A 42,561-nucleotide genomic window follows, 5' to 3' on the forward strand; every position below is an offset into this window, starting at 1 on the left:
TAACGCTCACGACCGGGACTTTTGATCCAAGCCGCTTATGGTGGTTTGCTACCTGCTCCTGCAAGCCGATAGCGAGGGGCCATACCCTCATCTCTTACGCCGCTTGCTGCGGCACACTAAAGTCACTGACCCACAGTTGGTCAGGATGATCAGCAGTAAAATTACGTTTCACTAAATCATCTGCTCGTTTTTGGTCATCTCGGCTACGGGTGGTTTGTTTGTTCTTACCTCGCCAAACACCTTGTATAGCTAGCTTCTGCATCAATCGAGCAACTGTACAACGTGCGATAACATAACCTTCACGTTTCAATTGTTGCCAGACCTTACGCACACCATATCGACCTAAACTTTCTTTCCAAATACGTTTGATTTGCTCTGCATGATGTAAATCATGCAGAGCACGTTTCGCTCGATGTTCTGGATTGTCAGCGAGATCTAAAGCCCGATAATAGGTCGAAGCTGCAATCGGTAAAATTCTACAAATCGCTTCAACACCATATCGATCTTTATTGTTCTGGATAAAATCCACCATTATTTGTGTGGGCGGTCGAGCTCCGCCTGGGCGAAAAAAGCGGCTGCTTTACGTAGAATTTCATTGGCACGTTTTAATTCTTTAATTTCACGTTCCATTTGCTTCATTTTTTCTTGGTCAGATATCTGTTGTACTTTGGCAGGATTTAGTTGATCCATATGCTTTAAATACCAAACACGCAATGTTTCAGGAGTACAACCAATCTTAGGTGCAATAGCTGTGATTGCAGCCCAAGTAGAAGGATAATCTTTTTCAGATTCAATCAATAATTGAACCGCTCTTTCTCTGATTTCAGGGGTATATTTTGGTTTTGTCATTGGAACATTCTCTCAAGAAAGTTGGTCTCCGACAAACCCGGTACGGTTCAAAAAATTCAGAGTATTTATCTGCACCGATATTTTCAATAGTAGCTTTATTGAAAATCAAATTTTTCCATTCAAAGAAAACTTCTGAATTTAAATACAGATATAGATATTTTGGAATAATTTTGTTAATGTCCGCTTTAGCTTTAATTAAATAACCTGCGAAACAAAAAGCTTTTTCATTTGCATATTCTAATTTAAACAAAAAACTTTTACCAACTGATGCACCACTTCTTGCTAACAGAATATCGCCATCATCCAACAAATAATCTTTACCTTTTTTCCAAGTCAAAGATAATTTGTTTTTTTCATCCAACTTTCCATCATCATTAAAATCAGTGATTCTAATGTATCTAGGTAAATCCTCTGAAAATTCTATACCTGATTCATTAGCTCCATATTTGAGAGGTTCTTGTAGTAAGTGCTTAAGTTTTACGACATTCCAATCATGTGGAATTTCACCAATCCAATCCATACCTGAATCTTTATAAGCATCATATTTTTCAAACATCATACTTTCCCTTAAAGACCCAAAATCTGTGCAATCAAACCATCGGCTTGTTTCTCAAGACTTAAAATATCCTGAGCCACATCTTCTAAAGAACGCAACGGCTTATGCTGGTAGAAATACTTATTAAAGCTAATCTCATAACCAATCTTCACAGAATCCAGATTAATCCACGCTTCAGCCACATGCGGTTTCACTTCATCTAAGAAATATTGATGAATCTGCTGTTTTAACGGTACAGATTCACTATCACGTAAGTCGCTATTGCTTTCATACGTGGTGAACTCGCCTTTTTTCGCCGTTGCATAATAGCCAAAGTCGGCTAAATCAGCTTCTGTACAACCCAAGTGTTCAACTAAATCGACAAGCTCAGCGTCATTGAACTTCACAACTTTTTTCACCACTTTTTCTGCGTTTTCGTCATACCAACTGACCGCATTTAAAATGTTGTTCTTTTCAGAATTCGACAGCTTAATCTTTAAAGCTTTGATTGCTTCATCCACTTTTTTCTTAAACAGGTTAAAGTCTGAGAACTCATCTGTACCCACCTGTTGCATGATGCTTAACGCATTGTCCAATGCTGTTTTCAAAGCATTCCAATGTTTCACATCAAACAGCTTGGCTTGGGCTTTATTGTTCAGCGTAATCTCTTGATCTTCGCACCATGCCAAGACTTCTTTTTTCACCGCATCAAGCTTCGCATCGCTATAAATATCATCGCCATAAGTGCTATACATATATTCCATTGGCTCAGACAATGACTTATCAAAACGTAAGCCTTGCAAACGCTCTGCACTAAACTGTGCGCTACGGCGGTCTGGACGCTCAATATTAACTTTGTAATAACCAAAGTCTTGGTTATCAAACACCTTGCTTGCAATACCTATAGGATCATTTTTTGCATCAAGCTGACGTTCTACATCTTGACCTGCAAGATAAGTCTGCATAATTTCAGCAATATGTTCAGGCGCAAATTCACAGTTTTTATTGCCCAAGTTTTTACGCAACTTACGGAACATCAAACTTGCATCAATCAGTTGTACTTTGCCTTTGCGCTGTACTGGTTTGTTATTCGACAACAACCAAATATAGGTGGTAATACCCGTGTTATAGAACAAGTTATTTGGTAACTGCACAATCGCATTAAGTAAATCATTTTCGATGATATAACGACGAATATTACTTTCACCACCACCTGCATCACCGGTAAATAAGCTTGAACCGTTATGAACTGAGGCAATACGACCACCAATGCCGTTATGCTCAGGCGATTTCATCTTATTGACCATTTCCATCAGGAACAGAAGCTGACCATCGCTTGAACGTGGTGTAGCATCACAGCTTTCTTCATTGCCCCAATAGTCTTTTAATTTCACGATGAAACGTGGATCAATGACATCTGAACCATCTTTAATATGCTTTTGCTCAGATGCCCAGCTCTTACCATACGGTGGGTTAGAGAGCATGAAGTCAAACTTGGTGCCGACAAACTCATCTGTTGTCAGTGTTGAACCAACACGAATATTTTCAGGGTTATTGCCCTTAATCATCATGTCTGACTTACAGATCGCATACGTCTCGTCATTGATCTCTTTACCATACAAAAGCACATCACGGTTGCCATTTTCCACGCTATAACGTTCTTCAATAAAGTTTTGAGCTTCTGTCAGCATCCCACCCGAACCGCAAGCAGGGTCATATACTGTAATGGTTAATGGTAACTTTTCTTGGATGGAGTCAAAGACAAAATGCGTCATTAACTCAATCACTTCACGTGGCGTAAAGTGCTCACCCGCCTCTTCGTTATTTTCTTCGTTAAATTTACGAATTAATTCTTCAAAGACATAACCCATACCTAAGTTAGTCAATGCAGGTAAACGGTAGCCATCTGGGTCGACAGCATCTTCAGGGGTTAAGTTGATGTATGGTGATAAAAACTTCTCAACTACATCTAACAGCACATTTTTATGCGACATATGCCGAATTTGAGCGTAAAGGTTAAAGCACTGAATAATTTCTTTAACGTTGTCGCTAAAACCTTCTAAATATTCTTCAAAGTTCGCCAATAAAATTTCAGGGTTGTTTGATGCTGCGGTATACAGCGAACGTAATGTCCATTTAGAAGTATTATAGAATACATAGCCTGATGCTTCTTTCAGTGGCTCATCATCGAACTCGGTGAGTTCCATTTCGACTTGTTGGTAGCGGACTTCTTCGAGTACTGCATCTTTGGTCGGCTCCAATAAAGTATCCAGACGGCGTAATACCACCATCGGCAAAATCACATCACGATATTTACCACGTACATAGACGTCTCGAAGACAATCATCAGCGATAGACCAGATAAATGAAACCAATTTGTTATGAACTGAATGATCCATATTTCAACCTAAAAATACATATTTTGTAATACCTTACATTTACTCAAACTTATTTTACTTTTGAATAAGCTTTAGTAAATGGCCGTTTTTTTCGCTTAACGACATAAATTGTCGCCAATTATTAATTCAAAAAACTTTCTTATGCTCGAGACTTTTGAACCGCACCTTAATACGCCATATTTCGGCTATCGTAATCATAAGTCGTGAGCAAAGCTTCTCCCTCTGCGACTACAACTACACCACCTTTATCTCTGAGTCGCTTAGCAACTTTCAATTGAGCTTCAAGTTCATGAATTTTCTCATTCAATAATTTACGATTCAGGAACCATCGATCGCCTTGGATGACACCATGATCTAAAGTAAAGTTGATCATGTCTTTGGTAATGCCACGCTGTTGTGATCGTTTTTGAACATGCTTGGTATCGTACATGACAGCTCTCCTTTAAATTTGGCTCAACAACTGATTAAGCTTAACTTTCGCTGCTTGATATTCCTGTTCAAGCATTTCTAATTTCGCTTTCTCTTTCGCTAAATCAAACCTTGTGACTTCAATTTCATTGATAAAATATTTATTGAAACTCAAATTCATGTCTTTTGAACGAATTTCATCTACCGTCACAATCTTACAAATATCAGGATCATCTTGCCCATGGAATACTGACGCAATATGTTTAATCGATTCCTCTGATAGGATAGGACGTAAAACGGTTCGCTGTTTTACATGGTCACTAATATCGATCATTTTGATCCCATCATGCTGTTTTGCTCCCTTATTCAACACCAACAAAACTGTTTCAATTTTGGTATGTTGCATAAAGCCTTTAGGTAACAAAATAATCGTATCAATCCAATCATTTTCTAAAAGCTCAGTTCTCAAAGCGAGATCATAGCCCCCTCGAAACAACCACCCAGATGGAACTTGGATAAACGCTCTCCCTGTATCATTTAACTGATATAAGGCTTGCTGAATCCATGCGCTATCTGAGGCATTGGTTGGCATGGCTTTAAATAGTTGTCTTAAATACGGCGTTGTTTTTATTGCATTTGGATTAATTCGTTCTCCAAATGGCGGTGTAGTGACAACTAAATCAACTTCGTTGGACAATTCGTTTTCAGTTAAGGAATCTTGAAGTTGGCAATTCAGTTTTTTACCTGCTAATTTAAAAATTACTTCTGCAATAGCAATCGGTAACTGATTAATATCTCGTAGATAATACTCTTCAGCATTTAACTGCGATGCAACTAAGCCTATACCACATGCCCCATCATAAAAACGCTTAATAGGTTGGCTATCAATAATCGCTAAAACAAGGTTTGCTAAATTTTCATTACTCGTAAAAAACTCATAATAAAATTCATTAGACAATAAGGTTGGCAGCTCATGGGCAAGTGCCTTGCCATATGCTTGTTGGTTATCATAAGCTGAAGAGGCTTCAATAAATGTTCGAGTTAAGATAGAAAATTCAACCTCTTCAACTTTATCAGAGAGTAAGTGATGAACAAACTTTAAGTCAGAATGGTGTAAGAATTTCTGCAATTCTTCTTTTACTTTTGCCTTACTCAACTTCTCGAAGGATGCAGCAAATTCGATATCAACAAAAGAAACATAAGCTGCTAACGTCAGTAATTCAGGAGCATGTTCTGCTTTTTGGAACAGATGCAACGCATCTAAGCTTTGTTTAATACGTGCTTTTAAATCAAATTGATTCGTTTTCATGTTTAACCCCTCACACCATCAATTGCTGTAAACTAGCTTCAACGGCAATAAGCTGTTGCACTTTGAGCTTATCTAGAAGAGTTAAAGCCTCAATATTTGCATAAAAAATAGAAGTGATTAATTTTTGATGTCCTATCTCAGGAATAGAGATTTCTAAATTTTTAAGACCTGCAATAGATAAACTGCGTACAGTCGATCCAATTGCAATCTCGTCCATCAATGCCTGCCCATGACCACTATTAATAAAACTCACTAGTACTTCAGCTAATATCTTCTCTCCACAACGAATCACAAATACATTCGGGGATGCAATACTAGGAATATTCAAGTGATATTCTTTCAATAGGGCTGCACGAAAGTTCGTTCCTCGTGCCATCAGTAGAATGTCTTGATCCTGCAATATATGACCTTCCAAACGACTTTGCTCGACATAAACCTTTTTCAGCTCACTGTCTTTCAATTTCACTAGCCCATTTTCCGATAGGTTATTTCCAGTTAAGCAAACAACTTCTACAAAGCCTGGTTTTGCCTCTGACATCTCTCGCTGATTTGCAGCACTCAATCCTGATTGAATAGATGCTATATCTATTAATTTCTTCTTATCACCCATATATACCTCCAAGTACGTTTTCAGTCGTATTTTGATTACGATCAATATTTCATTATTCGAATTTAGATCTTTTTTAATACGATGTCAATCGTACTCTAGGTAATATTTTTAAAGAATTATTGGTTAAAATTTAAGAGATTGAAATTTATAATTTTATTTTTTAAAAAATATATAATTATTTTCTCTAGCCTGACTATATGCCCACTCAGCCACCTTATGCGACCGCTCTTTATCCGTCAAAAAACCGAGCACTGATATCCGGTCAACAATAATCAAATTCTGCTCTTCATTTCGCTCCTGCCATTTATGCAAAAACTCATCAGATGCGAGTAGATTACTTTTCTTAGAATTACAGCTTGAATCTGCCAATACGAAGTTATGACCTGTATCTGATGGATACATAGACCATGGAATGAAATGATCAACGGCGTAATTGCTATTGCGCATCGGTTTATTGCAGTAGAAGCATTTACAGTCCTGTAGCTCGACCAACACATTAGCCACAGCATTTAATTGGTTCCGACTCGGCTCAAACATGAATTGTTCAAGATTCGGCAACTGATTCAAAATAGGTGCATTGCTGCTGTTCTTACGTATATAGTCAATCCAGCGTTTCTGGCAAAGCTCTTCGATGATTTCACTGAACTGTCGTAAGCAAAACATGACTTGAGGCAAAAGGATGAGCTGCTTTCCACACCGATCAAGCTGATATAAAAACTCAAAATTTTGACCATTGATGTTTTGCAAGTAGCGGACTGGCATGTCTTTTACAGTGCGAGCGACATCTTTAACTAGCTTCAACCACACCAATGAATCTCGTCTTAATAACCCCAAAGAAGAGTAGCTTTGCCGAAGCTGTATAATGCGATTCACAATGGCAGCTTGTTTACCATTGTTCTGATTTAAAATCAGCTGCCCTTCATCATTAAAGGTATAGGGTACCGCTTGCTTCCAATACAGCTCGATAAACTTCTCTGCAATATCCGTATATTCGAGTGATAGACTCTCACCTGAATCTTCACCTTTTTCAATAGCTAATCGGCTTAGGCTAATCAGCAATGCAAATTTATAGGTACTACTAAAACTACCCGACTGCAAAATCAGCTGAATATTTTTAAGGAACTTAAGCTGTTCCTGTGCAGTAGGAATAAAGTCAGGCATTTTTTTTCCAAAGAAGATTAAGCCATTTTTCTTGTCTATCAGGTCGCTGATCTACTGTAATCCACTGTTTTAATACCCTAACCCCATTCAACTGGTCTAACAATTCCTGAGCCTGCTCTTCATTTAAGTCAGTAAACGCCCTACCGCCTTTTACTCTATCTGCTGTTCCATATTTAAAAGACATATAGCACACACCGCCACGGCGTAATGCAGCATGAATACGTTTTAAAACATCAGGGAGTCTATTACGAGCACAATGTAGTAAAGAGGCACATGCCCATACCCCATCATAAACATCGTGCATATCAAGCTCATAAAAACTTTGCTGCTGTACAGCGATACCAGTCAGTTGGCTCGCTCGTTCGACCAATACTTCAGAATAGTCGATAGCATCAACTTGATAGCCTTTATTTTTAAAAGCCAAACTGTCACGCCCTGAGCCACAGCCTAAATCCAGGATGCGTGCTGAATCTGGCAACTCAGCTAAAAATGGTTGGTATAGGCTTTCCATATCCACATACAACGTGGCTTGTAAAAATTGATCTGCGTATTGGTTGTAATAGTTTATTGTTTTCATATTGGTTGCTTAGGCTAAATACTAACCCCAGTCTACTAAAAAACAAAAAAATAAGGGAGCATTTGCTCCCTTATCTTTTTAGTCAAATAAATCTGCTCTTACTTCTTCCAAAGCACGATCTGACTTAAAACGATTACATATCGGGTGAATAATTGCTCCATTTTCTAAGACGCCGTAACCACCTTCTGCTTTCGATTCACGATGATCTACTTCAGTCGATTCAAGGTATAAAGCACTATCACATACTTCGCAATAGCTCCAAGTTTTCCTTTCCTCACGTTGATACAGGTTTCTTTTGGCCGCTAGTGAAAAATTTAGAGGTTTTTTCTTCTTTGATGATCTTACTGATTGCACAAAGCTCACAACATCATCAACAATACTCTCATCATAATCACCACCAAAACGGTCAAGGTAAAAATCATTAAAATTAATATAATCAAATGATTGACTCATCGAAAGAATGACGGTGTTCAAACAAACTTCATCTTCAAAATCTAAATCCATATTCAGTCCAATACAGATAAAGGCCTGATACACGTTCTTCAATCGCTCATGTGATTTGATCCCGCTACCAAACTTACCGACAGTTTCTTTAATCGCCACAGGAATTTTTTCAATTAAACTTTCAACACCACGGCGTGCTCGAGTAAATCCAATAAAATCTATCTTTTTATTCTGTATTTCAAAACAGTCTTTTTCAATTTCACAGACGATAGAGAACCAGGCCAAAAAGGATGTCACTTGAAAACGATTATCTTTATAAAAATATAGTTTTGGGTGTAAGCCCAAACTTGGAATCCGAATACTAATTGCTGGTGTAGCGATACGACACAGCACAACTCTAAGTTTTAGCATTAAATTTTCTACACGCTGACCTTGGTCTATATTCACAGTATTCTGACTAGTATCACCAAACATGATATTCAGGAGTTCATTGACCAAGCCGATTTTTTTACCGTGTGTTAAATCTGGCTCTAAAAGTATTATCTTAAAAAGATGATCATGAATTTGCTCACCCAAAGTGATCACTTCATTTATCCGCTCGTAATTCAGTTCAGCCAAGTTGGATTTATTATCGTTTATATAACAACATGCATAAATCACATAAAAAGCATCACTTCCCCTATTTTGTAAATGATATTCTTCATCTGGATCTAATCGTTTCGTATCCGAATTGATTGAACAAAAGGCTTTTCGAGCTTCCTCAGGTGTCCCAATGACTTCAATAAAATTAATTTTGGTTGATTTTAATTTTTGCTGAAACTCAGAATCGCTACATAACTCTTGAAAATCAGCTAATCCACCTAATCGATTACGAATCTGACGAATATCTCGTTTTTGTGGTGCCGTGAATTTTGGGGCTCCTATTACTTGCTCATCAATAAAGTATCTTTTGATCCAAGCATAGATAATTGAAATCCTGTGCCCACCATCGATGATATAAATATTACCAGCAGCATCTTTCCAATAGCGAACGCATAAATTGACATTACGATCATTCAAACAGTTTAGAATAAACTCCTGAATTTCAGCAGGGCTCCAACACTCTGTGGAGCGTTGATTGTCTGCTTTATATAGTTTTTCTAGGATCTCATGGTTGGCGAAGTCATAAAGTGATATTTCAAAGTTATGGTGCAGATTTGAGTGGGACATTTCGTCAGGCACCATCATTTTTCTTTGAATAATATTGGTTAAAAGCTTAGTACGGGCCATTTTATTTTCTCTAGGCAATACTTCTCTATATCTCGTGTAATTACGAAATTATGAAGGCATTAATTTAAAATTTAAGTAGGTTGTTAGAATTAAAACAGGTGATTAATTCAAAAGTACTTTTTTGCTAGAGATAATAAAAATAGGGATGGGATAATTTTTCATTTGAAGCCTCGTTGATTAATTGTTGTTTGCCAACATCCTTTCCACGAGATGGAGGCAAACCAAATAGGGTGTGGAAATACCGCTCAACGAAACGGCCAGTCAAAGACTGCCCTACTTGGCTTACCATAAAAGCGCCATGTAGACACAAAAGAGCCACTAAAAGCGACTCTTTAGTTCGTTGAGTAACAGGTTTCCACGCCTGGTCACAGATTTTGCTGTAACATCTTTATCTTATGTGCATAAATTCAATTGGTCAAATTTTATGATCAATATTTGATCAACTGATTCAAAAAATTAACTATATTCTTTAAGGGTTATGAATACAGATGAGTATCTTATAATTTATACAACATTTCGTTGATGTAAACTGATTAGAATAAAACTCTATATATTTGAGCAGCGTGATTTAATAAAGGAAGTAGATTGAAACTGCAAATCTTATCAGACACCCACAATTCTCAATATTCTATACTAGATGAGGCTGACGTGATTATTCACGCTGGGGATTTTTCGAATCGCCTGAGTGGTGCTATTGAATTTGCAGAAAAATGTAAAAACCTGAATAAGAACTTTATTTTTGTTTTAGGTAATCATGATTATTACTGCTCAAACTACAATTTAGTCGTAGACTTTTTAAGAGAAAATTATCCTCAAAATGCTCTGCTTGATGACAACCATATCAAGATACAGGATAAAATATTTGTTGGCGGCACATTGTTTACGAACTTTCGTTCCAACTCAACTCGTACAACCACTAACGAACTGCAAAAATTTAAAGAAGATGCTGAACAATCTATTTATGATTTTGATCAAATCATGATAAGTAGCGATAATCGAGCTATAACAGCTGATGACTACATTGCACTATTTCAACGATATCATCAAAATATTATGCAGTTTAAAGGGCTAGACAATGTAATCGTCATTACTCATTTCCCTCCTCATTTAGCCTGTCTTGATCCGTATTGGGGTAAACATCCTGTTGCATCAGCCCTTAATCCTTATTTTATAAATGACTTGGATGTTAAAGGCTTTAAACTTTGGATTTCAGGGCATACGCATACATCAGTTGATGCTGTAGTCGACGGATGTAGATTAGTGATTAATCCTTTAGGCTATCCACAAGAGCAAGGAAAAAATGGGTTTAGAGAAAATTTGATCATCGAAGTTTAAATTGTCATACTCGTATTAAACCAATTCAAACCAACTCTAATGTCAAATTTCCTGGATGACTGATGATTTAGATTCTACGCCATGAACCAGGAGAAATTCATGTCAATTCATTTAGATTCAGAAGATAATAGAAGGAATAAATTTGTAGATCAAATACTTAAAGATCTACTCGAGATCAATAAACTCCAAGGTATTTCCATTAAAAAAATGAAAGCAGATCAAAATGGTGTTTTTTTACGTGGAACAAGAAATATCAACTGAGGACTTCCTCAAGATACTCTGAGCTTCTCTCATTAAAATAATATCATAACCTTTAAGGTATTAAAAACTGGTGGTGTTTCAAAATGTATGCTGATCATTTTAACACCACTATACAAACCCATGATTAATGTAAAAAAATCCAAGATTGAAAGCTTTTACATGATTCAATACCTTCTTTGAAAAACAACAGGTTTTTCTTACTGCTCGTTTAATTCTGTGCCTTAATCGGCAATTATTGCCTTCTATTCCTACCGTATGAAATTTACCTTGCTGATCGGGTTTAAATATTTTGATGAAACTTTCCCAGTGATCACTCGACATACAATCATAGGTAATGTTTAACTCTTCAATACGCTTTTTTAACCTTTGTGCTGTAATCGCATCTCTTCCACCCCATACAAATGCAACGATTTCTCCACTGTTTCGATCGTAAACATATTGCAACCAATGTTTACTCTTTTTATCGCCTACAAATGTCCAAAACTCGTCTACTTCTAAGCACTTATAGTGAGTTTGCTTTGGCTTAATTTCATAATTAGACTGTGTTAAAGTTTTAAGAATCTTACCTATACTAAAACTTGTGATTTTTGAAATATCACGGATTCCACAGCATCGAGCCAACATGAACAAAATTTGCTTTACAGCATTTGAATGACAGTCTAAATACGTCAAATTATGATCACCAATAAACTGCCTATTACATTCTTTGCAACAGTAGTTTTGCTTGCCATCGCGTTTAATGCCATTCTTCTTTATACTTGTACTCTGGCATCGAGGACAATGAAGTTCTATTTCGATTTTCACACATTTAAATATAACCGAATTGTGCCTCGTTGCCGCCTTTTTAAGTAAGCATACTTTTTAGAACACCACCAGGTAATTATCATGAATAATGAAACACAGAAGCAAATTTTATTAGAGACGATGATCAATAACCAAAAAAAATCTATCGCTATTGCATATATTCTATTAGTTTTATTCAATATTTTAGGAATTCATAGAATGTATCTAGGTAGATGGCTGTCTGGATTATTAATGTTGGGACTTACAATTTTTACATTTATTTTTCCATTTGTCTCATCTACATTTGATCCTACTATAAGTACTACTTTTATGGGTCTTTTAATTTTCTGGGTGATCCTCGATATTATTCTTATACCTATTATAGCTAAACATCATCAAAAAAAATTAAGAGAAAAATTAAAACGTGAAATTGATGCAAATCCAAGTCTAAATACATTAGATCAGGTACAGTCATCTTAATATCAATAACGGCTTTGTTGCATAAACCTCTGCTAAAAGCTTATTCAGCAATAATTGCTAGATGAATAAGCCCGCACCTAAAATTTATCGTACAACCAATTGGTCCTCCTACAATCAAGCTTTAATCAATCGAGGAAATATCTCGATCTGGTTTGACCCTGCGACCCAATGGTATGCACAATCAACAGGCAAACCAGGACGAAATCAAACCTATTCCGATTCAGCAATTCAATGCTGCCTCATGATGAAATCTCTATTTCGGCTCTCTTTGCGCATGGAGACAGGCTTTGTTCAAAGCCTTATTAAGCTCTGTGGCTTAAATTGGACCGCACCCGATTATTCCACGATCTGTAGACGACAAAAGCATATCGACATTTCAATTCGTTATCAAAAAAGCAGTGATGGACTTCATCTACTCATCGACTCTACGGGGTTAAAATTTTTAGGTGAAGGCGAATGGAAGCGTAAGAAACATCAGCCAGAATATCGTCGCCAATGGCGTAAATTACATATTGGGATTGATGCTGAAACCCTGCAAATACGTGCGGTTCAGCTGAAGACAAATAATGTCAGCGATTCACAAGTGCTGGGGGATTTACTTGATCAGATCCCTGAAGATGAGCAAATTGATTCGGTCTATACGGATGGGGCTTATGACACGAAACACTGCCGGCAGGTAATTTCCGATCGGCATGCACATGCGGTTTGATCCTAGACAGTATCGTGGACAACCAGCCCCTCTAAACTTTTAATATATTTCTGTTCAAAGGCTTCTGGACTTAACCAGCCGTTTGCAGAATGTCTTCTGACTCGATTGTAATAAATTTCAATATAGTCAAACAAGACAGCATTCGCTTCTTTTCGAGTCGAAAACACACTGCCATGTACCACATGACCTTTTAATGTATGAAAGAAGCTTTCAGTCACTGCATTATCCCAACAGTTTCCACGTCTAGACATACTCTGAGTACAATCATTTTTCAGTAACAGCGCTCTAAAATCACGACTACAGTACTGTGAGCCTGAGAAGCACTGCTTCGCAAGTGAATGCACCATAACACCAGTTGGATAACCCTGACGAGCCATTGCATAGTTAAACGTATCACACACCAACTGGCGGTCTATTCGATGGCTGGTTTGCCACCCCACGATACGACGGCTAAATAAATCTAGCATCACACATAAATACAACCAACCTTCTTTAGTGCGGATATAGGTAATGTCTGTTGTCCAGACTTTATTAGGCTGAGTAACTGTAAATTGGCGATCCAACAAGTTGGGTGCTGTAGGCAAACGATGGGTTGAATCAGTCGTATGCTTGTATTTACGTGCAATCCTGCTACGTAAACCAAGCTTTTTTAGCATCCTTCCAATAGTACGTTCGCTCATGTTGTAACCTAAATCATGCATGTCATGTACTAATGAAGGTGCACCCAATCGTGCATGATGCTGCCAATATACGGCTTTTAAGTCATTATATTTCTGTGCCGTATTGGCTTGACGTTTTCGCCAGGCATAATAGCCTGAAGTGCTGACACCTAGGTATTTACAGGCAGAAGATACGGTGACTTCATTCATATCTAGATCTTGAATTACCGTGTACTTTTCTTGGCATGATCTGTTAGAAAGTACACATGCGCTTTTTTTAAGATGTCATTGGCTTCCTTGAGCTGTTTGACTTCTTTCTCTAATTCCACGATCCGCTGTTGTTCTGGTGAAAGTTGACGTTTGCTTGAACCTGCCGGATTGGTTTCACGAATCCATTTATCTAATGTTGAATAACCCACACCTAATTTCTGGGCGATTGCAGCTACAGACTCGTGTGAGTTTGAAAGTGCATAATCAATCGCTTGCTGTTTAAATTCGGGACTAAAACGTTTAGCCATTTCTTGAATCTCCAAAGATTAAAGTTACGTTATCTTTAGAGGGACGTGCTGTCCATTATTTTGTCTAGGATCAGTGATTCCACCCAGAAAAAATGCTAAACCCTGGAAAGATACTAAGCCTCACTCACTAGAGCGCAATGAATTACTTCAAACGGTTAAACATTTAGGCAGGACACTATGGAAAAAATGGTCGAGCTATCATCGTCGCAGTTTGGTGGAAACCAGGATGCATTGCATCAAATTATTGGGGGATAGACTGACTGCAAGACATTTTCAAAGTCAGGTCAATGAAATACATGCACGTGTAGCAGTATTAAATAAATTCACGGAATTAGGTAGACCGCATACCCGAGTTGTCACTTAAATTTGAACGGCTTGGGGGAAATTCGGCTTTTGAATGTTTATGCAACAAAGCCATCAATAACTAAAGAATAATCTTGATTGAATCATTAGGTTTGTTGCTTAATCTGCTAAAAAAAAGCCAGATTCAAATAAACAAAATCCGGCTTAAACCGATTCGATCATCAAGGGTAGAATAATTCGATACTATTAAACATGAGGATTAAAATGCTGATTTTTTAATTCAACATATGGTTTTAGTCCTCATATTTTTAAGCCCATTTCCTATCTACTACTCTGATTATTTAACATTTTTCGGAAACAAGCCATATCTACTAATCCTCACATAGCGACTACACTAGCAAAACTATGTAATCAAGCCAGAACTCTGCTTCATATTTCTCTGACGATATACACATAGTAAAAATAAAGTGCTAAAGATTTTTTGGCATGTGTTGTCCTTAAAATTCTTATTCTTAATTTCTACATTCACACCTTTTTTACTCTTCGCTTTTTTTAGTTCTACTTCAACTTCCTTCCAAGTTTTGGAAACACTGATTCTTTTATCAAATGCAGATGGATCCACTTTTCCTAGTTTGCCTAAGAACCTACTAAATTCCTGGTAATCTTTTTCACTCTTTATATAAACTTCCATACGTGCATCAATTAATCGTATACGGCGCTGAAAGTAATCAAGTACAAAGCTATCACTCATTAAACAATTGAAACACTGATAATTTTCAACAACTAATAAATTAGCTGTCTTATTCCGGTTTATATGCCTTAATAATCGATCTAGAGCACTTGGGGATTTCTGAACCTTCTTATGTTGAAAGTGACGATTTGCATAGAGTTTTACAGCTACATCACTCCCTATTGTACTGATTAAAGTATCCACCTCTCTACCTGATAGAGCGTTCAAAATATGATTGAAGCTTGCCATAAGCTGACGTCTTACCATCATGTCTTGATCTTCTTCGATCACCTCTTGCTCTGCGACATAAGTAATAAAACGATCTGGAAATATCATTTCTTGAATTATTCTCGAGCTTGAATTCAATTTTTCTACAATACTTTTTAGAGTAATTTTTTCTGTCACTTGCGATGTATTTAACTGTTTACTAAATAATTTAACCGGCAATAAAGCTCTGACTATTTTTGCAGATACTTTACTCTCTTCTATACATTGCGCATCAGCAACCAATAATGGTCCAAAATGTAAATAATGATTTACCGTCATTTCAATAGAAGAATGCCCCATAAGATGAGCAAGCTTCCTCCATACATCAGTACGAACATCAGCATGATCTAGACTATAAAGTAGATAGCTTTTAATTTTGCGAACTTGCTCTGGTGAATAATCAGTCCAAGATTTGATCAGTGAATCTGTTCCTTTCAAAACTAAAGCTAGATTGGTCGCAGCAGTGTGCCTAAAGCTATGAAATGAATAGTCGTGTGCTTGGTTCAACAATAACTGATCAAATATCTTCTTAATCAATTGACTCACAGATCGAGGTGAAATACTCCCACCCTCTTCAGAGAAAATCAAACAATCTTTGGCACCTAATGTATTTTGATTAATAGGCACCTTCATTTTTTTGTTAATCAAATGAATAACTGACATTAACTCAGCTTTAGTCAGTAATTGATCCAGGCACATTCCCCGTTTTGCATTAGTGGTTTTAATCTGACGAGTATAATTATTGTGGATAAAAATTTTGCAAATTTCATGTTTTTCATTGATAAAATAATAATGAGGATCATAACCAATTGTTTTATATTTAAAATTTATCATAGCTAAATCACTTAACTTTAATCCCAAAATTTCATTGAGTCTTAGCCCCGTTCTATACGCAAGAGTACAAATGACTTTAAGTATGTTCTTCTGGTCTTTGGTCAACTGAGTTTGGACAGCTATTAAATTTTTAAATTGATTAAACATTACTGGAGTAACATAGGACGTTCTACACACTTGCAAATCAGTTGATTGCAGTTGATCTAAATAATTAACACGAGGAGCACCAAAATTACGTATTAAGCTATTGTGAAATTTTTTTAGATTACTTACCGCATGCCCATAACTATTATGTTTAATCTCCCTCCCATTTTGTGAATGTTTTCTGTTTTTCTTGCTACGATCGCCAATGGATTTGACAGCCAAAATATGACTGTAGATCTCTTCAAATTCTTCTTCATCTATGGCTTGAAGGTCTAAATCATTACTCACAACATATAGAAAAAGTTCGTCAATAAATGATGATTTATAGGTATCTAAAGAACTCAGCTTAATACCTTTTTTACTTTTACCAGAGTCAATCGATTTTATTTCTTTCAGGCACTCCAAATACCAAGTAATCACCACAATCTGAACACTAACAAGAGCGATATCTTTTGACGAGCTATATTGCTGGGAAGAATAACTGTTTTGAAGCAAGCTAAGATCCTTTGAAAATTCAGCTATAACTTCACTCACACTCACATTATTAACATCCAAGTTTCTTACTAAACTCTTTTTAATATCTGCGGCACAGTGATAATCAGTATTCAAATTTCGAATCTGCTCCAACTTAGCCTTCTTCAATTCCGTATAGTAAAAATTATCTACAACAGCTTGATTGATGCTCTTTTTTTTAGACGTCTGAGTACTGTGATGTTTATCAATTCCTTCCAGTGCTTTTAAGGATGAATAAGAAAGCGCCGAGTAATTAAAAACTCCCTTAGATAAAGCAATAAGAAAACCATCTAATGTATTTTTCGTTCCAAAATATTGCACGTAATCTAAATGATCAAAAAGCTTATATCTATTCTTTGAAAAAATTTTAATAACAGCATGTTCGTGATCTACATCTTGTAAGCCCGATAAGATTTTTTGATCTAACATTTCCCTATTTAGATTGATTATAGAATCAATCAATTGCACCAATTCTTGATCTACTTGTCTTTTTTCTGGTTGTGTTTCTAACTCAATCTCGTTTACAAGTCGAATCAACATCAAAAAACTCATTGGGGTCAGATAAATTTGTTTAACTTGGTATGATTTTTCATCGTAAATTAAATTTGCATAAGACGAATTTTCTAGAGGATAACTATATAAGCAAGCAAATTTTGAAATATCTTTACCATATACAGATACAAGACCACCAGATAATTCAAATGGGGAAACTCTATCATTCGAATATGTTTCCCTCACTGATTTTAAAATTGAGAGCAAATCAGCTCGTGTCCGACATCCACAGTCAAAAATGAGAGCCAATAAGAACTGACGAAGTAGAAATTGTTTTTGTTCGAATGTCGCATACGGATTGAATTTACTTGTCTTAAGCCAATGTGGTAATTGCTTTTGCCAAAAATCATGCAGCTTTAGCTTAAAATCATGTAATTCCCTTCCACTCTGCAGTTTAGTTTGCGTAGATTCAATATCTTTGATATTAGGTGGGAAAGAGCTGGTTTGAATCAGTGGTATATCATAATTACCAGCCAACCATTGTATCTTTAATTCAATCTCATGTTTATTTTGAACACATAAATCTGACCAATATTGCCATCCAGCTTTTAACTCATCAGCATCCAATTTTAGTGATTTGAAGTATTTATTAACTTTGGCTCTCGCCTTATATATCTTCTCTTTAATTTTATCGTCAAGCTTAAGCTTTAAATTATGCTCCACAACCTCTTCAACTAGCATATTTGAAATACTTTCAAATATGCTCTTTGCCATAGATTCCAATTCTTGCTTTAATTTTGAAAATCTCTCTAATTTTTCATTATTCATAAAGAAATCCCCACAGATATGAGTTCAAGATCTTTAAAAAGCTTGCTTAAAGCATCCTGAATTTGAGTTTTGTAAGCATATGGCTGTAAAGATGATGATTTAGAAAATCCAATTTCACCTTGTTGATCATGCGCATACCATGACTTGAAAACTGCATCTGGCAAATCAAGGGTATTTCTTACAAAATGTCGAATCCAATTGGGGTATAACGGCTCTATTTCAGGGAAGTTCCGTGCAAGGTAAGAAGCCACATCTTTCTGAGTTAAAGGACTTATTTTTATATTCATGAATCCTGCATTTTTCTTCCAATAATGAAGATAGTAGTTATCCTCACTTTTAGTTAACATCCCTGAATCCATAAGGTCTATAATGAATTTTTCATAAAGCTTTAATTCGTTAGCAAAAAATTCAGTCAGTGGTGAAAAGCGGCCATGACGTCGTGATTGGCTATTTTTATCATGAATGTAGACTATGCCTGTAATGAAGTCATAGTTCTCCTTGATACTCGATGCAGCAATTGCTGGGCGTGCTCCTGAGGATAAAAGACAACAAATCCAAATCCAGACACTGAAAGCATTAAATCGTTCTTCAATTGATTTCTTATCCCTCAATACCTCAATGACCTGGTTGTTCAGTGAATTTAAGAATTTTTTCGCCTGATTAAATGACCAAGCTCGCTGACTTCCTACACGTTCATCACTTTTAGCTTGAATGAATTGAGGACGATCTAGCACATGACTCTCATGTTTATTCTGAAACCAAAGCCATACGTATTTCTCATACGAATCATTTAACTGTTTATAAGAAAAACCACCGTATGCCAGATCAGGTTGATGTGAAACTTGTTTACCAATGAGAAAATTCTTTTGTAAATCATCTTCACAAATTCGATGTAAATGAAATGAAAGCTGCGAGGCGATATGAGTAACAGATAGATTTCCAATACAATAACCAAAGAAACACTCTTTCAAATACTGATTAAAATCGGTGTTTGTATAGCCACTTAGTTGCGCTTTTTTGATTCGATCAATCCACATTGCAGGAATTTGGAATGTCCAACTGGAATGTTTATTCTGCCTATTTCCTTTTTTTGCAATTTCTCCCTCCAACTTTTTATTAACATCGGCATCGACGGTCCATAAATAATAATCACGACCAGAAGAATGTTTTAATTTCTTCATTTCAAAAAAGTAATCAATATATTGAAAGACAACAGCACTCATTCCTGTACATAATGACATTAAGAAACAGGCAGCCATGGCAGATTTTTCTATGTCTTTATTGTTCTGTAGTTCGTCATGTAAGACCTGATAAATAACTTTCAAAAAAGGTGGGTCAATATAATAAACATTACTCACAGTCGGTTCGTGTACATGATCGAGGTATCGACGCAATACTTGATGATCAACAAAAGAGGATACTCTGCGTGTACTCTCATCTTGACTAAAATCATATTCACGTTTTTTTATATCTTCATCATCATCATCATCATCCTTTGCACGAGCATCCGAATAATCCGAGAAGCCTTCTGTGATCAAAGGTGGGGCAATGAAACTTAAAATAGAAACCTCTGTTTCCTCAAGTGAGGGTTGAGCTTTTTTTCTATTCACCTGTACTTTTTCATCATAGTAGAGATTTTCAACAGCCACCCTATATTCATCTAAATAGCGATTTAATGATTTTTCAATCTGATTATTTTTCTGTGCATTGAAAACTAGACAAGTAGCAATTGTTCGGTCTTTGTGATGTTTAGCATAATTACTAAATTCTTTTTTCGAAAGCTTTAATGGATCAACATCTATAATTGCTCTAAAATAGAAAACAAGATTGGTTAATACATCATCTACACATTTATCAAAGTTTTTACCCACCACTCTAAGTAATAAGTATAATGTATAGTTTATTCTTTGGACTTTTAATTCTGAGTCATCAAGCTTCAAAAGCAATCCAGACAAAAACATTACATAATTTAAAATTTCAAAAGTTTTATTATTTATCTCAATTCTAGTACCATTATTTAATTTTTTAGAATTATTGCATAGTATCGAGATACTCAAAAACCCCAATATATGCTTATATTTAGTTCTTTGCTGATATTTGCAAATATTAAAATACAACATTTCACAGCGATCTATTAGAATTTCAAAACTATCTTTATCTATAAAATTCAAATGAAAATCTTGAACATATTCAAAATTTAAAACCGCAAGTCTTTCACTATATCCAGAAATTGTTTTCTCAAAATCATTACAATGATTTTCAAGATCTTCCTGATTTAAAATTTCACTCATTTTAATTAACTCCAAAATAACTCTTAATACTCATTAAAATTCTTAGGCAATTTAAAAAATTTCACAAAATCACTTTTATATAATTTTTCATGATTAGAATATCCACGTTTTTTAAACACCTCCTTATTAATATAAAACCTTATTTCCGTCTTATCTTTTTGGTTTAAATATTCAAAAATCCTGTTAAACAAATAATTTCTTGATTCCTTCTTAATTGAAGCACTTTTTAAATAATGAAAAAGCTCGAACCAAAAAACATAACTTGTTTGAGCCTCAACCCAAACCTTCTGATCTTGCTTGATCGAATCCGGTAAATAAGCACATGCTGTTTTAAAACATTCAAGATCGTCACTGATTCGTTTAGCAATTGAAGTAAGTATTTGGCCTTGGACCTTCTTTTGCAGGGTTACACTAGAGCCAGTTTGATTAAGTACAGTCTTAAGTATGTCCAATTGAGTTTTTTCAACCACAATCTTCGAGTGACTCGTACTACGATGTTTGACTTTTTGCTTTGATTTTGAATATTTTTTGGACATTATTAACTCCAAATCCTACCCTATAAAAATTTCATTAAGACTTTTTTTGAGCATGACAAAGCCTAGAGCCTAAATCTAAATCCAATTTAAACTGATGATATTTCTTAAAAAATAGGTATATAAATTTTATGGATGAGATAGTATTTCTTGTTATTGCGTGCTTTTTACCTCTAAATAGAGTGAATGCCAATAGCATGAAAAACTATCTCAATTTTTCTAGACTTCTTCTTTGACACAAGCAAATTTATAGACTTCCGCTTTACTCCATCGAAGACTGCGACCATGCCTAATAGGACTTATTGGTCCGTTTTCATACAATGCCCATTTACGTAATGTTTGTTCTGCATACCCTAATAAACGAGCAGCCTCACTAGTAGATAGCAATAATCTATCTTGAGTAATTTGTTTAACTTTATGTTTCATGTTGATTAAGATATCTGGTTTAATACATTTACATAAAACTAAATTTTTTAATTAATTTATATATATATATCTGATTTTTTTATGATCCTATACTACTAAATAAAATTTTAAAAATTAACAAAACAATTATAATATTGATTTATATAAGATATTTTTAAAAAAAGTATGAAACTACAAAAGTAAAACTATTACCTTCTTAAGGACAGTCAATCACATCTATCTTCAACACCACTCAATTCAGAAGAATTACCATACATAACCACCTTATAAATCTCAATTCATTATCCACTTTCTTATTAAATTTAAAATATCAATCAATAAAATATATAAATTTATAATTTTTAAACAACTAATAAAAATATTCACAATCTTATTGAGTAATTGAAATTTTATAAAAAACTATTATATTAAACACATAATTTTAATTATCATTTAGTAATGAGAATTTTTTTAGCTATGGCGCTCAAACCAGATTATTTAAAAGTACAATTTCCTAATGAATAAGCTTATACCTAAAATTTATCATACAATTAATTAACCCCATTATGACAACATCTCAATAGGTTAAGTTAATATATCAATTGGGTTTAATTATAATATTTTAGCGGCAGTGTAAAATATCCCTCTAGCGGCATTTAAAAACTGCCACTTAGTTAATATAGTAGTCATTTGGAACTGCTCAAATATGTTAACTTTGGAGCAAGAAGTTACAGTTTAAACACTGTATAAACAAGGTTTATTTAAGGTAATGAGTTGAGAACTTGCGGAATCTAAAAATACCGTGCGTAAATATTTACAGCAAAAGTCCACACTACAGTATCGGCTTACAACCTAGAATAAGTATTCTTGACTCATATAAACCTTATTTTCTTGAACGCGTAAATACTCCTTATCCTGAATGGATTCCTGCCGTTGTACTCTACCAAGAAATTTTAGAGCTTGGATATCATAGGAAAGGTCAGGATCGATCTTAAGGGAATATCTTGCAACATTATAACCAGTCACCATACTGAAACCCTAAACTGCTCGACTGTGCTAAAAAATATGGCTTTCGCCCCAGCATATGTAAGCGCTACTCTGCACAAATCAAAGATAAAGTTGAACGCTTTAATGGATACCTCAAATCAAGCTTTATTGTGTTATTAAAAGCAAGCTTGAAGACTTCGAGTTTACTGTTAGATGTTGATTGTTACCAATGGCCCCCTATTGGCCGGTGGCTACATGAAACCGCCAATAACCGGATTCATGCCACTACTGTCAACAACATAGTCAACCGATCATGCAACAACTGTATTAATGGCTCAACCAACACCATCTAACGCGGCTATCGAGTTCTCTAACTGTTCGAACGATCAACTAAAGCTTAAAACTCTGGCAGGCACTCTACCGCTATCTGGTTGATGGTAACTTACCAATCAACCTAAGAAGCATTACTTCGTAAGGGATCGAAAATCAGATGTGTCCGTAGGCCTTGGGACGTAAGAACTGGTTGTTTACTGACTCGCTGCGCAGTTGTAAGTGAGCGGCTAATATGATAAGCCTCATTCAGTCAGCAAAGCTGAATGGATTGGATTCCTATGCCTATTTAAGTGATATGCTAAAAAGGCTGTCAACACATAAAGTGTCCCGACTAGATGAATTACGACCACACTGCTGTAAATCTAACTTAATTAAAAAATAACTATGAGGTTCACCGGACGCTTACGTAGAAACTTGTAATAAACTGATCTAAAAAATGGGACATATACATCATAATTCGCATCTCAAAGTATTAACTTAAATTGTGATTAAGCCATGCCAGAATTAGATCGCCTCCATACCCATGTTGTCACTTAAATTTGACTAACTACAGGAAATTCTATTTTTCAATTCTTTACACAACAAAACCAGTTAAGAATAATGTTGATTTAAGCTGCTTACCATTTGCTTACTAGAATACAAAAACAAAAAAACCACTTAGGATTAGTACACCTAAGTGGTTGTTTTATATGGTGGGCCCAGACAGACTTGAACTGTCGACCAACGGATTATGAGTCCGCTGCTCTAACCGACTGAGCTATAGGCCCTATAATTGAATTTGTTATATTTCAACAAGTTCAAGCGCAAAGAATACTAGCGAAGATTTTTTAAAAACACAAGCCATTTTCAGAAATTGCTGTATAGATAGTCAGCAGACGAATTTGATTATTATTGAAATATAAAAACTACACTTTCACTTTCCGAAACATTGCCCGATGCAACTTTAAACGCTTCTCTTTACGCACTTCTAAAAACAACTCAAACATTGACCATACCAAGACCAATAACAACACAGTCAATGCCACAAGAAAAGTCGTCAAATAAGCCACTTTAGTATCCTTCCATGATGCGTGGAATAGTGAAATGATGAATAGAATCATAGCTAATTACGACCAAAGTCTAATGATTTACAAATCATTTGAATAGTGCATTTTTGCTCAATTTAAGACTTAATTTCTCTCAATTCATATATTTTTAATATTAAAAACAAAGTATTTAGAGTTAAAACCAATAAAAGATATAACGCTATATCAACTGCATCACTTGAGATTGCTATATTTCAAACAATTTTCTGTTGACTCTTATATAAAACAAGCAGAAATTATGCATTTCCAGATTCATCAGCTGTTAAATCTATGTTGAAAAAATTTATAGGCGAGTCCGCATTCAAACTTGCAGGATGGCAATATCAGGTAGAACCCAACATCCTCGAAAATAAACAAGTGATCGTCGGTTTTGAACACACCTCAATGATGGATGCAATCCTCTCGCTTGCTCTGTTCCAAATTTATGATATTAAAATTCATACTTTAATCAAAAAAGAGCTTTTTAAAGGGCCACTTAAACCTATTTTAGAAAAAGTCGGCGGTATTCCAGTAGACCGTAAATCTAACAAAGATATTGTGTCGCAAATGGTCGAACTTTTTGATCAAAATGAACATTTCAATTTGGTCATCGCACCCGAAGCAACTCGCGCAAAAACAGGTGAAGCCCGCAAGCCAATTCGTACAGGTTTTTGGCATATTGCCAAAGCAGCCAATGTGCCTATCGTTTTAATGTATGCCAACTCACAAACCAAACAAGGTGGGATTTTTGGCAAAATCTATCCGACAGATTTAGATCACGATATGGCACTTATCCAACAATTATATAAAGAACAAGTGGGCTTAGATATTGTCATTCCTGAGCCAAAAACAACTCAAAGCAACACTTAAAAAACCTAAAACTCTGCCCTTTATCTAAAAAAAGGGCTTATGTTAGAATGGGCGCAATTTTGATAGGCATACTGCCAATCTGTAAGGAGCATAGTTCGCATGGCGGGTCATTCCAAGTGGGCCAACATTAAGCATCGTAAAGCCAAACAAGATGCTAGTCGTGGTAAGTTGTTTACCAAATTTATTCGTGAATTAACAACTGCTGCAAAGCTCGGCGGTCCAGATGCGGCAAGTAACCCTCGTTTACGTGCTGTTGTGGAAAAAGCACTTTCAGTTAACATGACACGTGACGTCATTAACCGTGCCATCCAGCGTGGTGCAGGCGGTGAAGATAACGACGATCTTAAAGAAGTAACCTATGAAGGTTATGGTGTAGGTGGTGTTGCGGTTATTGTAGAAACCATGACAGACAACTTAAACCGCACCGTGCCAGATGTACGTCACTGTTTCTCTAAAACTGACGGTAACTTAGGCACCAATGGTTCTGTAGCATTCCTATTCACCAAACGTGGTGAAATTTCATTTGAAGATTCATCTTTAGAAGATCAAGTGATGGAAGTGGCTTTAGAAGCTGGCGCAGAAGATATTGAAGTGTCTGAAGATGGCATTTTGGTTATTACTACGCCAGAAGCTTTTGGTATAGTTCAAGATGCGCTAACAGCAGCAGGTTTGAAATCTGACAATGCTGAAGTGGTTATGAGTCCATCGACCAAAGCAGAAATTACAGACATCGATCAAGCGAAAAAAATTATGAAAATGATTGATATGCTTGAAGATTTAGATGATGTTCAAAACGTATATACCAACGTTGAATTCTCTGATGAAGTTTTAGCACAATTAGACGCATAATCGGTCTAACTGCAATTCCTAAAAACGCACGTTCTCGTGCGTTTTTTTATAGATCCAGTCAAAATAATTCTAAGATTCTAATAAATTAAACTTTATTTAATAAACCATGACAGTTTAAAACATCATATTCTTTAATCACAAAGCTAGAATGCAAACCTGCCACATGCTCAATTTTACCAATCCGTTTTAATAAAATTTCGCTGTAATTTTCCATATCTCGTGCCACAACCTCTACAATAAAATCTGCAGTCTGTCCTGTCACCAAAAATGCACGTATCACTTCAGGAATGCTTTCCAATTCATCCAAAAATTTGGCAAAAATATCGGTATCGTGTTTGCTCAAAGACACCTGCAACAACACATGCAAACTAAAGCCCAGTTTTTGATAATTAATTTCACGCTTTAAACCTGAAATAATTTTATGATCGATCAGACTTTTAATACGGCGATGCACCGAACTTACCGACAGATTAACCCGCTCGGAAAGTTCATTCAAATTGACATCTTCATTGCTTAAAATTTCTAAAATATGCTTATCGTAGCGATCTAATTCCATTTTCAAGCACTCAATCTAATCTGATAAAATTTAAACTCATGCTGCCATTATACTTAAATTATTTTGCAGACTAAGCATCTTTATCGAAAATTATTTTCCATTATTAAAGCAAAATGTTTATGATTCAACAGATCACCGCTTATCGTTTTGAACAACTTAACAGACAAACGGAACAGCTTTCTAATTTATTGATTTTCAAATTTTTAAATTTAAAAAACTCAACAAAACAACGAATCTACTCATACATTTTCACAATCCCGACCGTCTATCTTTTACAAGTGTATAGAAATGTATTAAAACAGATGCGCTCGACAATAAGCACAATGCAGCACAACAAAACCAATAAAAATACAAGGAATCGTCATGGCTTTTAAATCTCTAAGCTTGCTGAAAATAAAATTAGCTCTGTATTTACCGTAGAAACTCAGACCAGCTCTTTATTCGATGGACTCTTAAGTGGTGGCTCTTTAAGCAATACCTTTTCTGGTTTGCTTGGCAGCCTGACTAGTTCGACCTCGACCACACCTACCCTAGATTCTTTATTAAAAAGTTTACTCTCTGGCAGCAGCTTAGATAGTTCTAGCCTAACCAATCTAATCAGCCAATTTTCAAGCTCGAATACCAACTTAGATATCACCAGTTTAATTAGCAAACTGACACAATCCAATGGCGGTAGCTTCGATATTGCTTCCATCACCAATTTACTCAGCGGCATGATTGACAGCAATGCAGGTGATTTAGATATTACGAAACTCACCCAATTAGTGAGTGGGTTAATCGGTGGTAATACGGGTAATCTTGATATTGCTCAAATTGCTCAACTGGTTAGTGGCTTGATTGGTGGCAACATCGGTGGAGGTTTAGGCGGTCTAGATATCGCAGTGATTGCTGAACTTGTAGGCGGTTTAATCCAAGGCAATGGCGATCTTGATATTGCGCAAATTGCTCAACTGGCAAGCGGCTTGATTGGCAGCAATATCGGTGGCGGTTTAGGCGGTATGGATATCGCGGTCATTGCTGAATTAGTAGGCGGTTTAATGCAAGGCAATGGCGATCTTGATATTGCACAAATTGCGCAACTGGCAAGCGGCTTAATTGGCGGTAACATCGGTGGTGATTTAGGTGGTCTAGATATCGCTGCTCTAGAACCAATTCTTGCGTTGCTTAATCCTGAAGGTCAGCTTGCAAGTGACTTTGATCTAGGTGGTTTATTAAATAATCTGACTGGAGATACAACTGGTGGTTTCAGCTTAGATGGCTTGAGTGATGGTTTTGACAACTTAATTTCTGGTTCAGATTTTAACATCAGCGACTTACTGCAAGGTGCATCCTCCACAACCAGTTCAGAGATCAATATTGATAGCTTAGTTCCTGCTTTAGGCGATGCGCTTGGTGGTTTAACTGGTGGAACATCTGATACACAATTTGATTTAGCTACCCTGCCAAACTTGGTACAGAATTTTGATTTGAATAACTTAAATTCTTTGTTCTAACTCTTAGTTCTAGATTTTATACATCAGTATCCAAAAAAATACGCGCAGATTGCGCGTATTTTATCTGAGGCGATAACATTTAAATACCGCGCCAATCTACACGTGCATTACGCTCAGTTTGATAAATACGAGAAACATATTGCCCTAAAGGTAAATCCAGCAAATATTTTTTATAATCTTTAAATTCTTCAGAAATCACTTCATCATGTTCTTTTTCCCACGGCGTTCCAGAAATTTCCAAAATAGGTGCAAGCATCGAACACACTGAAATATCGGCCAAACCTAAACGCTCACCCACAAAATAACGCCCGTAATTATCAATCAAATGCTGATTTAAAATGACAATTAATTCATCCATCCGCTGTTTGGATTCTGCAACTTTATCTTGATCGAGCTGATAGCCCTTAGACACCAAGGCTTTAATAATTGGCTTGGAATATTTAGAAAATTGACGCAAATAGCCTTTTTCGCCAATTAAAATTTCCAAAGGTTCTTCACTTTCAGATAATGCATGCGCCAACCCCCATCGACGCACATGCTGCCCCAATTCATCAGCCAAAGTATTTATGGCCAACGCATGTTTATATTGTTCGGCATCACTGCGTAACAAGGCATGTTCGGGGTAAATATCATCTAGATATAAAGCAATTTGAGTCGAATCTGCTATCCAGCGGTCTTGATCACGTAAAATAGGTAATTTATTTTGCCCTGTTTTTAATTGGGCAAAAGCGCGATGCACGCCTGGAATTAAGTTTTGCGCATCATAATCTAACTCTTTATGATCCAATAACCAGCGAGCTTTCTCACAAAAATGAGACAAAGGAAACTGGTATAAGATGCGCATAAAATCACCATATTTAAAATTTTGATATCCAAAGCAGTATCAATACTGTGCTTGTCATACTTTAGTCATAGCCTCTTATAATTACAATGTACTTTTTATTCAAAATTCAGGCGAAACAGTCAGCAATTCAAAATCAATTCCGAAAAGAAATTCAACGTACAGCATCAAGCACGCTAGATTGGAGAAACATCTGTCCGATGACCTGACTTTATCTGCCCTTTCATGTAAAATCGTGCCTAATTTTTAAATAACACGTTGTGAGTTATTCATGGGTTTTAATTGTGGTATTGTGGGCCTGCCAAACGTTGGTAAATCTACGCTTTTTAATGCTTTAACCAAAGCTGCAATTGCAGCGGAAAACTTCCCGTTCTGTACCATTGAGCCAAATACAGGCATTGTACCTGTGCCAGATTCACGTTTGGACAAATTGGCGGAAATCGTAAATCCGCAACGTGTATTACCCACCACGATGGAATTTGTGGATATTGCAGGTTTGGTTGCAGGTGCATCTAAAGGTGAAGGTTTAGGTAACCAATTCCTTGCCAACATTCGTGAAACTGATGCGATTGCGCATGTAGTTCGTTGCTTTGAAGATGAAAACGTCATTCACGTAAATGGTAAAATTGACCCATTAGATGACATTGCAACCATCAATACCGAACTTGCGTTGGCCGATTTAGAAACGGTGAGCAAAGCCATTACACGCTTAGCAAAATCTGCCAAAGGTGGCGATAAAGAAGCCGTAGCGACCAAAGCCGTTTTAGAAAAAATCCAACCTTTACTGGATGATGGCAAGCCTGCACGTGCAGCCAATTTAGATGACGATGAACGCAAATTGGTTCGTGGTTTTGGTTTATTAACCTTAAAACCAACCATGTATATTGCGAACGTGGCAGAAGATGGCTTTGAAAACAACCCGCACTTAGATGCAGTCAAAAAACTTGCTGCAGAAGAAAATGCGATTGTGGTGCCTTTATGCAACCAAATTGAAGCCGAAATTTCATTACTTGAAGATGAAGACCGTGCAGAATTCCTAGAAGCTCTTGGTATGGAAGAACCAGGGCTGAACGTAGTGATTCGTGCAGGTTATGCGCTGTTAGGTCTGCAAACTTACTTTACTGCAGGCGTACAAGAAGTCCGCGCGTGGACAGTGAAAGTAGGTGCAACTGCACCACAAGCAGCAGGCGTAATTCACACTGACTTTGAAAAAGGCTTTATCCGCGCAGAATGTATTGCTTATGAGGATTTCGTACAATACAACGGCGAAGCAGGTGCAAAAGAAGCAGGTAAATGGCGCTTGGAAGGTAAAACTTATATCGTACAAGACGGTGATGTTTTACACTTCCGTTTTAATGTTTAATTGTTTTTATGTTTAGTTTTAGAACAATGCTTACAGCCGAGCATTGATTCAATAAAAAAACCTCGATGCTTACATCGAGGTTTTTTTATGGGCGATTCCGCATCACATTAATGCAGAACAACCTCAATTAAGACTGCACCACATTGCCCTTTTGTTTCGGGTCAGTATTGCCCAATTCAGGATGCGCCAAAGCATCAGCACATTGTTTTTTATCCCGTTCATAATCAGCTTGTTTTTGTGCAAGACTGCTTGAACTGTCAATCGTCGCACGTGCCCAAATTTCCAAACTGGTCAAAGCCTTACGACACAGCGCATATTTCCCTTCCGTTACAGAGTCGGTCATTTTGACATTAATACGCCAGTCGGTACTTAATTTACGGGCAGGTTTGCGGACTTTATCTTCAATTAAGTTACGCTGTTTACGATACACGTACGGCTCAACTTCATTCATTAATTCCCATGCGGCTTGCGCATACACAGTCGCATCATTGGTGAGTTTTGGCGCAGGCTTAATTTCTACTGTTTTTTGCGGGTTGTTGTCATTGCTACACGCTTGCAATAACAGGCTACTGCATAACATTGAAGCAAGCAGGATTACAGGTGTTTTCAATTTCAACATATCGGTTCGCCCATACAAACAATTCGGCATCATGCTAATGAATTCAAGTATAATACACAATCTTCATTTGACCCATCGTTCAACTTTCTCCCACAAGGTGTGTCGTGTCCGTACACAATATTCAAACTGCGCCCGCAGCAAGTTTTTGGCAAGGTGCAAAAGATAGTCAGGCGATTATTTTCACCTATCTGCCTGTTTCTTTTGCTTTTGGTGTTTCTGCAACTCAATTCGGCTTTAGCGCATGGGAAGCCTTATTTTTATCTTGCTCGATGTATGCAGGGGCGAGTCAATTTTTAGTCGTTGCCTTATTGGGCAGTGGAACTTCAATCTGGATGACCGCATTAACGGTAATCGCCTTGGATATTCGACATTTACTTTACGGCCCGGCCTTACAAAACCTGATTCAAGATCGTTTAAACCTAAAAAAAACTGCAATTTGGTCATGGGGTCTGACCGATGAAGTTTTTGCCTCAGGCATGATTAAACTGTCACAGCGCCGTCAGGAATGGTCTGAATCATGGATGCTTGGACTGAGTTTATTTAGTTGGTTGTCTTGGGCATTAGGCTCTTTGTTAGGCGGATTATTTGCCGATCAAGTCACTAAAATGCCACAGTTTTTGCAAGCGGCGCTCGACTTTTTACTGCCCGCTTTATTCCTTAGCTTCTTATTGGCAGCATTTGAAAAGAAACACACCTTTGTCGTGGGAATCACCATTCTAGTATCTGCCGTAGCTTGTTATTTTATTGACTTATCTGCTGCAATTTTTATTGGGATTTCTTCAGGTATTTTGGCGGGATTATTTAAACACTATGTTTTAAAACAACCCGACCCTGAACATACAGGAGCAAAATCATGAGTTTAGAAATTATTTTGGTCGGTATTATGGTCGGTATCGCAAACTTCGCCTCACGTTTTGGGCCATTTTTTGTGATTCAAAAGTTTCAACAAGGCTCACAGCAACGTGGTGCTTTATGGCTTAAAATCGCTTTGGGCAGCATTGGTATAGCCGCAATTAGCTCTATGCTCGTGGTTGCAACCTTGCCACCTTTGCTTGAAACACCCAATAAAAGTTTTGCGATGTTGATTGGCTTTTTAGTGCTGACAGGTTTGTATTTTAAGTTTAAGAAAATCGTACCTGCAACGCTTACCGCAGCCATCACCTATGGTTTAATTTATACTTATGTGCCATTTTCGTTCTAATGTTGCTGAAATTTAGAGGTTGAATCGTCCAAATGATCTATTTCAGGATTCAGCCTTAACTGCTTTAAAGCACTGAATGCAATATAAGTAGATGACAAAATCATGATTTTGTTGCAAACAGGGCTTAACTCATGGAACAGTTCTGCTATGCTAAAAGCCCACTTTAGCAAGGACGATTCACATGAGCGTGACCATTGGTACTCCCCTTCAATCTTCTGCTTTTAAAGTTTTGCTATTGGGTTCAGGGGAACTCGGTAAAGAGGTGGTATTTTCACTGCAACGCTTAGGCGTAGAAGTACATGCCGCCGATCGCTACGACCATGCGCCAGCCATGCAAGTCGCACATTATGCTTATACTTTAAACATGGCAGATGCCACAGAATTAAAACAACTGATTGAAAAAATTCAACCCAATTTAATTGTGCCTGAAATTGAGGCCATTGCGACATCAGTTTTACTTGAAATTGAAGCGCAAAATATTGCAACAGTGATTCCATCTGCCAAAGCGGTAAATTTGACCATGAACCGTGAAGGCATTCGTCGTTTGGCTGCAGAAGAATTAGGTTTGCCGACATCCGCTTATCGCTTTGCCAATTCTCTCGAATCTTTCCGCGCTGCATGTGATGACATTGGTTATCCAAACTTTGTGAAGCCTGTGATGTCATCTTCAGGCAAGGGACAATCGCGTGTCACCTGCTTTGATGAAGTTGATGCAGCTTGGGAATATGCCCAGACTGGCGGGCGCGTCAATCAAGGCACTGTGATTGTTGAATCACAAATTGACTTCGATTTTGAAATTACCTTATTAACCGTACGTGCTAAAAATCCAGAAACTGGTGCGATTGAAACTTCATATTGCGACCCAATTGGTCACCGTCAAGATGCAGGCGACTATGTAGAAAGCTGGCAACCTCAAGCCATGAGTGATGCTGCCTTGACTGAAGCCAAACGAATTGCACACAAAGTGACCACTGCCTTAGGTGGTTGCGGTATTTTTGGTGTAGAGCTGTTTGTGAAAGGCGATAAAGTCTGGTTCAGTGAAGTCTCTCCACGTCCACACGACACAGGTTTGGTGACATTGGCTTCACAATTCCAAAGTGAATTCGAATTACATGCCCGCGCGATTTTAGGCTTACCTGTCAATACCACACGCCATAGCGTTGCAGCCAGTGCAGTGATTTATGCAGGTGTCGATGCAACAAATCTTTCATTTTCTGGCCTGAATCTTGCATTAGCACATCCCGATACAGATTTACGTTTATTTGGCAAACCTGAAGGTTTTGAGCGTCGTCGTATGGGCGTTGCCACTGCACGAGCAGAAACCACAGAGCAAGCGCGTGAGCTAGCTCAGCATACTGCGGACACTGTTCGCGTACATTTAAACGAAAATCAAAATTAAGCTCGTCATTGCATAACGGAATTGTCCATGATCATTACATTACCCTTGCTGAATTATGTAAAAAGCAACCATGACATTCAGGCCATTAACCAATGGCGCACCGATGTCGAAAATCAGCTACAACAATGTTTTGAAAATGGACAATCCATTCGTGAAGTGATTTTGGCGCGTTCTAACCTGATTGATGAAGCGCTCACTTTCTTATGGCAACATGCTGAATTAGACAAAACCGATTTGAGCCTATTTGCAGTGGGCGGCTATGGGCGTAAAGAAATGCTGCCCTATTCCGATGTCGATATTATGGTGTTGTCGGAAGATGCAATCACATCAGAACAAGAACAACTTATTTCGACCTTTATTTCGTCTTTATGGGATGTTGGCAACTTCAAACCTGCCACCAGCGTGCGGACTATTCAAGACTGTGTGATTCAGGCAACCAGTGATTTAACTGTTGCAACTGCCTTGATTGAAGCGCGTTTAATTACAGGAAATCAGCAGCTTGCCAAATGGCCGCGTCGTATTGTTTCGCAGACTTGGACAGATAAAACCTTTTTTGATGCCAAAATGGAGGAGCAAAGCAAGCGTTACGCGCAGCACAATGACACCGAAAGTAATTTAGAACCTGATATTAAAAATGCTCCGGGCGGTATTCGTGACATCAACCAAATTGGCTGGATTGCCAAACGCCATTTTCGCGTCAATCGTATTTACGACTTGGTGCATTTAGGTTTTATTTCAGAATTTGAATTGGGTGTACTCGAAGAAGCCGAAAGCTTTTTATGGGAAATTCGTCATCATCTCCACCGTTTAACCAAACGTGATGAAAACCGTTTATTGTTTGATTATCAACGAGATATTGCAGCAACTTTTGGCTATGTTCGAGAAGAAGGTAAACCGCAAAATTACCCGATTGAACAATTTATGAAGCGTTATTATCGCTCTGCACAGCAAGTTTCCACTTTAAATGAAATGTTGCTGGCCTATTTTAATGAGTCGGTCATTACCCCGCGTTTGCCTAATTATGAACGTAACATTGAAGAAATTAATGAAAATTTTAAACTGGTCGATGGCAAACTTGCCGTGCAGCACCACAAAATTTTCTCAGAAAAACCAAGCGCAATTTTAGAAATTTTCTATTTATTAGCCAATCGTCCTGAAATTGAAGGAATTCGCGCACGAACACTGCGCCTGCTGACACTTGCAGCCAAGCGTATTGACCAAAGTTTCCGTGATGATCCAACGCATCAAGCGCTGTTTATGGCAATTTTGCGCTCACCGCACCGCTTGTATAATACCTTGGTGACTATGAAACGCTTAGGTGTATTGGGCAATTACATCCCCGCTTTTGGTCAAATTACAGGTTTAATGCAATACGACTTATTCCATATTTATACAGTCGATGCGCACATTTTACTATTACTCCGCAATTTAAGCCGCTTCAAAGAACCTGAATTCGCGAAAGATTTTCCTGTGGTCAGTTCGGTATTTCAGCGTTTAGCCCGTCGTGACATTATTTATTTGGCTGCGATTTTCCATGATATTGCTAAAGGTCGTCGTGGTGATCACAGTGAACTTGGTGCGGTAGATGCGATTGAGTTTTGCCGTAAACACGGATTTACTGAACGTGAATGTAACCTTGTGGCATGGTTAGTCAAAAATCACTTGTTGATGTCAGTCACAGCACAGAAAAAAGATATTTCTGACCCCGATGTGGTCAAGGAATTTGCTGAAAAAATGGGAGATATGGAGCATTTAGATTATCTCTATACCTTAACGGTTGCTGATATTAATGCGACTAATCCAACACTCTGGAACTCATGGCGTGCATCCTTAATGCGCCAACTTTATACGCAAGCGCGTGATGTCATTCGCTCAGGACTTGGGCGTCCCGTCGATTATCAAATGCTGATTGAAGACACCAAATTTGCGGCAAGCGAGTTACTGGTTAAAGATTTTGAACTCAGTGCTGTTGAAAAAGTCTGGCAAGAACTGGGCGATGAATACTTTATTAAAGAATCTGCCGATGAAATTGCATGGCATACCCGCGCGATTTTGGAGCATGGCGATAATCCTGCACCATTAGTGCTCATGCGCGCGCACCGAAAATCAGCACAAGACGCAGTACAAATCTTTATTTACACGCAAGACCAACCTAACCTATTTGCCACAACTGTCGCTATTTTAGACCGCATGAACCTTGACGTTCAGGATGCACGAATTATTACTGCGACCAAAGCCTTTAGTTTGGATACTTACGTGGTCTTAGACCGTTTTGGCACACTCTTAACAGACCCTGAACGTGAAGAAATGGTGATTGAGGCTTTAGTGAATGCCTTGAGCCAGTCAGATAAATATCCGGGTCTGATGCAACGCCGCATTCCGCGTCAATTACGTCATTTTGACATTGAAAATACAGTAGAAGTGACTTTCAATGCAGCGCTGAATCAAAACATGGTCGAAATTGCCACACTAGATCATCCCGGGTTACTCGCCAAAATTGGCGGCTTGTTTATGATGCAAGGCTTAGATATTCACTCCGCCAAAATTGCCACCCTGGGCGAACGTGCCGAAGATATTTTCTTCGTCACCAAAAAAGATGGCAACCCAATGACAAAATCTGAAGCAGATACCTTTGCAATCCAGCTCAAAGCTGCTTTAGATGAGGCCTCTAATCAGGTCTGTGGTCAACATTAACTTCAATTTACGGAACATCCATGAACTCAAGTTTGTCCTTATTACATCCTTACCCTTTTGAAAAGCTAAACAAACTATTTCAGGACGTACAACCTGCAAATTTGCCGTTAATTCCACTGTCTATTGGCGAACCTAAACATCCTGCACCTGAATTTGTCAAACAAGCCATTATTGATAATTTTCAGCATTTATCGACTTATCCGAACAGCAAAGGTCTGCCTGAATTACGTCACAGCATTGCCCATTGGCTGACACAACGCTTTCATTTAAAACAAGTTAACCCAGACACTCAAGTTCTCCCCGTTTCAGGTACACGTGAAGCGATTTTTTCCTTCGTACAAGCATTGATTCGACGTGAAGATGCACCCTATGTAGTGATGCCCAATCCGTTTTATCAAATTTATGAAGGGGCAACTTTATTGGCAGGTGCCCAACCTTATTTCATCAATTGCACCGAAGACAATAATTACTTGGGTGATTTTGATGCCGTACCTGCAGAAGTCTGGGAAAAAACCGCTTTATTATTTGTCTGCACACCAGGAAATCCAACGGGTGCTGTCCTTTCAAAAGAACAATTTAAAAAGCTAATAGCTTTGTCAGATCAATATAATTTTGTCATTGCATCTGATGAATGTTATTCGGAATTATGGTTTGACCAAGCTCCTACAGGTTTACTGGAAGTCTGTGCCGAACTTGGACGCGATGACTACAAAAACTGCATCGTATTCCATTCTTTGTCTAAACGCTCAAACTTACCCGGCATGCGTTCAGGCTTTGTTGCGGGCGATGCCAACTTATTAAAACCTTATTTGCAATATCGTACCTATCATGGTGCGGCAATGCCTGTTCAACATCAATTGGCATCTATTGCAGCTTGGGATGATGAACAGCACGTTGAAGATAATCGTCAACAATATCGCGCCAAGTTTGAATTATTTCAAATGGAACTTGGGCATTTACTGCCATTAAAAAAACCAGATGCAGGTTTTTATTACTGGCTCAAAGTCGATCATGATGAAAACTTTGCCAAAATGTTGATGGAAAAAACCCATATTAAAGTGCTACCAGGGCGATATTTATCTCGTGAAACCGCACAAGGTAACCCAGGTGAAAACCATGTTCGCTTGGCTTTGGTTGCAGATTTGGCACAATGTGAACAAGTAATTCAACGTCTTAAAGCGATTTTATAAGTTAATGATTTCAACTAAATTTAAGGCGATCATCTGATCGCCTTAATCAGGGTCTGTTGACATTTCATAAATGGCTTGCGCTGTAGGCTAAAACTGAGCAGATCAGGCATGAAACGCAAGTAATAGCGAGACTATTGCCAAGTTTCATGACGCAATCTGAGAAAGTTTTAGCCACATGAGCAATAACAAAGCACTGCTTTGTTTGCTGCGCAAGGGGGCGAGCATATTTTTGCTACTATTGCTTTATGAGTCAGTCATTTAGAATGACTAAATTTCCTGTCCCATGCCTTATATCAGCTAAAAAATATGCGTTGTCGCAAATATAGACGAAGTGTCAACAGACCCTAAATTATTTGCACAAGCGCAAGCCTTTATCGTAAAGCCTTTTCAATTTCCGCCTGCAAATCTTCAGGTTTTGTGGTCGGAGCAAAACGGTTCAACACCTTGCCATCTTTGCCAATTAAAAACTTGGTGAAATTCCATTTAATTCCGTTGCCCAAAATACCTTTACTGTTATTGGTCAGGTAACGGAAAATCGCATGTGCTTCAGGACCTTTCACATCAATTTTGCTAAACATTGGAAAACTGACACCATAGTTTTTTTGGCAGAAGCTCCCAATTTGCTCATTGGAGCCTGGATCTTGCCCACCAAACTGATTGCACGGAAAGCCCAAAACTTCAAGACCTTGGTCTTTATATTGTTGGTATAACTTTTCCAAACCCGCAAATTGAGGCGTAAAACCACACTTGCTGGCTGTATTTACAATCAACAAAACCTTCCCTTCATAATCGCTAAAGGCTTTATTTTGTCCATCTAACAACTCAGCTTCAAACTGATAAATGTTGGTCATGGATAATTTCCCTCATCATTTTTTTCTTGTGTTTTGAGTTCTAAAGAAGCCGAATTGACACAATAGCGCAATCCTGTTGGCTGTGGACCATCATCAAAAACATGCCCTAAATGTGCGTCACAATGATGACAAACAATCTCAGTACGCTGCATGCCGTGCGAACCATCCTGATGTTCTTCAATCACCCCAGGCTGGATTGGACGATAGAAACTTGGCCAACCGCTACCGCTGTCATATTTTGTTTCAGATGAGAATAGCGCTGTACCGCAACAACGACAGGTATAAATCCCCTCTTGTTTAGTATTCCAATATCTCCCCGTAAAAGCAGGCTCCGTGCCTTTTTGACGTGTAATCCGAAATTCCTCTGGTGATAACTCTCTTTGCCATTCTCGGTCTGTTTTATTGAGTTTTCCCATCACTAACTCCTTTAAATCTTTGACATTCAGTGTCATGCTTCAGTACTTCCATTTTTACGCTAGACCTTGCAAAATATCTAGCTAAATTTCAGCATAGATTGTGATATTTCAGTAATCTATAATTTATTTATCTTCTAATCATTGGATGGAACTATGTCCGTACTAGGTAACACGACTCCGCGCGAAATAAAAAAATCATCAAAACTTGAGCATGTATGCTACGACATTCGCGGACCTGTGTTACGAGCGGCCAATGAAATGGAAGAGGCCGGTCATAAAATTATTAAACTGAATATTGGCAACCCTGCCCCATTCGGTTTTGAAGCGCCACAGGAAATTATTAATGATGTCGCATTGAATTTGCCTAATGCGATTGGTTATACCGACTCCAAAGGGATTTTCCCTGCGCGTAAAGCGATTTGTCAGTACTATCAGCAAAAAGGCATTTTCGATATGCATGTCAATGATGTGTATATAGGCAACGGCGTGTCTGAACTGATTGTTATGGCGATGCAAGGCTTGTTGGACGATGGCGATGAAATGCTGGTACCAATGCCTGACTACCCGCTTTGGACTGCGGCAGTGAATTTATCGGGCGGTACTGCTATTCACTACAAATGTGATGAAGAAAACTTTTGGTATCCAGACATTGCCGATATGGAAAGCAAAATCACGCCAAATACGCGCGGTATTGTCATTATTAACCCGAATAACCCAACGGGTGCGGTTTATCCACGTCATGTGTTGGAACAAATTGTAGCATTGGCAAAAAAATATGACTTAATTTTATTTGCCGATGAGATTTACGACAAAATTATTTATGACGGCATTGAGCATGTTGCGGTTGCAGCTTTAGCGGGTGATCAACTCTGTATCTCATTTAATGGCTTGTCTAAATCGTATCGCATTGCGGGCTTCCGTTCAGGCTGGATGGCGATTACAGGCGATAAATCACGCGCTGCAGACTACATTGAAGGTTTAGACATGTTGGCGTCTATGCGCTTGTGTGCCAACCATCAGGCGCAGTACGCGATTCAAACAGCATTGGGTGGTTATCAGTCTATCAATGACTTGATTCGTCCGGGTGGTCGTTTATACGAACAACGTAACATTGCATGGGAAATGCTGAACGACATTCCTGGCGTGTCTTGTGTCAAACCTGAGGGTGCAATGTATTGCTTCCCGAAACTTGATCCAAACGTCTATCCAATTGAAGATGACGAAAAGTTAATGCTCGATTTACTCAAAGCAGAAAAAGTTTTGTTGGTTCAAGGTACAGGTTTTAACTGGCCAACGCCTGATCATTTCCGTGTGGTGTTCTTGCCAGCAGAAAATGAATTACGTGAAGCAATGACACGTTTAGGTCGTTTCTTGGCAAAAATCCGCTAAGACTTCACCGAATCTCTGTTGTAAAATGCCGTGTTAAACACGGCATTTTTTATGGATTTGATTTTTATTTCTATTTTATCTTTACATCTCTTGTTCATCATCAAGTGGTCACATAGCAAAGCGATACTCAGACACTTGGGGATACACTTTTACACGCCCGCAAAAGCATGCTGTAATAGCCACAAGCGATTAAGTTTCAGGAACTGAGCATGCACTACCAAGTTCATCTTATTGATGCGCAGAAACCATCACAAAACTATATTTGGTTGCTTGAACATTGTGCCAGCAAACAAGTGGTGGTGGTTGACCCAACTGATGCCAAACCTGTTGAAGGTTTTTGCCAAAATCATGGTTTAGAGATCGCGCAAATTTGGTTGACGCATTGGCATCAAGACCATATTGGCGGTGTGCCTGAACTCATTGCAGAACGTAATTTACCTGTTTATGGGCCACGTGAAGAATTGAGCAAAATTCCGTTTATCACGCATCCTTTACAAAACCAAGACCATATCAATTTTCATGATTTACAGGTCGATGTTATTGCCGTTCCGGGACATACCTTGGGGCATATTGTGTATTTTATAGATGCGTTGGATGTATTGTTCTGTGGCGACACTTTATTTGCGATGGGCTGTGGGCGTGTTTTTGAAGGTACATATTTGCAAATGTATCAATCTTTAAACCGCTTGGCAGCGCTGCCTCCGCGTACCCGAGTATATTGCACCCATGAATATACATTGGCGAATGCACAATTTGCACTGCATGTAGAACCCGACAATGTTGCCATTCAAGAGCGTTATCAACAAATTGAAAGTTTACGCATGCTTAATCAACCCACTTTGCCAAGCAGCATCGAACTAGAACTGGAAACTAATCCATTTTTAAGGGCCGAAAGTGTCGAAGAATTTCAGAAATTACGTGAACTCAAAGACAACTTTTAAATTGAAATTTGGATAAGAAAGTGCATGATATTTCATATTTTCTCGGCTTATAAAATTTGATTACTAGCAGCAAACTCATCTAATTGAGTTTGTGTCACCACACGCACAGCATTCATTTCATCGACCCGCACCAAAAGCAAATTGGACAATGCGGGCTGATAACGGCGTGCACTGCCAAAAGGCGTATAAGCCACATTGGATTGTGAAGAAAATAGCAACCAATCTTCATGCCCAAGCATCACGGCAACAGGCTCTAGCCCTTGATTTTGCATCTGCTTCACTATGTGCTCAACCTGCTGTTGGATTGTTTGTGCAGTCATGTCTATTTTCCAAACCTTCAAACTCAACCATAGTATAAGCTAATGTCTATTTGGTACCGACATGCTCCATACTGATCTCCATTGCATTAAATTAAAGCTTGGCATAAAAAATGGATAATCCCCATATGTTCATGCTGAAAATAAATACAGCCTAAAACTAAAAATCATTAACAAAATATTTCTAAGTCATCTTTTGGCAATATATCTAAGACCTTAAAATTAATTACGCCACCTCAGTTAAAATAATAAATATCAATAATTTACAAATAAATAATTCTTTTAAAATATTCTAATTGCTTAAAAGGACTTTAGATTTCTAAAAATCAGTGAAAAAAATGTCAAAGAAATACATTTCTGCCCTTTAAAAATTCAAGAAATATCCCTATTAATAATTAAATAAATGGATAGGAGTTCTCTCGTGAAAAAAGTTGTTAAAGCAAAAAATTTAATTGCGTTTCGTATTTGGTTAGAAAAATTAGGTTATTCAGTCAAAAATTTGGCGGATGGTCACGGTTTCACATTTAGCTTTCAAAAAGAATATGGTTTGGTCACTTGCGAGCTTTCTGGTAATGCTTTAGCAATGAAATTAGGCGAGGAATTTGAAGACCATTTAAAAGCATAAGTACTTATACAATATAGATAAGTATGCGATAACGGTTGAACTTGATAGGATGCAAAAATAAAAATTCAAATCGTATTTCATCAACACTTAAAGATGATCTTGCCCATAACCTGTTTATGGGCTTTTTTTTATACTGAACTTTAAATCTTAAAAATACATCTAAGCCTTGTCAAAGAGATACAATGCTTTAAAGCTAAAATAACAGGCAATAAAAAAGCAAGGTCATTGCCTTGCTCTTTAATGTATGGTGGGGACGGAGAGACTCGAACTCTCACACCTCGCGGCGCTGGAACCTAAATCCAGTGCGTCTACCAATTTCGCCACGTCCCCAACATCGGGTACCAACTGAGTTGTTGGATTTTAATTTGGCAGAGGATCAAGGATTCGAACCTTTTGCCAGTAGCGTCTTGCTACGCTACGAAACGAATATTAGACGTAATCAATGGCTTATGCAATCCCTTTTCTACACTGTTTGATTAGAATTTAAACTTATGTGGCAAAAAATGTGGCAGAGATTTTAGTTTGATTACGCTTTCGCCAAAAATAAAGATAGAATTTATCTAGTGCGTTCCGAATTCAATGTTAGGATTATTTTTTAAATCTTAGAATTAATATAACTCGAATCCTGCTTAAGCCATTAATTTTATAATTTGAAACGCGAATCTCAACTTTCTAAACTCTTGAAATAAAAAGGACATAACACAATTTAGATTTCGACTAAGAAAATTACCTCATGTTATGTCCATTTACGAATTTATCATTTCTGTGTATTTATTCATAGATTCTTGGGTATTCACTTATCGTCAAAAAGCCATTAAGAACGAGAGGATTCCCCCCAGCTTTAACCGATATTGAAATAATTACGATACAAATTGTAGGTGAATTTTTAGGATTGGATTCTGATAAAAATATCTGGA

The 42,561-nt window shown here is 37.5% G+C and carries 36 protein-coding genes, 2 tRNA genes, 6 pseudogenes and 1 other annotated feature; of the genes and pseudogenes, 20 read left to right on the forward strand and 24 right to left on the reverse strand.

Annotation, left to right across the window (positions count from 1 at the left end; genetic code table 11):
• Positions 1-106 precede the first annotated feature (106 nt).
• From FTU71_RS11510 to FTU71_RS11550, 9 genes and pseudogenes are all read right to left on the reverse strand, one after another.
• Positions 107-849 (reverse strand): annotated as a pseudogene (locus FTU71_RS11510) (IS3 family transposase); the annotation flags it as partial.
• Positions 458-574: a sequence feature (AL1L pseudoknot), on the reverse strand. (Overlaps the previous pseudogene by 117 nt.)
• Positions 824-1,405: a restriction endonuclease subunit S gene (locus tag FTU71_RS11515; RefSeq protein ID WP_180112016.1), complete on the reverse strand. Its 582-nt coding sequence runs from the start codon at positions 1,403-1,405 to the stop codon at positions 824-826. The pseudogene FTU71_RS11510 and the gene FTU71_RS11515, both read right to left, overlap by 26 nt.
• A gap of 11 nt (positions 1,406-1,416) precedes the next feature.
• On the reverse strand, positions 1,417-3,783 hold the full coding sequence (locus tag FTU71_RS11520) for a class I SAM-dependent DNA methyltransferase (protein ID WP_180112017.1): 2,367 nt from the start codon (positions 3,781-3,783) through the stop codon (positions 1,417-1,419).
• Between the two features lie 166 nt (positions 3,784-3,949).
• Positions 3,950-4,213, reverse strand: a complete 264-nt coding sequence (locus FTU71_RS11525) for a DUF4258 domain-containing protein (RefSeq protein WP_178319137.1) — start codon at positions 4,211-4,213, stop codon at positions 3,950-3,952.
• A gap of 12 nt (positions 4,214-4,225) precedes the next feature.
• Complete coding sequence (locus FTU71_RS11530) at positions 4,226-5,500, reverse strand: N-6 DNA methylase (protein ID WP_168418602.1); 1,275 nt, start codon at positions 5,498-5,500, stop codon at positions 4,226-4,228.
• Between the two features lie 10 nt (positions 5,501-5,510).
• Complete coding sequence (locus FTU71_RS11535) at positions 5,511-6,110, reverse strand: restriction endonuclease subunit S (RefSeq protein ID WP_168418603.1); 600 nt, start codon at positions 6,108-6,110, stop codon at positions 5,511-5,513.
• Positions 6,111-6,263: 153 nt separating this feature from the next.
• Positions 6,264-7,271 carry an HNH endonuclease domain-containing protein gene (locus FTU71_RS11540; RefSeq protein ID WP_180112018.1) on the reverse strand — a complete coding sequence of 336 codons (1,008 nt, stop codon included), beginning with the start codon at positions 7,269-7,271 and terminating at the stop codon, positions 6,264-6,266.
• A complete protein-coding gene (locus FTU71_RS11545) occupies positions 7,264-7,848 on the reverse strand; it encodes a class I SAM-dependent methyltransferase (protein WP_180112019.1) in 585 nt (194 codons plus the stop codon). The genes FTU71_RS11540 and FTU71_RS11545 overlap by 8 nt, the downstream gene beginning before the upstream one ends.
• Positions 7,849-7,926: 78 nt before the next feature.
• On the reverse strand, positions 7,927-9,561 hold the full coding sequence (locus tag FTU71_RS11550) for an HNH endonuclease (protein ID WP_180112020.1): 1,635 nt from the start codon (positions 9,559-9,561) through the stop codon (positions 7,927-7,929).
• 585 nt (positions 9,562-10,146) lie between these two features.
• Between FTU71_RS11550 and FTU71_RS11555 the strand changes: the two genes are divergently transcribed.
• Both FTU71_RS11555 and FTU71_RS11560 read left to right on the forward strand, forming a co-directional pair.
• On the forward strand, positions 10,147-10,896 hold the full coding sequence (locus tag FTU71_RS11555) for a metallophosphoesterase (protein ID WP_010111329.1): 750 nt from the start codon (positions 10,147-10,149) through the stop codon (positions 10,894-10,896).
• 99 nt (positions 10,897-10,995) lie between these two features.
• On the forward strand, positions 10,996-11,157 hold the full coding sequence (locus FTU71_RS11560; RefSeq protein ID WP_257222481.1) for a hypothetical protein: 162 nt from the start codon (positions 10,996-10,998) through the stop codon (positions 11,155-11,157).
• A gap of 108 nt (positions 11,158-11,265) precedes the next feature.
• On the opposite strand, the gene FTU71_RS11565 is transcribed toward FTU71_RS11560, so the two are convergent.
• On the reverse strand, positions 11,266-11,961 hold the full coding sequence (locus tag FTU71_RS11565) for an IS1 family transposase (RefSeq protein WP_178319132.1): 696 nt from the start codon (positions 11,959-11,961) through the stop codon (positions 11,266-11,268).
• 81 nt (positions 11,962-12,042) lie between these two features.
• Between FTU71_RS11565 and FTU71_RS11570 the strand changes: the two genes are divergently transcribed.
• Positions 12,043-12,420 carry a TM2 domain-containing protein gene (locus FTU71_RS11570; protein ID WP_178319131.1) on the forward strand — a complete coding sequence of 126 codons (378 nt, stop codon included), beginning with the start codon at positions 12,043-12,045 and terminating at the stop codon, positions 12,418-12,420.
• A 61-nt stretch (positions 12,421-12,481) separates the two neighbouring features.
• Positions 12,482-13,126 (forward strand): annotated as a pseudogene (locus tag FTU71_RS11575) (IS5 family transposase); the annotation flags it as partial.
• 5 nt (positions 13,127-13,131) lie between these two features.
• Here the strand turns inward: FTU71_RS11575 and FTU71_RS11580 are convergent.
• Positions 13,132-14,306 (reverse strand): IS3 family transposase gene (locus FTU71_RS11580; RefSeq protein WP_180112021.1). Its coding sequence is split into 2 segments (ribosomal slippage): positions 13,132-14,072 and positions 14,072-14,306, totalling 1,176 coding nucleotides; the frame shifts between segments, so codons are not numbered across the junction.
• Between the two features lie 70 nt (positions 14,307-14,376).
• Here FTU71_RS11580 and FTU71_RS11585 point away from each other — a divergent pair.
• Positions 14,377-14,670 (forward strand): annotated as a pseudogene (locus FTU71_RS11585) (transposase); the annotation flags it as partial.
• Between the two features lie 342 nt (positions 14,671-15,012).
• Here the strand turns inward: FTU71_RS11585 and FTU71_RS11590 are convergent.
• The 4 genes from FTU71_RS11590 to FTU71_RS11605 form a co-directional block, all read right to left on the reverse strand.
• A complete protein-coding gene (locus FTU71_RS11590; protein ID WP_180112022.1) occupies positions 15,013-18,417 on the reverse strand; it encodes a tyrosine-type recombinase/integrase in 3,405 nt (1,134 codons plus the stop codon).
• Complete coding sequence (locus FTU71_RS11595) at positions 18,414-20,708, reverse strand: hypothetical protein (protein WP_180112023.1); 2,295 nt, start codon at positions 20,706-20,708, stop codon at positions 18,414-18,416. The genes FTU71_RS11590 and FTU71_RS11595 overlap by 4 nt, the downstream gene beginning before the upstream one ends.
• 23 nt (positions 20,709-20,731) lie before the next feature.
• The gene (locus tag FTU71_RS11600) at positions 20,732-21,244 is read right to left on the reverse strand and encodes a hypothetical protein (protein WP_131262052.1); all 513 of its coding nucleotides are present in this window, start codon (positions 21,242-21,244) and stop codon (positions 20,732-20,734) included.
• Between the two features lie 216 nt (positions 21,245-21,460).
• Positions 21,461-21,667: a helix-turn-helix domain-containing protein gene (locus FTU71_RS11605; RefSeq protein ID WP_010111312.1), complete on the reverse strand. Its 207-nt coding sequence runs from the start codon at positions 21,665-21,667 to the stop codon at positions 21,461-21,463.
• Between the two features lie 721 nt (positions 21,668-22,388).
• On the opposite strand from FTU71_RS11605, the pseudogene FTU71_RS11610 reads away from it, so the two are divergent.
• Positions 22,389-22,923, forward strand: a pseudogene (locus FTU71_RS11610) (IS21 family transposase); the annotation flags it as partial.
• A pseudogene (locus tag FTU71_RS11615) lies at positions 22,908-23,348 on the forward strand (transposase domain-containing protein); the annotation flags it as partial. The pseudogenes FTU71_RS11610 and FTU71_RS11615, both read left to right, overlap by 16 nt.
• A gap of 308 nt (positions 23,349-23,656) precedes the next feature.
• On the opposite strand, the gene FTU71_RS11620 reads toward FTU71_RS11615, so the two are convergent.
• Positions 23,657-23,733 (reverse strand) — tRNA-Ile (locus FTU71_RS11620).
• A gap of 138 nt (positions 23,734-23,871) precedes the next feature.
• Positions 23,872-24,015, reverse strand: coding sequence for a hypothetical protein (locus tag FTU71_RS11625; protein ID WP_154320842.1), 144 nt, complete (start codon positions 24,013-24,015; stop codon positions 23,872-23,874).
• A gap of 306 nt (positions 24,016-24,321) precedes the next feature.
• Between FTU71_RS11625 and FTU71_RS11630 the strand changes: the two genes are divergently transcribed.
• Both FTU71_RS11630 and FTU71_RS11635 read left to right on the forward strand, forming a co-directional pair.
• Positions 24,322-24,900, forward strand: coding sequence for a 1-acyl-sn-glycerol-3-phosphate acyltransferase (locus FTU71_RS11630; protein WP_131261328.1), 579 nt, complete (start codon positions 24,322-24,324; stop codon positions 24,898-24,900).
• 99 nt (positions 24,901-24,999) lie between these two features.
• Positions 25,000-25,749, forward strand: a complete 750-nt coding sequence (locus FTU71_RS11635) for a YebC/PmpR family DNA-binding transcriptional regulator (RefSeq protein WP_070155957.1) — start codon at positions 25,000-25,002, stop codon at positions 25,747-25,749.
• Between the two features lie 85 nt (positions 25,750-25,834).
• On the opposite strand, the gene FTU71_RS11640 is transcribed toward FTU71_RS11635, so the two are convergent.
• The gene (locus FTU71_RS11640; protein ID WP_004971430.1) at positions 25,835-26,305 is read right to left on the reverse strand and encodes an Lrp/AsnC family transcriptional regulator; all 471 of its coding nucleotides are present in this window, start codon (positions 26,303-26,305) and stop codon (positions 25,835-25,837) included.
• A 488-nt stretch (positions 26,306-26,793) separates the two neighbouring features.
• On the opposite strand from FTU71_RS11640, the gene FTU71_RS11645 reads away from it, so the two are divergent.
• Complete coding sequence (locus FTU71_RS11645; RefSeq protein ID WP_257218313.1) at positions 26,794-27,798, forward strand: hypothetical protein; 1,005 nt, start codon at positions 26,794-26,796, stop codon at positions 27,796-27,798.
• Positions 27,799-27,877: 79 nt separating this feature from the next.
• Here the strand turns inward: FTU71_RS11645 and FTU71_RS11650 are convergent, their stop codons facing one another.
• Positions 27,878-28,642, reverse strand: coding sequence for a glutathione S-transferase family protein (locus FTU71_RS11650; protein WP_096902290.1), 765 nt, complete (start codon positions 28,640-28,642; stop codon positions 27,878-27,880).
• 268 nt (positions 28,643-28,910) lie between these two features.
• Between FTU71_RS11650 and ychF the strand changes: the two genes are divergently transcribed.
• Positions 28,911-30,002: a redox-regulated ATPase YchF gene (gene ychF, locus FTU71_RS11655; protein WP_004971435.1), complete on the forward strand. Its 1,092-nt coding sequence runs from the start codon at positions 28,911-28,913 to the stop codon at positions 30,000-30,002.
• A gap of 127 nt (positions 30,003-30,129) precedes the next feature.
• Here ychF and FTU71_RS11660 read toward each other — a convergent pair whose 3' ends face one another.
• Entirely contained in the window at positions 30,130-30,621 is a 492-nt protein-coding gene (locus tag FTU71_RS11660; protein WP_026438320.1) for a hypothetical protein, read from the reverse strand.
• Positions 30,622-30,740: 119 nt separating this feature from the next.
• Here FTU71_RS11660 and FTU71_RS11665 point away from each other — a divergent pair, with 119 nt between their 5' ends.
• The 5 genes from FTU71_RS11665 to dapC all read left to right on the forward strand — a co-directional run bounded on the left by FTU71_RS11665 (position 30,741) and on the right by dapC (position 37,105).
• Positions 30,741-31,478 (forward strand): AzlC family ABC transporter permease, encoded by a 738-nt coding sequence (locus FTU71_RS11665; protein WP_171062558.1) that lies wholly within the window; start codon positions 30,741-30,743, stop codon positions 31,476-31,478.
• Complete coding sequence (gene ygaH / locus FTU71_RS11670) at positions 31,475-31,822, forward strand: L-valine transporter subunit YgaH (RefSeq protein ID WP_004971441.1); 348 nt, start codon at positions 31,475-31,477, stop codon at positions 31,820-31,822. Before FTU71_RS11665 ends, ygaH begins: the two co-directional genes overlap by 4 nt.
• Before the next feature lie 181 nt (positions 31,823-32,003).
• Positions 32,004-33,221: a formate-dependent phosphoribosylglycinamide formyltransferase gene (purT, locus tag FTU71_RS11675; RefSeq protein WP_179994209.1), complete on the forward strand. Its 1,218-nt coding sequence runs from the start codon at positions 32,004-32,006 to the stop codon at positions 33,219-33,221.
• A 27-nt stretch (positions 33,222-33,248) separates the two neighbouring features.
• A complete protein-coding gene (gene glnD, locus FTU71_RS11680; RefSeq protein WP_004971443.1) occupies positions 33,249-35,915 on the forward strand; it encodes a [protein-PII] uridylyltransferase in 2,667 nt (888 codons plus the stop codon).
• Positions 35,916-35,935: 20 nt separating this feature from the next.
• Positions 35,936-37,105: a succinyldiaminopimelate transaminase gene (gene dapC, locus FTU71_RS11685; RefSeq protein ID WP_096902293.1), complete on the forward strand. Its 1,170-nt coding sequence runs from the start codon at positions 35,936-35,938 to the stop codon at positions 37,103-37,105.
• 371 nt (positions 37,106-37,476) lie between these two features.
• On the opposite strand, the gene FTU71_RS11690 is transcribed toward dapC, so the two are convergent.
• Positions 37,477-37,956 carry a glutathione peroxidase gene (locus tag FTU71_RS11690; RefSeq protein WP_096902294.1) on the reverse strand — a complete coding sequence of 160 codons (480 nt, stop codon included), beginning with the start codon at positions 37,954-37,956 and terminating at the stop codon, positions 37,477-37,479.
• Positions 37,953-38,372 carry a peptide-methionine (R)-S-oxide reductase MsrB gene (gene msrB, locus FTU71_RS11695; protein WP_096902313.1) on the reverse strand — a complete coding sequence of 140 codons (420 nt, stop codon included), beginning with the start codon at positions 38,370-38,372 and terminating at the stop codon, positions 37,953-37,955. Before msrB ends, FTU71_RS11690 begins: the two co-directional genes overlap by 4 nt.
• A 153-nt stretch (positions 38,373-38,525) precedes the next feature.
• Here msrB and FTU71_RS11700 point away from each other — a divergent pair, with 153 nt between their 5' ends.
• Together FTU71_RS11700 and gloB are read left to right on the forward strand one after the other, a co-directional pair.
• The gene (locus FTU71_RS11700) at positions 38,526-39,761 is read left to right on the forward strand and encodes a pyridoxal phosphate-dependent aminotransferase (protein ID WP_004971448.1); all 1,236 of its coding nucleotides are present in this window, start codon (positions 38,526-38,528) and stop codon (positions 39,759-39,761) included.
• A gap of 209 nt (positions 39,762-39,970) precedes the next feature.
• Complete coding sequence (gloB, locus tag FTU71_RS11705; protein ID WP_179990106.1) at positions 39,971-40,702, forward strand: hydroxyacylglutathione hydrolase; 732 nt, start codon at positions 39,971-39,973, stop codon at positions 40,700-40,702.
• A 47-nt stretch (positions 40,703-40,749) separates the two neighbouring features.
• Here the strand turns inward: gloB and FTU71_RS11710 are convergent, their stop codons facing one another.
• Positions 40,750-41,022 (reverse strand): hypothetical protein, encoded by a 273-nt coding sequence (locus FTU71_RS11710; RefSeq protein WP_179989743.1) that lies wholly within the window; start codon positions 41,020-41,022, stop codon positions 40,750-40,752.
• 418 nt (positions 41,023-41,440) lie between these two features.
• Between FTU71_RS11710 and FTU71_RS11715 the strand changes: the two genes are divergently transcribed.
• On the forward strand, positions 41,441-41,644 hold the full coding sequence (locus FTU71_RS11715; protein ID WP_004971452.1) for a hypothetical protein: 204 nt from the start codon (positions 41,441-41,443) through the stop codon (positions 41,642-41,644).
• A gap of 245 nt (positions 41,645-41,889) precedes the next feature.
• Here the strand turns inward: FTU71_RS11715 and FTU71_RS11720 are convergent.
• Positions 41,890-41,974: transfer RNA gene (locus FTU71_RS11720), tRNA-Leu, on the reverse strand.
• Positions 41,975-42,382: 408 nt separating this feature from the next.
• On the opposite strand from FTU71_RS11720, the pseudogene FTU71_RS11725 reads away from it, so the two are divergent.
• Positions 42,383-42,561 (forward strand): annotated as a pseudogene (locus tag FTU71_RS11725) (IS982 family transposase); the annotation flags it as partial.

This window comes from Acinetobacter sp. YH12136 (genome assembly GCF_013418545.1).
GTDB lineage: Bacteria > Pseudomonadota > Gammaproteobacteria > Pseudomonadales > Moraxellaceae > Acinetobacter > Acinetobacter towneri.

What these genes read in the sequence shown, in the direction of transcription:
- FTU71_RS11515 (WP_180112016.1), bottom strand. Translation starts at nt 1,405, where the DNA reads ATGTTTGAAAAATATGATGCTTATAAAGATTCAGGTATGGATTGGATT.
- FTU71_RS11520 (WP_180112017.1), bottom strand. Translation starts at nt 3,783, where the DNA reads ATGGATCATTCAGTTCATAACAAATTGGTTTCATTTATCTGGTCTATC.
- FTU71_RS11525 (WP_178319137.1), bottom strand. Translation starts at nt 4,213, where the DNA reads ATGTACGATACCAAGCATGTTCAAAAACGATCACAACAGCGTGGCATT.
- FTU71_RS11530 (WP_168418602.1), bottom strand. Translation starts at nt 5,500, where the DNA reads ATGAAAACGAATCAATTTGATTTAAAAGCACGTATTAAACAAAGCTTA.
- FTU71_RS11535 (WP_168418603.1), bottom strand. Translation starts at nt 6,110, where the DNA reads ATGGGTGATAAGAAGAAATTAATAGATATAGCATCTATTCAATCAGGA.
- FTU71_RS11540 (WP_180112018.1), bottom strand. Translation starts at nt 7,271, where the DNA reads ATGCCTGACTTTATTCCTACTGCACAGGAACAGCTTAAGTTCCTTAAA.
- FTU71_RS11545 (WP_180112019.1), bottom strand. Translation starts at nt 7,848, where the DNA reads ATGAAAACAATAAACTATTACAACCAATACGCAGATCAATTTTTACAA.
- FTU71_RS11550 (WP_180112020.1), bottom strand. Translation starts at nt 9,561, where the DNA reads ATGGCCCGTACTAAGCTTTTAACCAATATTATTCAAAGAAAAATGATG.
- FTU71_RS11560 (WP_257222481.1), top strand. Translation starts at nt 10,996, where the DNA reads ATGTCAATTCATTTAGATTCAGAAGATAATAGAAGGAATAAATTTGTA.
- FTU71_RS11570 (WP_178319131.1), top strand. Translation starts at nt 12,043, where the DNA reads ATGAATAATGAAACACAGAAGCAAATTTTATTAGAGACGATGATCAAT.
- FTU71_RS11590 (WP_180112022.1), bottom strand. Translation starts at nt 18,417, where the DNA reads ATGAATAATGAAAAATTAGAGAGATTTTCAAAATTAAAGCAAGAATTG.
- FTU71_RS11595 (WP_180112023.1), bottom strand. Translation starts at nt 20,708, where the DNA reads ATGAGTGAAATTTTAAATCAGGAAGATCTTGAAAATCATTGTAATGAT.
- FTU71_RS11600 (WP_131262052.1), bottom strand. Translation starts at nt 21,244, where the DNA reads ATGTCCAAAAAATATTCAAAATCAAAGCAAAAAGTCAAACATCGTAGT.
- FTU71_RS11605 (WP_010111312.1), bottom strand. Translation starts at nt 21,667, where the DNA reads ATGAAACATAAAGTTAAACAAATTACTCAAGATAGATTATTGCTATCT.
- FTU71_RS11630 (WP_131261328.1), top strand. Translation starts at nt 24,322, where the DNA reads ATGTTGAAAAAATTTATAGGCGAGTCCGCATTCAAACTTGCAGGATGG.
- FTU71_RS11635 (WP_070155957.1), top strand. Translation starts at nt 25,000, where the DNA reads ATGGCGGGTCATTCCAAGTGGGCCAACATTAAGCATCGTAAAGCCAAA.
- FTU71_RS11640 (WP_004971430.1), bottom strand. Translation starts at nt 26,305, where the DNA reads ATGGAATTAGATCGCTACGATAAGCATATTTTAGAAATTTTAAGCAAT.
- FTU71_RS11650 (WP_096902290.1), bottom strand. Translation starts at nt 28,642, where the DNA reads ATGCGCATCTTATACCAGTTTCCTTTGTCTCATTTTTGTGAGAAAGCT.
- ychF (WP_004971435.1), top strand. Translation starts at nt 28,911, where the DNA reads ATGGGTTTTAATTGTGGTATTGTGGGCCTGCCAAACGTTGGTAAATCT.
- FTU71_RS11660 (WP_026438320.1), bottom strand. Translation starts at nt 30,621, where the DNA reads ATGTTGAAATTGAAAACACCTGTAATCCTGCTTGCTTCAATGTTATGC.
- ygaH (WP_004971441.1), top strand. Translation starts at nt 31,475, where the DNA reads ATGAGTTTAGAAATTATTTTGGTCGGTATTATGGTCGGTATCGCAAAC.
- purT (WP_179994209.1), top strand. Translation starts at nt 32,004, where the DNA reads ATGAGCGTGACCATTGGTACTCCCCTTCAATCTTCTGCTTTTAAAGTT.
- glnD (WP_004971443.1), top strand. Translation starts at nt 33,249, where the DNA reads ATGATCATTACATTACCCTTGCTGAATTATGTAAAAAGCAACCATGAC.
- dapC (WP_096902293.1), top strand. Translation starts at nt 35,936, where the DNA reads ATGAACTCAAGTTTGTCCTTATTACATCCTTACCCTTTTGAAAAGCTA.
- FTU71_RS11690 (WP_096902294.1), bottom strand. Translation starts at nt 37,956, where the DNA reads ATGACCAACATTTATCAGTTTGAAGCTGAGTTGTTAGATGGACAAAAT.
- msrB (WP_096902313.1), bottom strand. Translation starts at nt 38,372, where the DNA reads ATGGGAAAACTCAATAAAACAGACCGAGAATGGCAAAGAGAGTTATCA.
- FTU71_RS11700 (WP_004971448.1), top strand. Translation starts at nt 38,526, where the DNA reads ATGTCCGTACTAGGTAACACGACTCCGCGCGAAATAAAAAAATCATCA.
- gloB (WP_179990106.1), top strand. Translation starts at nt 39,971, where the DNA reads ATGCACTACCAAGTTCATCTTATTGATGCGCAGAAACCATCACAAAAC.
- FTU71_RS11710 (WP_179989743.1), bottom strand. Translation starts at nt 41,022, where the DNA reads ATGACTGCACAAACAATCCAACAGCAGGTTGAGCACATAGTGAAGCAG.